The 50,787-nt window shown below is 72.0% G+C and carries 64 protein-coding genes (1 of these 64 cut by a window edge); 31 read left to right on the top strand and 33 right to left on the bottom strand.

All coding sequences use genetic code 11. The features are described 5' to 3' along the window. The 3 genes in view from ACZDWJ_RS13465 to trhA are tightly spaced (at most 4 nt apart) and all read right to left on the bottom strand, a layout consistent with a single transcriptional unit that may run on beyond the window. A protein-coding gene (locus ACZDWJ_RS13465) for a hypothetical protein (RefSeq protein ID WP_463521478.1) crosses the window boundary here: on the bottom strand, positions 1–834 show its 5' portion. Its footprint begins 222 nt before the window's first position; the window shows 834 of its 1,056 coding nt (coding positions 1–834); it begins with the start codon at positions 832–834; its stop codon lies off the left edge, out of view. 4 nt (positions 835–838) lie between these two features. Next, on the bottom strand, positions 839–1,228 hold the full coding sequence (locus ACZDWJ_RS13460; protein ID WP_463521477.1) for a YybH family protein: 390 nt from the start codon (positions 1,226–1,228) through the stop codon (positions 839–841). Further along, the gene (gene trhA / locus ACZDWJ_RS13455; protein WP_463521476.1) at positions 1,225–1,956 is read right to left on the bottom strand and encodes a PAQR family membrane homeostasis protein TrhA; all 732 of its coding nucleotides are present in this window, start codon (positions 1,954–1,956) and stop codon (positions 1,225–1,227) included. Before trhA ends, ACZDWJ_RS13460 begins: the two co-directional genes overlap by 4 nt. 178 nt (positions 1,957–2,134) lie before the next feature. On the opposite strand from trhA, the gene ACZDWJ_RS13450 reads away from it, so the two are divergent. The 4 genes from ACZDWJ_RS13450 to ACZDWJ_RS13435 all read left to right on the top strand — a co-directional run bounded on the left by ACZDWJ_RS13450 (position 2,135) and on the right by ACZDWJ_RS13435 (position 6,427). Next, on the top strand, positions 2,135–2,908 hold the full coding sequence (locus ACZDWJ_RS13450) for an isoprenyl transferase (RefSeq protein WP_463521475.1): 774 nt from the start codon (positions 2,135–2,137) through the stop codon (positions 2,906–2,908). A gap of 301 nt (positions 2,909–3,209) precedes the next feature. Beyond that, a complete protein-coding gene (locus ACZDWJ_RS13445; protein ID WP_463521474.1) occupies positions 3,210–4,583 on the top strand; it encodes a PhoH family protein in 1,374 nt (457 codons plus the stop codon). A 252-nt stretch (positions 4,584–4,835) separates the two neighbouring features. Further along, a complete protein-coding gene (locus tag ACZDWJ_RS13440; protein ID WP_463521473.1) occupies positions 4,836–5,546 on the top strand; it encodes an aggregation-promoting factor C-terminal-like domain-containing protein in 711 nt (236 codons plus the stop codon). 146 nt (positions 5,547–5,692) lie between these two features. After that, on the top strand, positions 5,693–6,427 hold the full coding sequence (locus ACZDWJ_RS13435; protein WP_463521472.1) for a hypothetical protein: 735 nt from the start codon (positions 5,693–5,695) through the stop codon (positions 6,425–6,427). Here the strand turns inward: ACZDWJ_RS13435 and ACZDWJ_RS13430 are convergent. Beyond that, positions 6,405–7,757, bottom strand: coding sequence for a class II fumarate hydratase (locus ACZDWJ_RS13430; RefSeq protein WP_463521534.1), 1,353 nt, complete (start codon positions 7,755–7,757; stop codon positions 6,405–6,407). The two genes, ACZDWJ_RS13435 and ACZDWJ_RS13430, sit on opposite strands and share 23 nt — an antisense overlap. A gap of 59 nt (positions 7,758–7,816) precedes the next feature. Next, positions 7,817–8,488, bottom strand: a complete 672-nt coding sequence (locus ACZDWJ_RS13425; RefSeq protein WP_463521471.1) for a spermine/spermidine synthase domain-containing protein — start codon at positions 8,486–8,488, stop codon at positions 7,817–7,819. Positions 8,489–8,566: 78 nt separating this feature from the next. Here ACZDWJ_RS13425 and ACZDWJ_RS13420 point away from each other — a divergent pair, with 78 nt between their 5' ends. Further along, positions 8,567–9,004 (top strand): hypothetical protein, encoded by a 438-nt coding sequence (locus ACZDWJ_RS13420; RefSeq protein WP_463521470.1) that lies wholly within the window; start codon positions 8,567–8,569, stop codon positions 9,002–9,004. Between the two features lie 27 nt (positions 9,005–9,031). Here the strand turns inward: ACZDWJ_RS13420 and ACZDWJ_RS13415 are convergent, their stop codons facing one another. Beyond that, positions 9,032–10,729, bottom strand: coding sequence for a fumarate hydratase (locus ACZDWJ_RS13415; protein WP_463521469.1), 1,698 nt, complete (start codon positions 10,727–10,729; stop codon positions 9,032–9,034). 61 nt (positions 10,730–10,790) lie between these two features. After that, a complete protein-coding gene (locus tag ACZDWJ_RS13410) occupies positions 10,791–11,807 on the bottom strand; it encodes a LacI family DNA-binding transcriptional regulator (protein ID WP_463521468.1) in 1,017 nt (338 codons plus the stop codon). Positions 11,808–11,860: 53 nt separating this feature from the next. Between ACZDWJ_RS13410 and ACZDWJ_RS13405 the strand changes: the two genes are divergently transcribed. Beyond that, positions 11,861–13,234, top strand: coding sequence for a GH1 family beta-glucosidase (locus ACZDWJ_RS13405; protein WP_463521467.1), 1,374 nt, complete (start codon positions 11,861–11,863; stop codon positions 13,232–13,234). Positions 13,235–13,294: 60 nt separating this feature from the next. On the opposite strand, the gene ACZDWJ_RS13400 is transcribed toward ACZDWJ_RS13405, so the two are convergent. The 3 genes from ACZDWJ_RS13400 to ACZDWJ_RS13390 form a co-directional block, all read right to left on the bottom strand. Beyond that, positions 13,295–14,257, bottom strand: a complete 963-nt coding sequence (locus ACZDWJ_RS13400) for a carbohydrate ABC transporter permease (protein WP_463521466.1) — start codon at positions 14,255–14,257, stop codon at positions 13,295–13,297. Next, a complete protein-coding gene (locus ACZDWJ_RS13395) occupies positions 14,254–15,216 on the bottom strand; it encodes a carbohydrate ABC transporter permease (RefSeq protein ID WP_463521465.1) in 963 nt (320 codons plus the stop codon). The genes ACZDWJ_RS13400 and ACZDWJ_RS13395 overlap by 4 nt, the downstream gene beginning before the upstream one ends. Before the next feature lie 101 nt (positions 15,217–15,317). After that, entirely contained in the window at positions 15,318–16,694 is a 1,377-nt protein-coding gene (locus ACZDWJ_RS13390) for an ABC transporter substrate-binding protein (protein WP_463521464.1), read from the bottom strand. Between the two features lie 373 nt (positions 16,695–17,067). On the opposite strand from ACZDWJ_RS13390, the gene ACZDWJ_RS13385 reads away from it, so the two are divergent. Further along, positions 17,068–18,147 carry an ABC transporter ATP-binding protein gene (locus ACZDWJ_RS13385; protein WP_463521532.1) on the top strand — a complete coding sequence of 360 codons (1,080 nt, stop codon included), beginning with the start codon at positions 17,068–17,070 and terminating at the stop codon, positions 18,145–18,147. Positions 18,148–18,190: 43 nt separating this feature from the next. Here the strand turns inward: ACZDWJ_RS13385 and ACZDWJ_RS13380 are convergent, their stop codons facing one another. Beyond that, the gene (locus ACZDWJ_RS13380; RefSeq protein WP_463521463.1) at positions 18,191–19,120 is read right to left on the bottom strand and encodes an alpha/beta fold hydrolase; all 930 of its coding nucleotides are present in this window, start codon (positions 19,118–19,120) and stop codon (positions 18,191–18,193) included. 95 nt (positions 19,121–19,215) lie between these two features. Between ACZDWJ_RS13380 and ACZDWJ_RS13375 the strand changes: the two genes are divergently transcribed. Next, positions 19,216–20,088, top strand: coding sequence for an alpha/beta hydrolase (locus ACZDWJ_RS13375; protein WP_463521462.1), 873 nt, complete (start codon positions 19,216–19,218; stop codon positions 20,086–20,088). Here ACZDWJ_RS13375 and glpX read toward each other — a convergent pair. Next, the gene (glpX, locus tag ACZDWJ_RS13370) at positions 20,053–21,081 is read right to left on the bottom strand and encodes a class II fructose-bisphosphatase (protein WP_463521461.1); all 1,029 of its coding nucleotides are present in this window, start codon (positions 21,079–21,081) and stop codon (positions 20,053–20,055) included. The genes ACZDWJ_RS13375 and glpX overlap by 36 nt on opposite strands. A gap of 100 nt (positions 21,082–21,181) precedes the next feature. On the opposite strand from glpX, the gene ACZDWJ_RS13365 reads away from it, so the two are divergent. Next, positions 21,182–21,847, top strand: coding sequence for a DNA-3-methyladenine glycosylase I (locus tag ACZDWJ_RS13365; protein ID WP_463521460.1), 666 nt, complete (start codon positions 21,182–21,184; stop codon positions 21,845–21,847). On the opposite strand, the gene ACZDWJ_RS13360 is transcribed toward ACZDWJ_RS13365, so the two are convergent. Then, positions 21,816–23,138, bottom strand: a complete 1,323-nt coding sequence (locus ACZDWJ_RS13360; protein WP_463521459.1) for an SLC13 family permease — start codon at positions 23,136–23,138, stop codon at positions 21,816–21,818. The two genes, ACZDWJ_RS13365 and ACZDWJ_RS13360, sit on opposite strands and share 32 nt — an antisense overlap. A 61-nt stretch (positions 23,139–23,199) precedes the next feature. Here ACZDWJ_RS13360 and ACZDWJ_RS13355 point away from each other — a divergent pair, with 61 nt between their 5' ends. After that, positions 23,200–23,760 (top strand): DUF4245 family protein, encoded by a 561-nt coding sequence (locus ACZDWJ_RS13355; RefSeq protein ID WP_463521458.1) that lies wholly within the window; start codon positions 23,200–23,202, stop codon positions 23,758–23,760. A gap of 15 nt (positions 23,761–23,775) precedes the next feature. Here the strand turns inward: ACZDWJ_RS13355 and ACZDWJ_RS13350 are convergent, their stop codons facing one another. Then, positions 23,776–24,018 (bottom strand): exodeoxyribonuclease VII small subunit, encoded by a 243-nt coding sequence (locus ACZDWJ_RS13350; protein WP_463521457.1) that lies wholly within the window; start codon positions 24,016–24,018, stop codon positions 23,776–23,778. Beyond that, complete coding sequence (gene xseA / locus ACZDWJ_RS13345) at positions 24,011–25,246, bottom strand: exodeoxyribonuclease VII large subunit (protein ID WP_463521456.1); 1,236 nt, start codon at positions 25,244–25,246, stop codon at positions 24,011–24,013. The genes ACZDWJ_RS13350 and xseA overlap by 8 nt, the downstream gene beginning before the upstream one ends. A gap of 66 nt (positions 25,247–25,312) precedes the next feature. On the opposite strand from xseA, the gene ACZDWJ_RS13340 reads away from it, so the two are divergent. Beyond that, positions 25,313–26,323 carry a 4-hydroxy-3-methylbut-2-enyl diphosphate reductase gene (locus tag ACZDWJ_RS13340; protein ID WP_463521455.1) on the top strand — a complete coding sequence of 337 codons (1,011 nt, stop codon included), beginning with the start codon at positions 25,313–25,315 and terminating at the stop codon, positions 26,321–26,323. Here ACZDWJ_RS13340 and ACZDWJ_RS13335 read toward each other — a convergent pair. Together ACZDWJ_RS13335 and ACZDWJ_RS13330 are read right to left on the bottom strand one after the other, a co-directional pair. Further along, positions 26,292–26,708 (bottom strand): GtrA family protein, encoded by a 417-nt coding sequence (locus ACZDWJ_RS13335; RefSeq protein WP_463521530.1) that lies wholly within the window; start codon positions 26,706–26,708, stop codon positions 26,292–26,294. The genes ACZDWJ_RS13340 and ACZDWJ_RS13335 overlap by 32 nt on opposite strands. A gap of 8 nt (positions 26,709–26,716) precedes the next feature. After that, complete coding sequence (locus ACZDWJ_RS13330) at positions 26,717–27,874, bottom strand: glycosyltransferase family 2 protein (RefSeq protein WP_463521454.1); 1,158 nt, start codon at positions 27,872–27,874, stop codon at positions 26,717–26,719. A 167-nt stretch (positions 27,875–28,041) separates the two neighbouring features. Between ACZDWJ_RS13330 and ACZDWJ_RS13325 the strand changes: the two genes are divergently transcribed. Next, on the top strand, positions 28,042–28,662 hold the full coding sequence (locus ACZDWJ_RS13325; RefSeq protein ID WP_463521453.1) for an L-threonylcarbamoyladenylate synthase: 621 nt from the start codon (positions 28,042–28,044) through the stop codon (positions 28,660–28,662). 22 nt (positions 28,663–28,684) lie between these two features. On the opposite strand, the gene ACZDWJ_RS13320 is transcribed toward ACZDWJ_RS13325, so the two are convergent. The 7 genes from ACZDWJ_RS13320 to ACZDWJ_RS13290 are packed head-to-tail and all read right to left on the bottom strand — an operon-like array spanning position 28,685 to position 34,529. Next, entirely contained in the window at positions 28,685–29,083 is a 399-nt protein-coding gene (locus ACZDWJ_RS13320; RefSeq protein WP_463521452.1) for a DUF6542 domain-containing protein, read from the bottom strand. Then, a complete protein-coding gene (locus tag ACZDWJ_RS13315; RefSeq protein ID WP_463521451.1) occupies positions 29,080–30,195 on the bottom strand; it encodes a DNA recombination protein RmuC in 1,116 nt (371 codons plus the stop codon). The genes ACZDWJ_RS13320 and ACZDWJ_RS13315 overlap by 4 nt, the downstream gene beginning before the upstream one ends. Positions 30,196–30,252: 57 nt before the next feature. After that, a complete protein-coding gene (locus tag ACZDWJ_RS13310; protein WP_463521450.1) occupies positions 30,253–30,396 on the bottom strand; it encodes a hypothetical protein in 144 nt (47 codons plus the stop codon). Beyond that, positions 30,393–31,505, bottom strand: coding sequence for a hypothetical protein (locus ACZDWJ_RS13305; RefSeq protein WP_463521449.1), 1,113 nt, complete (start codon positions 31,503–31,505; stop codon positions 30,393–30,395). Before ACZDWJ_RS13305 ends, ACZDWJ_RS13310 begins: the two co-directional genes overlap by 4 nt. A gap of 53 nt (positions 31,506–31,558) precedes the next feature. After that, positions 31,559–32,350: an exodeoxyribonuclease III gene (locus ACZDWJ_RS13300; RefSeq protein ID WP_463521448.1), complete on the bottom strand. Its 792-nt coding sequence runs from the start codon at positions 32,348–32,350 to the stop codon at positions 31,559–31,561. A 23-nt stretch (positions 32,351–32,373) separates the two neighbouring features. Continuing rightward, complete coding sequence (locus tag ACZDWJ_RS13295) at positions 32,374–34,035, bottom strand: PH domain-containing protein (protein WP_463521447.1); 1,662 nt, start codon at positions 34,033–34,035, stop codon at positions 32,374–32,376. After that, positions 34,032–34,529 carry a PH domain-containing protein gene (locus ACZDWJ_RS13290; RefSeq protein ID WP_463521446.1) on the bottom strand — a complete coding sequence of 166 codons (498 nt, stop codon included), beginning with the start codon at positions 34,527–34,529 and terminating at the stop codon, positions 34,032–34,034. The genes ACZDWJ_RS13295 and ACZDWJ_RS13290 overlap by 4 nt, the downstream gene beginning before the upstream one ends. A 77-nt stretch (positions 34,530–34,606) precedes the next feature. Here ACZDWJ_RS13290 and ychF point away from each other — a divergent pair, with 77 nt between their 5' ends. Continuing rightward, positions 34,607–35,680, top strand: coding sequence for a redox-regulated ATPase YchF (ychF, locus tag ACZDWJ_RS13285; protein ID WP_463521445.1), 1,074 nt, complete (start codon positions 34,607–34,609; stop codon positions 35,678–35,680). A 17-nt stretch (positions 35,681–35,697) separates the two neighbouring features. Here the strand turns inward: ychF and ACZDWJ_RS13280 are convergent, their stop codons facing one another. After that, positions 35,698–36,819, bottom strand: a complete 1,122-nt coding sequence (locus ACZDWJ_RS13280; protein WP_463521444.1) for a tyrosine-type recombinase/integrase — start codon at positions 36,817–36,819, stop codon at positions 35,698–35,700. After that, complete coding sequence (locus tag ACZDWJ_RS13275; RefSeq protein WP_463521443.1) at positions 36,812–37,339, bottom strand: helix-turn-helix transcriptional regulator; 528 nt, start codon at positions 37,337–37,339, stop codon at positions 36,812–36,814. Before ACZDWJ_RS13275 ends, ACZDWJ_RS13280 begins: the two co-directional genes overlap by 8 nt. Before the next feature lie 105 nt (positions 37,340–37,444). Between ACZDWJ_RS13275 and ACZDWJ_RS13270 the strand changes: the two genes are divergently transcribed. The 12 genes from ACZDWJ_RS13270 to ACZDWJ_RS13215 all read left to right on the top strand — a co-directional run bounded on the left by ACZDWJ_RS13270 (position 37,445) and on the right by ACZDWJ_RS13215 (position 44,441). Continuing rightward, the gene (locus tag ACZDWJ_RS13270) at positions 37,445–37,654 is read left to right on the top strand and encodes a helix-turn-helix transcriptional regulator (RefSeq protein ID WP_463521442.1); all 210 of its coding nucleotides are present in this window, start codon (positions 37,445–37,447) and stop codon (positions 37,652–37,654) included. Further along, positions 37,654–37,833, top strand: a complete 180-nt coding sequence (locus ACZDWJ_RS13265) for a DUF6011 domain-containing protein (protein WP_463521441.1) — start codon at positions 37,654–37,656, stop codon at positions 37,831–37,833. The genes ACZDWJ_RS13270 and ACZDWJ_RS13265 overlap by 1 nt, the downstream gene beginning before the upstream one ends. Then, a complete protein-coding gene (locus tag ACZDWJ_RS13260; RefSeq protein WP_463521440.1) occupies positions 37,833–38,912 on the top strand; it encodes a hypothetical protein in 1,080 nt (359 codons plus the stop codon). Before ACZDWJ_RS13265 ends, ACZDWJ_RS13260 begins: the two co-directional genes overlap by 1 nt. Further along, positions 38,909–39,133 (top strand): hypothetical protein, encoded by a 225-nt coding sequence (locus ACZDWJ_RS13255; RefSeq protein WP_463521439.1) that lies wholly within the window; start codon positions 38,909–38,911, stop codon positions 39,131–39,133. The genes ACZDWJ_RS13260 and ACZDWJ_RS13255 overlap by 4 nt, the downstream gene beginning before the upstream one ends. A 623-nt stretch (positions 39,134–39,756) precedes the next feature. Continuing rightward, positions 39,757–40,203, top strand: coding sequence for a helix-turn-helix domain-containing protein (locus tag ACZDWJ_RS13250; RefSeq protein ID WP_463521438.1), 447 nt, complete (start codon positions 39,757–39,759; stop codon positions 40,201–40,203). 11 nt (positions 40,204–40,214) lie between these two features. Further along, positions 40,215–40,937, top strand: a complete 723-nt coding sequence (locus ACZDWJ_RS13245; protein ID WP_463521437.1) for a hypothetical protein — start codon at positions 40,215–40,217, stop codon at positions 40,935–40,937. 4 nt (positions 40,938–40,941) lie between these two features. Further along, positions 40,942–41,394: a hypothetical protein gene (locus tag ACZDWJ_RS13240; RefSeq protein ID WP_463521436.1), complete on the top strand. Its 453-nt coding sequence runs from the start codon at positions 40,942–40,944 to the stop codon at positions 41,392–41,394. A gap of 14 nt (positions 41,395–41,408) precedes the next feature. Then, the gene (locus ACZDWJ_RS13235) at positions 41,409–41,660 is read left to right on the top strand and encodes a hypothetical protein (protein ID WP_463521435.1); all 252 of its coding nucleotides are present in this window, start codon (positions 41,409–41,411) and stop codon (positions 41,658–41,660) included. Next, positions 41,653–43,437 (top strand): hypothetical protein, encoded by a 1,785-nt coding sequence (locus ACZDWJ_RS13230; RefSeq protein WP_463521434.1) that lies wholly within the window; start codon positions 41,653–41,655, stop codon positions 43,435–43,437. The genes ACZDWJ_RS13235 and ACZDWJ_RS13230 overlap by 8 nt, the downstream gene beginning before the upstream one ends. Then, complete coding sequence (locus ACZDWJ_RS13225) at positions 43,434–43,808, top strand: hypothetical protein (RefSeq protein ID WP_463521433.1); 375 nt, start codon at positions 43,434–43,436, stop codon at positions 43,806–43,808. Before ACZDWJ_RS13230 ends, ACZDWJ_RS13225 begins: the two co-directional genes overlap by 4 nt. Before the next feature lie 7 nt (positions 43,809–43,815). After that, positions 43,816–44,133, top strand: coding sequence for a hypothetical protein (locus tag ACZDWJ_RS13220; protein ID WP_463521432.1), 318 nt, complete (start codon positions 43,816–43,818; stop codon positions 44,131–44,133). Beyond that, positions 44,130–44,441, top strand: coding sequence for a hypothetical protein (locus ACZDWJ_RS13215; RefSeq protein WP_463521431.1), 312 nt, complete (start codon positions 44,130–44,132; stop codon positions 44,439–44,441). The genes ACZDWJ_RS13220 and ACZDWJ_RS13215 overlap by 4 nt, the downstream gene beginning before the upstream one ends. Positions 44,442–44,450: 9 nt before the next feature. Here the strand turns inward: ACZDWJ_RS13215 and ACZDWJ_RS13210 are convergent, their stop codons facing one another. Beyond that, positions 44,451–45,620: a Fic family protein gene (locus ACZDWJ_RS13210; RefSeq protein ID WP_463521430.1), complete on the bottom strand. Its 1,170-nt coding sequence runs from the start codon at positions 45,618–45,620 to the stop codon at positions 44,451–44,453. A 215-nt stretch (positions 45,621–45,835) separates the two neighbouring features. Between ACZDWJ_RS13210 and ACZDWJ_RS13205 the strand changes: the two genes are divergently transcribed. Then, on the top strand, positions 45,836–46,027 hold the full coding sequence (locus tag ACZDWJ_RS13205; protein ID WP_463521429.1) for a hypothetical protein: 192 nt from the start codon (positions 45,836–45,838) through the stop codon (positions 46,025–46,027). 180 nt (positions 46,028–46,207) lie between these two features. Here the strand turns inward: ACZDWJ_RS13205 and ACZDWJ_RS13200 are convergent, their stop codons facing one another. Next, positions 46,208–46,591, bottom strand: coding sequence for a hypothetical protein (locus ACZDWJ_RS13200; protein WP_463521428.1), 384 nt, complete (start codon positions 46,589–46,591; stop codon positions 46,208–46,210). A gap of 34 nt (positions 46,592–46,625) precedes the next feature. Further along, positions 46,626–47,036 (bottom strand): hypothetical protein, encoded by a 411-nt coding sequence (locus tag ACZDWJ_RS13195; protein ID WP_463521427.1) that lies wholly within the window; start codon positions 47,034–47,036, stop codon positions 46,626–46,628. A gap of 134 nt (positions 47,037–47,170) precedes the next feature. Between ACZDWJ_RS13195 and ACZDWJ_RS13190 the strand changes: the two genes are divergently transcribed. The 3 genes from ACZDWJ_RS13190 (at position 47,171) to ACZDWJ_RS13180 (ending at position 48,282) form a co-directional block, all read left to right on the top strand. Further along, positions 47,171–47,509, top strand: coding sequence for a hypothetical protein (locus tag ACZDWJ_RS13190; RefSeq protein ID WP_463521426.1), 339 nt, complete (start codon positions 47,171–47,173; stop codon positions 47,507–47,509). Between the two features lie 219 nt (positions 47,510–47,728). Continuing rightward, positions 47,729–47,974: a hypothetical protein gene (locus ACZDWJ_RS13185; protein ID WP_463521425.1), complete on the top strand. Its 246-nt coding sequence runs from the start codon at positions 47,729–47,731 to the stop codon at positions 47,972–47,974. After that, a complete protein-coding gene (locus ACZDWJ_RS13180; protein ID WP_463521424.1) occupies positions 47,971–48,282 on the top strand; it encodes a hypothetical protein in 312 nt (103 codons plus the stop codon). Before ACZDWJ_RS13185 ends, ACZDWJ_RS13180 begins: the two co-directional genes overlap by 4 nt. A gap of 96 nt (positions 48,283–48,378) precedes the next feature. Here the strand turns inward: ACZDWJ_RS13180 and ACZDWJ_RS13175 are convergent, their stop codons facing one another. The 4 genes from ACZDWJ_RS13175 to ACZDWJ_RS13160 form a co-directional block, all read right to left on the bottom strand. Further along, positions 48,379–48,600, bottom strand: a complete 222-nt coding sequence (locus ACZDWJ_RS13175; RefSeq protein ID WP_463521423.1) for a helix-turn-helix domain-containing protein — start codon at positions 48,598–48,600, stop codon at positions 48,379–48,381. After that, entirely contained in the window at positions 48,593–48,811 is a 219-nt protein-coding gene (locus tag ACZDWJ_RS13170; RefSeq protein ID WP_463521422.1) for a helix-turn-helix domain-containing protein, read from the bottom strand. The genes ACZDWJ_RS13175 and ACZDWJ_RS13170 overlap by 8 nt, the downstream gene beginning before the upstream one ends. Before the next feature lie 155 nt (positions 48,812–48,966). Next, complete coding sequence (locus tag ACZDWJ_RS13165) at positions 48,967–49,200, bottom strand: hypothetical protein (RefSeq protein WP_463521421.1); 234 nt, start codon at positions 49,198–49,200, stop codon at positions 48,967–48,969. Continuing rightward, positions 49,197–49,763, bottom strand: coding sequence for a DUF6907 domain-containing protein (locus tag ACZDWJ_RS13160; RefSeq protein WP_463521420.1), 567 nt, complete (start codon positions 49,761–49,763; stop codon positions 49,197–49,199). The genes ACZDWJ_RS13165 and ACZDWJ_RS13160 overlap by 4 nt, the downstream gene beginning before the upstream one ends. Positions 49,764–49,899: 136 nt before the next feature. On the opposite strand from ACZDWJ_RS13160, the gene ACZDWJ_RS13155 reads away from it, so the two are divergent. Then, positions 49,900–50,082: a helix-turn-helix transcriptional regulator gene (locus tag ACZDWJ_RS13155; protein WP_463521419.1), complete on the top strand. Its 183-nt coding sequence runs from the start codon at positions 49,900–49,902 to the stop codon at positions 50,080–50,082. A 218-nt stretch (positions 50,083–50,300) separates the two neighbouring features. Continuing rightward, the gene (locus ACZDWJ_RS13150) at positions 50,301–50,645 is read left to right on the top strand and encodes a hypothetical protein (RefSeq protein WP_463521418.1); all 345 of its coding nucleotides are present in this window, start codon (positions 50,301–50,303) and stop codon (positions 50,643–50,645) included. The last annotated feature ends 142 nt before the right edge of the window (positions 50,646–50,787 follow it).

Below are 50,787 nucleotides of genomic sequence, written 5' to 3'. Positions count from 1 at the left end.
GGGATGGGGGTCCTCGCCGGGCGTCAGCATCGGGTTGGTGTTGATCTCCCAGATCTGCGGGCGACCGTCGACGTAGCCGTAGTCGATGCGGCCGTACTCGATCCCGGCCAGCTCGAAGGCCCCCGCGATCAGGGCGGTGTCGGGTGCGGAGTCGACGAAGGACGCCTCCTCCTGCGCCGTGGCCGCGGTGACGACGTCCGGGTGCTTGGTGACCCAGGCGTCACGGCTGAAGAGCACGTGACGCGGCACGAGGTGGTCGCCGATCCGCGCCATCGAGTACTTGCGGTAGAGGCCGTCGGACCCGCGGGGGTCGACCTGCTCGACGATCAGCAGGTGCGCGCGTCGCCGCCGCCAGCGACGACCCTCCTGGGCCGCCACGCGCGAGATCGCGGCGTCGAGCCCGGCCCGGTCGACGACCGGCTCGCCCAGGCTCCCGCCGTGGTCATCGGCCCAGCGCAGGAACGCGGGGTAGCGCACGGCCGCTCCGCTCGATCCCTCGAGATCGCTCAGCCGATGGGCGCGGAACTCGTTGACGCCGGCCCGGTGCAGCCGGTCGAGCAGGGCGGGGCGGTCCAGCCAGCGCGAGGGATCGCCGAGCACCCGCACCCCCGGACGGTCGGCGAGAGCGGCGTGGAGCCGTCCCACCACGGCGAGCTCGTCGGAGCGCAGCCGCTCGAAGTCGGTGAGGACGTGCACGCCCGGCGCCGCCGGTGCGCGCGTGCGCAGGCGGCTGTAGCCGTGGATCACCGTGTGCTCGGCCAGCAGATCCGGGCAGGCCTCCACGAGCCGCCCCATCGTGTAGCCGTGCCGGGTGCAGGCGTAGTAGGAGATCACGGGCTCAGGCCGCGGTGCCGGGGTCCATCGAGAAGTGCGAGTGGACCGCCCGCAGGCCGCCGTCCGCCGCCCGGCGGAGGAGGAAGGTGACCCGCCCGCGACGCGTCGCCGCCGTAGCGTCGTCCGCGACCGAGCTCCAGGTGGCGGCGACCCCCGTGAGCCCGGTGACCCCGTCAGCGCCCCAGAGCTCGACGCCGGGGTCGAAGGCGAATCCGCGGGTGCGGCCCCAGACCTGCGACCACTGCTCGGCGACCAGGGCGTCCAGGCCGCGGTAGCGCGGTGTGACGGTGCCGAAGCCGGCGACGTCGTCGGCGAAGAGGCGGCGACCGGCGTCGAGGTCGCGGGTGCGGACGGCCAGGGCGAAGGAGTCGAGCCACTCCTGCGCGGTGGTCACCTCAGCGCGTAGGTGGCCAGCGAGACGCCGACGTAGTGCGTGACGAACGCCAGGATCGTGAAGGTGTGGAACACCTCGTGGAAGCCGAACCAGCGCGGCCACGGGTTGGGCCGCTTGAAGCCGTAGACGACGCCGCCGAGGGTGTAGAGCGCGCCGCCGGTGACGATCAGGACGAAGGTCGCGATGCCGATGCCGGTGCCGAGGCGGGTGGCGCCGGAGAGGAACTGCGGGATGAAGAACACCGCGGCCCAGCCCAGGGCGATGTAGATCGGGGTGTAGAGCCAGCGGGGGGCGTCGGTCCAGAAGATCCGGAAGCCGACGCCGAGGATCGCGCCGGTCCACACGACGCTCAGCAGCGTCAGGCGCGCGGCGCCGTCGAGCAGGATCAGCGCGAACGGGGTGTAGCTGCCCGCGATGAGCAGGAAGATGTTCGAGTGGTCGAAGCGCCGCAGGAACGCCCACGTGCGCGGCGACCAGGTGCCGGTGTGGTAGACCGCCGACACGGTGAACAGCACGAGCGCGGAGCCGGTGAACAGCGCCGAGCCGATGCGGGTGGTGGCGTTGGGCGAGAGCACGATCAGGACGATGCCGGCGGCGAGGGTCAGCGGCGCGATGCCGAGGTGCAGCCAGCCGCGCAGACGCGGCTTGACGTCGGCGACGGCGCCGTGCACGGCCTCGGCGACGGCGTCGAAGCCGGAGCGGACGGCCTCGGGGATCGAGTTGCTCATGGGCACGACGGTACCTGCTCCGACCGCCCGGCGGGGTGAGACGAGACCAGTCTCTCGTTGTGCCGGGCCTGTGGATCCGAGGACAGCGCGGCGCGCTCCCCGCGTGGCCCGACCGCGAGCCCGCCGGCACGCGGCGGCGGGGTCGGCGCGCGGCCCCGGATCGTCGTAGCCTGCTCCCGTGGCCGACTGGAGACGCGGAGTGCGACGGGTGATCTACCCGGCCTACGAGGCGCGTCTGCTGAGGCGGATGCCCGACAGCCTGCCGCGCCACGTCGGCGTCATGCTCGACGGCAACCGGCGCTGGGCCAAGGCCGTCGGACGCGACACCGCGCACGGCCACCGCGCCGGCGCCGCGAACATCGAGCCGCTGCTGGGCTGGTGCGACGAGGTCGGCATCCAGGTCGTCACGCTGTGGCTGCTCTCCACCGACAACCTCAACCGGCCCGCCGAGGAGCTCGAGCCGCTCCTGGAGATCATCGAGGAGGCCGTGGCCTCCCTCGCCGACACCGGCCGGTGGCGGCTGCACCCGGTCGGCGCGCTCGACCTCCTGCCGGCCCGCACCACCGCGCGTCTCAAGGCGGCCGAGGAGGCCACCCGCGACGTCGACGGCATCCTGGTGAACATCGCCGTCGGCTACGGCGGACGCCGCGAGATCGCCGACGCCGTGCGCTCCCTGCTCACCGAGCACGCCGCCCGCGGCACCAGCCTCGAGGAGCTCGCGGCGACCCTCGACGTCGAGCACATCTCCGAGCACCTCTACACCCGCGGCCAGCCCGACCCCGACCTCGTCATCCGCACCTCCGGCGAGCAGCGGCTCGGCGGGTTCCTGCTCTGGCAGAGCGCGAAGTCGGAGTTCTACTTCTGCGAGGCCTACTGGCCCGACTTCCGCCGCGTCGACTTCCTGCGCGCCATCCGGGCCTACGCCCAGCGCGAGCGCCGCTACGGCGTCTGACCCGCTCCTCGCGACGCCGGCACCGCGGGGGAACTGTTAACCGCGACGTCACACCCGCGCCCGGCGTGTCACCGTTGTGCGGCCCGGGGCGGGCGTACCGTCGTCGACATCGACGGGTGGGGAAGCCCGACGTACCTGGAGGCTCGAAGCCGTTGTCATCCAACGACCGCACGCAGACCGGCCCGGTGCCGTGCTGCGTCGCCGACCGGCACTCCGGTCGTCGAGCGCCCTCCTGGTCCACGCGAGAGCAGTAGGCCGGGGCGGGGAGTGCGCGCGCCGGTCGGTGAGGGGTTGACCTGACATGGCGACGTCCCAGGCGAAGAGCACCCGGTCCGCCGGCCGCACCCCGAAGGCGGAGGACACCGCGTCCTCCCCGACGGTCGTGCGCACCTACGTCCTCGACACCAGCGTGCTGCTCGCCGATCCCGGCGCACTGCGTCGGTTCGCCGAGCACGAGGTGGTCCTGCCGGTGGTCGTGATCACCGAGCTCGAGGGCAAGCGACACCACCCGGAGCTGGGCTACTTCGCCCGCTCCGCCCTGCGCGCCCTCGACGACCTGCGGGTGCAGCACGGCCGCCTCGACGAGCCGATCCCCGTCACCGACGAGGGCGGCACGCTGCGCGTCGAGCTCAACCACACCGACTCCTCCACGCTGCCCTCCGGCTTCCGGCTCGGCGACAACGACACCCGCATCCTCGCCGTCGCCCACAACCTCTCCGAGGAGGGCGCCGACGTCACGCTGGTCTCCAAGGACCTGCCGCTGCGGATCAAGGCCTCCGCGGTGGGCCTGGACGCCCAGGAGTACCGCGGCGAGACCATCGCCGACTCCGACACCGGCTACTCCGGCATGGCCGAGCTCGAGGTGCCCGCCACCGAGCTCGACGCGCTCTACGACGAGGGCGTCCTCGACCTCGCCGAGGCCCGCGAGCTGCCGTGCCACCAGGGCCTGGTGCTGCTCTCCGACCGCGGCACGGCGCTGGGCCGCGTCGGCGCCGACAAGCAGGTGCACCTCGTGCGCGGCGACCGCGACGCCTTCGGGCTGCACGGCCGCTCCGCCGAGCAGCGCATCGCCCTGGAGATGCTGCTCGACCCCGAGGTCGGCATCGTCTCCCTCGGCGGCCGCGCCGGCACCGGCAAGTCGGCCCTCGCGCTGTGCGCCGGCCTCGAGGCCACCCTCGAGCGGGGCCAGCACAAGAAGGTCGTCGTGTTCCGTCCGCTCTACGCCGTCGGCGGCCAGGAGCTCGGCTACCTGCCCGGCTCGGAGTCGGAGAAGATGTCGCCCTGGGCCCAGGCGGTCTTCGACACCCTCGGCGCGATCACCAGCCCCGAGGTGATCGAGGAGGTGCTCGCGCGCGGCCTGCTCGAGGTGCTGCCGCTCACCCACATCCGCGGCCGCTCGCTGCACGACGCCTTCGTGATCGTCGACGAGGCGCAGTCGCTGGAGCGCAACGTGCTGCTCACCGTGCTCTCGCGCATCGGCGCCAACTCCAAGGTCGTGCTCACCCACGACGTCGCCCAGCGCGACAACCTGCGGGTCGGCCGCCACGACGGCGTCATCGCGGTCATCGAGCGGCTCAAGGGCCACCCCCTGTTCGCCCACGTCACGCTCACCCGCTCCGAGCGCAGCCAGATCGCGGCGCTGGTCACCGAGATGCTGGAGAACGTCGTCGTCTGACCCGTTCCTCGCAGGTCCTCGCAGCACCCCTCCGCCGCACGGTCGGGGAGGACGCCCGGCGCGTCCTCCCCGGCCGTGACGCATGTGACGCATGTGGTCAGGAGTCCGGGGGCTGCCCGTGACAGGTACCGGACACCTGGGGTGTTCGGTTTGCATGCCCTTGGATGGTCATGCAGGGTGGTCCGGACCCATCGCGGGTCTGGCCGCACCGAAGCGCCGCTGTCCATCTGCCGCCTCACGTGAGATACCGACTTGTCGAAGCACGCGAAGCACGTCGCGAAGCACCGCGCCCCCGCACCGCCGTCCCGCCTCAGCCAGGTTCCGCAGAAGGCCGTCCGCACCACGCTGGTGCTCTCGTCCGTCGCGGTCACCGGCGTCACCGTCACCGGGGGCATCCTCGGCTCCGACGGCTCGGACCCCGCCCCGGCCGCCGCCGACCTCCAGGCCGCGCGTCCCACGCTGTCGGCCGCCGCCAAGGAGGCGCTGGCTGACGACGTCGCCGACCGCAGCGCCTCGCTCTCGCGCAGCGGCGTCGACCGCGCGAGCTCCTCGGCCGCGACGTCCCGGTCCACGAGCTCCTCCAGCGCCGCGGTGCCGCAGAAGGCCGCCGCCCTCTCGCAGGCCTCGGGCCGCGCCGTCACCCGCACCGTCCGGATCACGCCCACCGACCCGCGCGAGATCGCGCAGTCGCTGCTGCCGGAGTTCGGCTTCGGCGCCGACCAGTTCACCTGCCTCGACTCGCTGTGGACCCGCGAGTCGGGCTGGCGCGTCAACGCCGACAACCCCTCATCCAGCGCCTACGGCATCCCGCAGGCGCTGCCGGGCGCGAAGATGGCCTCGGCCGGCGCCGACTGGGCCACCAACCCCGAGACCCAGATCCGCTGGGGCCTGGGCTACATCCAGGACCGCTACGGCAGCCCCTGCGGCGCCTGGGCGCACAGCGAGAGCAACGGCTGGTACTGATCCACCCGACGCTCGGGGCCCCGCGACGTGCGGGAGCCCCGGTCGGTTCCAGTGGCCCAGACCTGCTCGCCGACGCCCTGAGCCGGCGCTAGCGTGCGAGCGCGCCGCGGTGCTCGCCGCGGCGTCCCTCGTCGGAAGGTGCGGCCATGTCGCGTCCCCGTGTGCCCGTGCGGCTGACCCTGGCGGCGCTCCTCTCCGCCGTCGCCCTGATCGGCGCTCCCGCCGCCTCGGCGGAGGAGCCGACCACGCCGCCCCTGACCTGCGTCGTGCAGGGGAGCGAGGGTCCCGGCGACGTCTTGAGCGCCGAGCCTGCCGAGGGGCCTGCTGACGAGCCCACCGACGAGCCCACCGACGTGCCCACCGCCGGCGCCTGCGTCTGCCCGGACCCGTCCGGGGGCATGATCGACGAGCCCTCCGACGACCCGACGGGGACGGCGACCGACGAGCCGACGGACGACCCGACGGAGACGGCGACCGACGAGCCCACCGACGTCGCGACGGACGAGCCGACGGACGAGCCGACCGACGTCGCGACGGACGAGCCGACGGACGAGCCGACCGACGAGCCGACCGACGAGCCGACCGACGAGCCGACCGACGACCCGGCCTCGCCGGGCCCGCTGCCCTGCCCGATGGCCGACGGCGGCGTCGGGACGGCGGGAGGCGGCTCCGGGCCGGTCGCGAGCCCCGGCGTGGCCGCGGAGAGCGGTGAGGGCGACGTCGGCGACGTCGCCGACGCGTCGGCTGGGCGCCGCCTCCCTGAGGTCGGGGGTCCGAGCGGACCGCTGACGCTCCTGGCCGGCCTGTCGATCGCGGTGGGCGCGGTCGGCGTCGTCGGCGCGCGGGTCGGGGCCCGCGTCAGGGGTGGGTCATCGAGGTGACGTCGAGGGCGGCGTCGAGGTCGGCGAGGCTGATCTCGCCGCGGTCGACGTAGCCGAGCGCCAGCACGGTCTCGCGGATCGTGGCGCCGTCGGCCAGGGCCTTCTTCGCGATGCCGGCCGCGGCCTCGTAGCCGAGAAACCGGTTGAGCGGCGTGACGATCGAGGGCGAGGACTCCGCGTAGGCGCGCATCCGCTCGACGTTCGCGGTGATGCCGTCGATGCAGCGGTGCGCCAGCAGCGGCGCCACGGCGCCGAGGAGCCGCACCGACTCCAGCACGTTGCGGGCGATCACGGGCATCGCGACGTTGAGCTCGAAGCTGCCCGACGCGCCGGCCAGGGTGACCGCGGCGTCGTTGCCGACGACCTGGGCGCACACCATGAGCGTGGCCTCCGGGAGCACCGGGTTCACCTTGCCCGGCATGATGCTCGAGCCCGGCTGCAGATCGGGCAGGTGGATCTCGGCCAGGCCGGTCGTCGGGCCCGACGACATCCAGCGCAGGTCGTTGCAGATCTTGGTGAGCCCGACGGCGATCGTGCGCAGCACGCCGGAGAGCTCGACGAGGGAGTCGCGGGTGCCCTGGGCCTCGAAGTGGTCGCGGGCCTCGGTGAAGGGCTGGCCGGTGGCCTCGCCGATCGCGGCGATCACCGCCGCCGAGAACCCCGGCGGGGTGTTGATGCCGGTGCCGACGGCCGTGCCGCCCAGCGGCAGCTCGCGGACGCGGGGGAGCACGGCGTCGAGGCGCTCGACGGCGTAGCGCACGGTGGCGGCGTACCCGCCCATCTCCTGGCCGAGGGTGACCGGCGTGGCGTCCATGAGGTGGGTGCGCCCGGACTTCACGACGTCGGCGAACTCCGCGGCCTTCGCCTCCAGCGACGCCGCGAGCTCGCGCAGCGCCGGCTGCAGGTGCTCGACGACGGCGGTGGCCGCGGCCACGTGGATGGCGGTGGGGAAGGTGTCGTTGCTCGACTGGCTGGCGTTGACGTGGTCGTTGGGGTGCACCTCGACGCCGGCCCGGCCGGCGAGAGTGGCGATCACCTCGTTGGCGTTCATGTTCGAGCTGGTGCCCGAGCCGGTCTGGAAGACGTCGATCGGGAAGGCGTCGTCGTGCTCGCCGCGGGCGACCGCCCGGGCGGCGTCGGCGATGGCGGCGGCCTGCGCGGGGTCGAGCACGCCGAGGGAGGCGTTGACGTCGGCGGCCGCGGCCTTGACCTGGCCGATGGCGTGGATCAGCGCGGGCTCCAGCGGGGTGCCGCTGATCGGGAAGTTCTCGACCGCCCGCTGGGTCTGCGCCCGCCACAGCGCGTCGCGGGGGACCCGCACCTCCCCCATGCTGTCGTGCTCGATCCGGTGCTGCTGGTCGGAGGTGGCGGGGTCTGCGGGGTCGGTGCTCACGCTCCCGACGCTACTCGCGCGACGTAGAGCCAGTAGGTCTCCTTCCGGGTGCCCAGGAGCACGTCGTAGCCGAGCTCCTCGACGGCCCCGAAGGCCTCTTCGACGGTCGCCGCCAGCGCCGCCGTCCGGGCCGCCGACCAGATGGCGACGACGCCGCCGGCGCGCACCGCGGGCCGCAGCCGCTGCAGGAACGGGGCGCCGTAGAGCGCGGCGTTGGCGTCGTGCACGAGGTGGTCGGGGCCGTTGTCGACGTCGAGCAGGACGAGGTCGTAGGACGCCGGTGCGGCGGCGTCGAGGGCCCGGGTGACGTCGTCGACGACCACCCGCACCCGCGGCTGCGCCAGCAGCGCGCGTCCGTGCTCGACCACGCCGTCGCGCAGCCAGGCCACCAGGTCGGGCTCGATCTCGACGACGGTGCACCGCTCGACGCGTGCGTCCTCCAGCACCGCGGCCAGCGTGAAGCCCAGCCCCAGCCCGCCGGCGAGCACCTCCCGCGGCTCGACGCACAGGCCCAGCGCCAGCGAGGCCAGCGCCCGCTCGGTGGAGGTCTCGACGGTGTCCATCACGAACACCCCGTTGGCCCGCAGCTCCAGCGCGCCGTCCTCGCGGCGGCTCAGCACCAGCTCGCCGCGCTCGGTGTCGGCGCGGGCGATCTCGACGGGCGGCATGGCGCAGAACCTAGCCGAGCCGCGCCGTCGCGGCGTCTACGCTGGCGCTGCTCCCTCCACCCGACCGAAGGCAGACCCATGGCCCGCATCCGCACCGCCCGCCTCGCACCGCTCGCCGCCGCGGCGACCCTCGTCGCCCTCGTGCCGCTCGGCGCGGCCGACGCCGCCGTCGTCTACTCGCCCTACAGCACCAGCGCGTACGGCGTGAAGGCCCGCATCGCCCCGCCGACCACCAGCCAGCCGCGGGTCTACGTGCAGTTCCGCCGCTCGGCCGGCGACGAGGCCGCCAACACCGGCGACCGCCAGGTGCGCCTGCGCTACAAGGTCGGCGCCGGCGCCACCAAGACCACCGCGGTCGACACGCTCGCCAAGGGCGGCTCGGCCACCTACCGCACGACGTCGGTCGCCTGCGGCGGCACCGTGCGCATCACGCTGCAGGCGCGCGCCCGCGCCACGTCCAGCGACGCCTGGTCGGCGTGGACCGAGCGCTCGGCCACCCTCAAGCGCAGCTGCTGAGGGCTCGCCAGCCGCGCTCGGCGGGGCTCACTCCGCCGAGCGCACCCGCAGGCCCGAGATCGGCACCGTCACGGTGCCCGACGGGTCGGTGAAGAAGTCCTCGCCCTTGTCGTCGACGACGATGAAGGCGGGGAAGTCCTCGACCTCGATGCGCCACACGGCCTCCATGCCGAGCTCGGGGTACTCGATGACCTCCTGGCTCTTGATGCAGTCCTGGGCCAGGCGGGCGGCGGGGCCGCCGATCGAGCCGAGGTAGAAGCCGCCGTGCGCGGCGCACGCCTCGGTGACCTGCTTGGAGCGGTTGCCCTTGGCGAGCATCACCATGGAGCCGCCCGCGGCCTGGAACTGCGCGACGTAGGAGTCCATGCGGCCGGCCGTCGTCGGGCCGAAGGAGCCCGACGCCATGCCCTCGGGCGTCTTGGCCGGGCCGGCGTAGTAGACCGGGTGGTTCTTGAGGTAGTCGGGCATCGGCTCGCCGGCGTCGAGGCGCTCCTTGATCTTGGCGTGCGCGATGTCGCGGGCCACGACCAGCGGGCCGGTCAGCGAGAGGCGGGTCTTGACGGGGTACTGGCTCAGCTGGGCGAGGATCTCGCTCATCGGCCGGTTGAGGTCGACCTGCACGACCTCGCCGCCGGCGATGTCCTCGGCGACGCCGGCGTCGGGCATGTACTGCGCGGGGTCCATCTCGAGCTGCTCGAGGAAGACGCCCTCGGGCGTGATCTTGCCCAGCGCCTGGCGGTCGGCCGAGCACGACACCGCGATGGCCACGGGGCAGGAGGCGCCGTGACGCGGCAGACGCACGACGCGGACGTCGTGGCAGAAGTACTTGCCGCCGAACTGCGCGCCGATGCCGAAGGACTGGGTGAGCTCGAAGACCTGCTCCTCCAGCTCGAGGTCGCGGAAGCCGTGGGCGCTCATCGAGCCCTCGGTGGGCAGCGCGTCGAGGTAGTGCGCCGAGGCGTACTTGGCGGTCTTGAGCGCGAACTCCGCGCTGGTGCCGCCGATGACGATCGCCAGGTGGTACGGCGGGCAGGCCGCGGTGCCGAGCGAGCGGATCTTCTCGTCGAGGAACTGCAGGAGGCGCTCGGGGTTGAGCACCGCCTTGGTCTCCTGGAAGAGGAAGGACTTGTTGGCCGAGCCGCCGCCCTTGGCCATGAAGAGGAACTTGTACTCCGGCTTCCCGGAGGTCTGCGGGGTGGAGTAGAGCTCGATCTGCGCCGGCAGGTTGGTGCCGGTGTTCTTCTCCTCGTACGTGGTGAGCGGCGCGAGCTGGGAGTAGCGCAGGTTCAGCCTGGTGTAGGCGTCGTACACGCCGCGGCTGATCCACTCGCCGTCGTCGACGCCGGTGAGCACGCCCTCGGACTTCTTGCCCATGACGATCGCGGTGCCGGTGTCCTGGCACATCGGCAGCACGCCGCCGGCGGAGATGTTGACGTTCTTGAGGAGGTCGAGCGCGACGAAGCGGTCGTTGCCCGACGCCTCGGGGTCGTCGATGATCCGGCGCAGCTGCGCGAGGTGCGCGGGCCGCAGGAAGTGGCTGATGTCGTGCATCGCCTCGGCGGTGAGCCGCTGGATCGCCTCGGGCGCCACCTTGAGGAAGGTCTGGCCGTCGACCTCGACGGTGGAGACGCCCTCGGTGGTGATCAGCCGGTACGGCGTCTCGTCGGTGCCGGTGGGCAGGAGGTCGGAGTAGCGGAACTCGGGGCCGGACGTCGCACTGGTCACGAGCCCTCATGCTACGGCCGCCGACGGGGACGGCGCGCGCCAGTCCGGCGTCGGTCCGGCGTCAGCCCGGCGGCGGGCCGGTGGAGGCGCGGCGCACGAGGGTGAACTCGACCATGTGCCCGGTCTCCTCGAGGATCTCCCCGGCCAGCAGCCGCAGCGTCATCTCCCCGGCGATGCGCGCCTGGGTGCTGGCGTGCTGGTCGACGGTGGTGATGTCGAAGACCTCGGCGAGCGGGTTGCCGTCGACGGCGATGAGGGAGAGGTCCTCCGGCACCCGCAGCCCGCGGCGGATCGCCTCGCGGTAGGCGCTGACGGCGATGTCGTCGGAGTAGCAGAAGACGGCCGTCGGCGGGTCGGGCCGGTCGAGCAGGCGGGCGATGCCGCGGGCGCCGGCGTGCACGCCGTAGGCCTCGGTGACCAGCATCGGCTCGCCGAGGCCGTGCTCCTCGAGCTTGTCGGTGTAGCCCTGGCAGCGGTGCAGGTCGCTGGTCCAGCGGGCGCCGTCGGTGTCGCTGGTGCGGATCATGCCGATGCGCGTGTGGCCGAGGTCGATGAGGTGCTGCACCGCGGTGCGGGCGATGGCGACGTCGTCGACCTCGACGAAGGGGTAGTCGCGCAGCCGGGCGCCGGCGACGACGACCTCCACCCCGATGAGGTCGAGGCGGTCCTCCTCCTCGGCCTCCAGCGGCAGGGAGACCAGGACGACGGCGTCGACCTTGCGGCGCGTGGGCAGGTCGCGGAAGAACCGGCTGCGCTGCTCGCGGCCGTCGACCTGGTAGACCAGCACGTCGCGGTCGCCGCCGCGCACCGCGGTCTCGATGCTGGCCATCATCGTGGAGGAGAACCACGAGTCGAGCTTCGGCACGACCACCGCGACGCGGCCCGTCGCCCCGCCGGAGAGGCTCGAGGCCGCGGGGGAGACGACGTAGGCCAGCTCGTCGGCGGCGGCCAGCACCTTGTCGCGGGTGCGCGGGCTGACGCCCGGGACGCCGCGCAGGGCGCGCGAGACGGTGGCGATCGAGACGCCGGCGCGCCGCGCGACGTCCTCCATGTTCACCTCGGGGAGCACAGGTCTCATCGTCCTGCTCATGCGGCCGCCGTCCCCGTCGTCCCAGGCCCTAGGTTGGTGACATGGGTCACCCACTGCAGCCAGGCCGACTCTCGCTCGGCACCGCGTCCGCGTCCTTCCAGATCGAGGGCGCCACCGATCGCGACGGTCGGGGCGAGTCGATCTGGGACACCTTCTGCCGTCGTCCCGGAGCCGTGCGCGACGGCGGTGACGGCACCCGGGCGTGCGAGTCCTACGACCGTCTCGACGACGACGTCGCGCTCGTCGCGGGCCTCGGCGTCGAGTGGTACCGCTTCTCCATCGCCTGGCCGCGCATCGTGCCCGCGGGCACCGGACGCGTCGAGCCGCGCGGGCTCGACTACTACGACCGGCTCGTCGACGCGCTGCTCGCGCGCGGCATCACGCCCACGGCGACGCTCTACCACTGGGACCTGCCCCAGCCCCTCGAGGACGCCGGCGGCTGGCTGCGGCGCGAGACCGCGGAGGCCTTCGCCTCCTACGGCGCGATCGTGCACGAGCGGCTCGGCGACCGCGTCGGCCTGTGGGCCTCGCACAACGAGCCGTGGTGCGCGGCCTACCTCGGCTACGCCGCGGGCGTGCATGCGCCGGGTCGTCGCGAGGGCGGGGACGCCCACCGGGCCGCCCACCACCTGATGCTCGGCCACGGCCTGCTGCGCCAGGCGCTCGGCGACGTCGAGGGCCTGGGCATCGTGTGCAACCTCGCGCCGATCTGGCCCGAGGGGGAGGAGTCGCGCGAGATCGCCGACCGGGTCGACGCGATCCGCAACCGGGTGTGGCTCGACCCGCTCGTCGACGGCGCCTACGACGACGTCCTGCTCGACGTCGCGCCCGTGCTGGCCGACCCCGAGGTCGTCCGCGACGGCGACCTGGCGCTGATCCAGGGCTCGGCGGACTGGCTGGGCATCAACTACTACACGCCCGTGCGTCCGGCCGTGCCCGCCGGCGGACCGGCCCACACCGAGGGCGAGGCCTACCCCGGCGCGGGTGCCCTGGACCTCGTCGTCCGCGAGCCGCGCACCGACATCGGCTGGGAGATCGACGCCACCGGCCTGGAGGAGCTGCTCGTCGAGACCCATCGACGCACCGGCCTGCCGATCGTCGTCACCGAGAACGGCGCGGCCTGCGCCGACACCGCGATCGACGCGGACGGCGTCGTCGACGACCAGGACCGCATCGACTACCTGCGCGACCACCTCGCCGCCACGCACCGCGCGATCGAGGCCGGCGCCGACGTGCGCGGCTACTTCGTCTGGACGCTGATGGACAACTTCGAGTGGGCCGAGGGCTACACCAAGACCTTCGGCCTGGTGCGGGTGGATCGTGACCATGCGGATCTGCCGCGAGTGCCGAAGGCGTCCTACCACTGGGTGGCGGCGCTGACGGCGGAGGGCGGCTCCTCCTCTCCGGACGCGTGACGGGATGACCGGCACCGGCCCGTCCCTGGAGGGACGGGCCGGTGAAGAGGGGCGGGCTGCTCAGCCCTTGACGCTGCCCGCGAGCAGGCCGCGGACGAAGTACCGCTGGAGGCTGAGGAAGACGATCAGCGGGATGACCAGCGAGACGAACGCGCCCGCCGAGAGCACCTGCCAGTCCTCGCCGCGGGTTCCGGCCAGCGAGCCCAGCCAGTAGGTGAGCGGCGCGATCTCGGAGCGGCCGCCGGCGAAGACCAGCGCCACGAGCAGGTCGTTCCAGACCCAGAGGAACTGGAAGATGCCGAACGCCGCGATGGCCGGCGTCATGAGCGGCAGCATGATCTTGGTGAAGATCTGCACGTGGCCGGCGCCGTCGACGCGGGCCGACTCGACGAGCTCACCGGGGATCTCGCGCATGAAGTTGTGCATGAGGAAGATCGCCAGCGGCAGCGCGAAGATCGTGTGCGAGAGCCAGATCGTGTAGAAGCCACCGCCCGGGGCGGTCGGACCCGCCAGGGGCTGCAGGTTGAACGGCGGCTGCACGTACAGGCGCAGCAGCGGGATGAGCGTCACCTGGATCGGCACGATCTGCAGCGCGAAGACGGCGACGAAGAGCGTGTCGCGGCCCTTGAAGTCCATCCACGCGAACGCGTACGCCGCGAGCACGGCCAGGGTGATCGGGATGATCACCGACGGCAGCGTGATGACGATGGTGTTGACCAGGTAGCGCGGCAGGTCGGTGTCGGAGTCGGTGAAGATCGTGCGGTAGTTCTCCAGCGAGAAGCTGGGGTCCTTGAAGATGTTCCACCAGCCGTTGCCCTTGACGTCGGCCTCGGGCCGGAAGCTGGAGACCAGCAGGCCGAAGGTCGGGATCGTCCAGAGGATGGCGATGACGATGGCGCCCGCGGACGCGAGCCGCGAGCTCAGGCCGCTGCGGGCCGCGCTGGACGCCGACCGGGCCGGGGCGGTGGAGGGGTCCGGCAGCGGAGCGGCTCCCGGCGTGACGGCGGGGGTGCTGGTGCTCATCGGGCCTCCAGGCGGCGCATCTGGCGGATGTTGTAGATGACGATCGGGCTGACGAGCACGAAGATCAGCGTCGCCAGGGCCGCGCCGAGCGCGGGGTTCAGGGTGCGGAAGGACTGCACGTAGAACTCGTAGGCGAGCACCTTGGTGCCGAACTGGCCGCCGGTGGCGCTGCGGACGATGTCGAAGACCTTGAGCGTGCTGATGCTGATGGTGGTGAGCACGACGATCAGCGAGGGCCGGATGCTCGGCACCGTGATGTGCCGGAAGAGCTGCAGGCCCGTGACGCCGTCGAGGCGGGCGGCCTCGATGATGTCCTCGGGGATCGCCTTGATGGAGGCCGAGAGGATCGTCATCGCGAAGCCGGCCTGCACCCAGATGAGGATGACGATGAGGAACAGGGTGTTCCAGGGCGCGTTGAACAGGAAGTTGTAGGTGTCCAGGTGGACCGCCTTGAGGATCCCGTTGAGGACGCCGATCTGGTCGTTGTCGGTCTCGCGGTAGGCGTAGACGAACTTCCAGATGATCGAGGCGCCGACCAGCGAGATCGCCATCGGCAGGAAGATCAGGGCCTTGGCGAACCGCTCGAAGCGCATCCGGTCGACGAGCACGGCGTAGACGAGGCCGACGGCGGTGGACACGGTGGGCACGAGGATGACCCACAGCGCGGTGTTGCGCAGGATCTGCAGCTGGTCGGAGCTGGTGAAGATCGTCTGGTAGTTCGCGAAGCCGACCCAGGCCGTGCTCGCGCTGTTGCGGAAGGACAGGTAGACGGTCTTCGCGGCCGGGTAGAGCAGGCCGATGGCGATCAGGATCAGGCTGGGGGCGAGGAACGCCGCCGCCTGCACGCGCTCGCCGGCCCGCGAGCGCAGGCGCTGGGTGAGCAGCAGGATCACTGCCATCACGGCGAAGAACAGCACGATGGCGATCGCCATCTGGATGAGCTTCTCACTCGTGGTCATGGGCCACCTCTCGGGGGACGGGGAGCCGACGCGAGGTGCCGGCCGGGTCGGAGGACCCGACCGGCACCTCGGGATCGGAGCTGGGCGTCAGACGCGGTGCGTCAGGACGGCCAGGAGGCCTCGATCTTCTTCAGCGCGTCGCTGGTGGACTCACCGGAGATCCAGTTCGTCATCTCGCTCCAGAAGGTGCCGGCGCCGACGGCGGCGGGCATCTGGTCGGAGCCGTCGAAGCGGAAGACCGACTCCTTGTCCTGCAGGATCTGCGCGGAGAGCTGGTCGATCGGCGTCTTGAGGTTCGCGACGTCGAGGCCGGTGTTGGCGCTCACCCAGCCGCCGTCCGGGGTGGCCTTGGCCTTCTCGTTGGCCCACACGTCGGAGGACAGGTAGGTCTGGAAGGCCTGCACCTCGGGACGGTCGGCGAAGGCCGCGGTGAACTCGCCACCGCCGAGCACGGGCTTGCCGAACTGGTCGTTGGTGGTCGGCAGGTAGAAGGCGAAGACGTCGCCGTCCTCGGCGATCTTGGTGCCCTTGGGCCACTGGGCGGCGTAGAACGACGCCTGGCGGTGCATCGCGCACTTGCCCTTGAGGATCGGCGTGCCGCCCTCCTGGAAGGAGGTGGTGGCGATGGAGGCGACGTCGCCGAAGCCGCCGTTGACGTACTTCGAGTTCTTCAGGATGCCGCCGACGCGGTCGAGGGCCTCCTGGACCTTCGGGTCGTCGAAGGAGATCTTGTGCTCGACCCAGTCGTTGTAGACGTCGGGGCCGGCGTCGCGCAGCAGGGCGTCCTCGAGCCAGTCGGTGACGACCCAGCCGGTGGCCTCGCCGGACTCGATGCCCGCGCACCACGGCTTCATGCCGCTGGCGGCGATCTTGTCGCTGAGGGCGGTCATGTCGTCCCAGGTCTGCGGCACCTCCCAGCCGTTCTTCTTGAACATGGTGGGGGAGTACCAGACGAACGACTTCACGTTCGCGCCGAGCGGGGCGGCGTAGAGCTTGCCGTCGACGGTGCCGTAGGAGCGCCAGTCCTCGCCGAACCACTTGTCGACGTTGTCGGAGACCGGCTTGGGGGCCTCCTTGACGTAGCCCGCGTTCACCAGCGACTTGAGCAGGCCGGGCTGCGGGATGAAGGCGATGTCGGGCAGGTTGCCGGCCTGTGCGCGGACCTGGAGCTGGGCCTCGAACTCCTGCGAGCCCTCGTAGTCGACCTTCGCGCCGGTGCAGTCCTCGAAGACCTTGTAGGAGTTCTTCTGGGCCGTGGCCTCGGGCTCGACGATCGAGGTGTAGACGCTGACCTTCTTGCCGGTCAGGTCGCCGAACTGCTCCAGCTGCGAGCACTCGGCCTTGCCGGCGCCCGGCGCGGTGCCGCTGGCCTTGTTGGTGCCGCCGTCGCTGCTGTCGGCGCAGCCGGCCAGGCCGAGGCCGGCCACGGCGATCGCCGCGACGCCGGCCGCGAACCGGCGGGACGTGGAGGTGGTCATCCGCTTTCCTCTCTGATGTGCCGGGCCCGTGGGGTGCTCGGGGGAGGTCTCGGGTCTCCCGTCGAGGTGCATCGCAGTCGAGTCGATGCGGGCCGACGTGACGTGGGTCACGGCATATGAAAACGTTTACAACAAGGTCCGTCAAGGGGTTCCGCGAACTTCGTGATCCGGTCGAGACCGACGCGCCGCCGTCGTTGACGCAGGCGTCCGCGGCGACCTAGGGTCCGGGTCTCGTGTGACCTGCGTCATCTCCCGGGGCGGCCCGTCGGGCTCCTCGCGGCGGCGCCGATCGCGCGACGTCGGGCCGTCGGCCCGGCGCGTTCCTCACATTCGGATCGTCGGCACGTTCCTGCCGGTGAAGGAGAGTCAGAAGATGGTCAACGTACGCTTCGAGAAGGCGCAGCGCTGGTACCCCGGCGCCGACGCCCCCGCCGTCCCGGGCATCGACCTGGAGATCGAGGACGGGGAGTTCATGGTGCTGGTCGGGCCCTCGGGCTGCGGCAAGTCCACGACCCTGCGGATGCTCGCGGGCCTGGAGGAGGTGAACTCGGGCCGGATCATGATCGGCGACCGGGACATCACCAGCCTCCCGCCCAAGGACCGCGACATCGCGATGGTCTTCCAGAACTACGCGCTCTACCCGCACATGAGCGTCGCGGAGAACATGGGCTTCGCGCTGAAGATGGCCAAGGTGCCGGCCGCCGACCGCGAGAAGCGCGTCAGGGAGGCCGCCGAGATCCTCGGTCTCACCGAGTACCTCGAGCGCAAGCCGAAGGCCCTCTCCGGCGGTCAGCGCCAGCGCGTCGCCATGGGTCGCGCGATCGTGCGTCAGCCGCAGGTGTTCTGCATGGACGAGCCGCTGTCGAACCTCGACGCCAAGATGCGCGTGCAGACCCGCACCGACATCGCCAAGCTGCAGGCCGACCTCGGCATCACCACCGTCTACGTCACCCACGACCAGGTCGAGGCGATGACGATGGGCGACCGCGTCGCGGTCATGAAGCTCGGCGTGCTCCAGCAGGTCGACACCCCGCTGCGGCTCTACGACAAGCCCGCCAACCTGTTCGTCGCCGGCTTCATCGGCTCCCCGCAGATGAACCTGCTCGAGGCGGTCGCCGCCGACGGCAAGGCCCGCGTCGGCGGCTACGAGGTGCCGGTCGACCCCGCCGCCGCGCAGCGGATGACCGGACGGATCACCGTCGGCGTGCGTCCGGAGGCCTGGCGCCTGGTCAGCCCCGGCGAGGGCCTGCCGATCACCGTCACGGTCGTCGAGGAGCTCGGCGCCGACGGCTTCGTCTACGGCACCTGTGACGTCGAGGGCACCCCCTCGAACGTCATCGTGCGCATCAACGCCCGCGACTCGATCCACAAGGGCGACGTCATCCACGTCACCACCGACCCGAAGAACGTCCACGTCTTCGACACCGACACCGGCGAGCGGCTCTCGGACTGACGCCGAGCCGGTCGCGTCACCTGCGTCAGGGGGTGGGCTGCGGCTAGGACGCGGCGCGATCGCCCGCGCGATCGCCCGCGCGGTCGGCGGTGCGGCGGATCGCGTCGATGATCCGCGGCCACAGCTCCTCGGGGGTGTCGTGGCCCATGCCGCCGATCAGCATCAGCTCCGAGCCGGGGACGGCTGCGGCGGTGGCGCGGCCACCGGAGACGTGCACCATCTTGTCAGCCATGCCGTGGACGACGGTGGTGGGCACCGTGAGCGTGCGCAGCGCCTTGGTGCGGTCGGGCTGGGTGAGCACCGCCAGCATCTGACGCAGGACGCCGCTGGCGCTGACGCCGCGGCGGTAGGTCTCGCTCGCGCGGTCGCGCAGCGCCTCCTCGGGGGAGGGGTAGCCGGGCGAGCCGATCAGGCGCCAGACCTTGAGCGAGTTGGCGACGTAGCCCTCCTCGCCGGGGCCCGGGCTGCCCAGGAGCACCGGGATGAGCGAGGGGCTCTGCCAGCCGACGGTGCGGCGTCCGGTGGTGGACATGATCGAGGTGAGCGAGCGCACCCGCTCGGGGCGGGCCAGCGCCATCGTCTGCACGATCATGCCGCCCATGGAGATGCCGGCGACGTGCGCCGAGGCGAGGCCGAGGTGGTCGAGCAGGCCGAAGGCGTCCTCGGCGAGGTCGGCCATGGAGTACGGCGCGGCCACCGGGAGGCCCAGGAAGGCCCGGACGACGCTGGTGCGGCCCACCCGCTGCTTGATCCGCGAGGAGCGTCCGGTGTCGCGGTTGTCGTAGCGGATGACGAAGAAGCCACGCTCGGCGAGCTGCTCGCAGAACGCCTGCGGCCACCAGGTCATGGGGCCGCCGAGCCCCATGACGAGCAGCAGCGGCTCGTCGTCGGGGTCGCCGAAGGTCTGGTAGCAGAGCTCGAGGGTGGGGTCGAGCGGAGCGAGGAGCTCCTCGGAGGGGGTCGTGCGGGCCATGCCTCCAGTGAACCGCATGGACCAGCGGAGCGTTCGTTCGGTTCCTTTCGGGTGATCTGCGCCACGAACGGTTCACCTGGCCGTAACGTTGAACCGTGAACGACACCATGGGCGCCTTCCTGCTCCCCGAGGGCTACCGCCGACCCGCCGCCGTCGCGATGCTCCGCGAGGGCCACGTGGTGGGCGACGCCGGGCGGAGCGTGGTCCACTCGCTGGCCGAGCGCCGCGGCCGCCGTCAGCGCCCCTACGTCTCGGCGGGCGCGACCCGCGCCAACGAGCCGGTGCTCCTCGTCCCCGGCTTCTTCGCCGGCGACTACACCCTGCGCACCCTCGCGGCGACGCTGCGCGGCCAGGGCTTCCGCACCTACCGAGCCCAGATCCTCGCCAACGTCGGCTGCACCCTCACCCAGGCCGCCCTGCTGGAGTCGCGCCTCGAGCGCATCGTCGAGCGTCGCGAGCAGAAGGTGCAGATCGTCGGCCACAGCCTCGGCGGCATGCTCGCCCGCGGCATCGCGGTGCGACGTCCCGACCTCGTGTCCGGCATCGTCACGATGGGCAGCCCGATGATGGCGCCCGGCGCCCACCACCGCGCCCTCACCGCGGGCGCCGCAGCGCTGGTCGCGCTCAACCGCGTCGGCGTCCCCGGCCTGATGAGCTCGGAGTGCGTCGGCGGCGAGTGCGCCCGTCAGTCCTTCGAGGAGAGCCGTCAGCCCGTGCCCGCCGGCGTCGACTTCACCGCCCTGTGGTCGCGGCGCGACGGCATCGTCCTGCCCCAGGCGTGCATCGACCCGCAGGCCGAGGCCGTCGAGGTGCGGGCCTCGCACCTCGGGATGGCCGTCGACCCGCGGGTCGCGCGGGAGGTCTCCGGAGCCCTGCTCCGCCACCAGGCGCGCCGGACCGCGCTGGCGGCCGGCATCGCCTCCGGCGAGGTCTCAGCTCTCGAAGTCGACCGCGGAGTAGGCGCGTAGCTTGCCCAGGCTGTGCTCGGAGGTGATCGTGCGGATCGTCCCCGAGCGCGAGCGCATCACCAGCGACTGGGTGGTGGCGCCGCCGGCGGAGTAGCGCACGCCGCGCAGCAGCTCGCCGTCGGTGATGCCGGTGGCGACGAAGAAGCAGTCGTCACCGGTGACGAGGTCGTCGGTGGTGAGGATGGCCTCGGGGGAGAGGTCGTGGCCGGCGTCGAGCGCCTTCTGCCGCTCCGCGTCGTCCTGGGGCCACAGGCGACCCTGGATGACGCCGCCGAGCGACTTCATCGCGCAGGCGGTGATGATGCCCTCCGGCGTGCCGCCGATGCCGAGCAGCAGGTCGACGCCGGTGTCCTGGCGGGCGGCCATGATGGCGCCGGCGACGTCGCCGTCGCTGATGAACTTGATCATCGCGCCGGTGGCGCGGATCTCCTCGGCCAGCTGCTCGTGGCGCGGCCGGTCGAGGAGGACGACCTTCACGTCGGCCGGGCGCTTGCCCTTGGCCTTGGCCACCTGGGCGATGTTCTCGGCCACCGGGTAGCGGATGTCGACGACGTCGGCGGCCTCGGGGCCGGTGACCAGCTTCTCCATGTAGAACACCGCGCTGGGGTCGTACATCGTGCCGCGCGGCGCCACCGCGAGCACCGAGACCGCGTTGGTCATGCCCTTGGCGGTGAGCGTGGTGCCGTCGATCGGGTCGACCGCGACGTCGCACTCCGGGCCGGTGCCGTCGCCGACGACCTCGCCGTTGTAGAGCATCGGGGCGTTGTCCTTCTCGCCCTCGCCGATGACGACGACGCCCTGCATGCCGATGGTGGAGATCAGCACGCGCATGGCGTTGACGGCCACGCCGTCGGCGCCGTTCTTGTCGCCGCGCCCGACCCAGCGGCCGGCGGCCATGGCCGCCGCCTCGGTGACCCGCACCAGCTCGAGGGCCAGGTTGCGGTCCGGGGCCTGGGGGTCGACGGAGAGGTCAGCGGTCTGAGGCGGCGTCATGGCCGAAGGGTACCGGCCGGGGACGGCGTCGAGATGACGTCGCACGGACGCGGGACGGACGTCACGCCGAGGAGTCGGTGACGCCTGGTAGACGTCGGAGGTGACCTCCTCGCCCCCCGACTCGCCCGCCGACTCGCCCGCCGCCCTGCCCGGTCCCGACGGCCTGCCCCGCTGCCCGTGGGGCGTCGCGGTGCCCGGCTGGCCGGAGTACCAGCGCTATCACGACGAGGAGTGGGGCTTCCCGGTCACCGACGAGCGTCGGCTCTTCGAGAAGCTCTGCCTCGAGGGCTTCCAGTCCGGCCTGGCCTGGCGCACGATCCTCGCCAAGCGCGACGCCTTCCGCGCCGCGTTCGCCGGGTTCGACCCCGAGATCGTGGCCGGCTTCGGCGAGCCCGACGTCCAGCGCCTGCTGGCCGACGCCGGCATCGTGCGTCACCGCGGCAAGATCGAGGCCGCCATCCACAACGCCGCGCGGCTGCTCGAGCTGCGCGAGGAGACCTCGCTCGCGGCGTACGTGTGGTCCTTCGAGCCCGGGCCCGACGAGGTCGACCCGCCCCAGACGGTCACCACGTCGCCGGCCTCGGTGGCCCTCTCCCGCGACCTCAAGCGGCGCGGCTGGCGCTTCGTCGGGCCCACCACGGCCTTCGCGTTCCTGGAGTCGATGGGCGTGATCGACGACCACGTCGAGGGCTGCGTCGTCCGCGCCGAGGTGGAGGCCGCGCGGGCGGCGCTGGTCAGGCCAGGCCGCTCGTCGCCCACAGCGTGACGACCGCCAGCACCACCACCACGGGCGTCGCCGGCAGCGAGCGCCGATGGAACTCGCGCAGCGTCGTGTGGGCCGCGGTGCCGGTGAGCGTGCGGCGCCACAGCAGGTTGGCCAGCGAGCCGGTGTAGGTGAGACCGGCGCCGGCGTCGAGGCCGATCAGCGCGGCCAGCACCGCGAGCGGGCCCAGCGGCGCCACGAGGGGGACGACGAGCAGCGTCGCGCTCAGGTTGGTCACCAGGTTCGCGACGAGGGTGGCCACCGCGGCGATGCCCAGCAGCACCCCGAGCCCGGACGCCGAGCCGAGGTCGACGGTGGGGTGCGCGCCACCCACGACCGTCCGCACGAGGTCGCGCAGCAGGTCGCCGAGGGCGGAGTCGGCGACGCCGGCCACCACCACGCCGAGGCCGAGCACGTAGAGGGCGAAGGACGGCGCGGCCGCGCGTGCCGCCTCGGGCGCGGAGAGCAGGCCCTGCGGCAGCGCCCAGGCCAGCAGGACGATCGCGGCCACGGCGGCGATCCAGCCCGGCTCGACGCCGAGCGTGGAGCCGATCGCGAACCCGGCGAGCATCGCCACGACGACGACCACCGGCGTCCACGGCACCCGCGCCGGCGACGCGCCGGTCGGCTCGACCCGCCCGACCGGCTCGACGGGCGCCCGCAGCTCCGAGCGCAGCAGCACCCGCGTCAGCAGCCACTCGGCGAGCACGACCACCACCAGCGTCGGCGCCATCGCCCGGGCGAACGCCCCGAAGCCGAGGTCGAGGTCGGGCATGGCCAGCAGATTGGTCAGGTTCGCCACCGGCAGCAGCAGCGAGGCGGAGTTCGCCAGCCGCAGGCACACCCACGCACCGGGCGCCGGGGAGAGGCCGCGGGCGGCGGCGACGGCGATGACCACCGGGGTGAGGAGGACGACGGTGGCGTCGAGGCTCAGCACGGTGGTGACGACGGTGGCGATGACGACGACGGCCAGCAGCAGGCGTCCGGGGGAGGATCCGGCGAGGCGTCCGGCCAGGCCGGCGGCCGCGGTGAACAGCCCCGCCCGGCCGCACACGTCGGCGACCACCAGCACCGCGGCGAGGAAGACCACCACCGGCGCGAGCCGCTCCAGCGCGTCGCGGGCGTCGGCCCACGGCACGGCCCCGACGAGCAGCACCGCTCCGCCGGTCAGCACCGCCGCGGCCGCCTCCGTGAGCGGACGCGGGTGGCGCCAGGCGGTCATCAGGAGCACCAGCAGCGCCACGACCGCGACCCCCTGCGCCAGGGGACTCGGAGCGGCGGCGGCGGCGATCACCGGAGGATCATGCCGCGACCTGGGACGAACCTCCTCACCGCTCCTCTGTGAGGATGGGGGTGTGAGTGAGAAGCCGGGCCGCTACAACCGCTCCACGGGCGGTCTGATCGGATCGATGATCGTGCTGGTCGCCCTCGTGGGCGCGTTCGTGCTCTTCCGGGGCACCTTCCGCGACACCCCGACGTACGAGCCGGCCAACCTCGACTACCAGAAGGTCGTCGACGAGGCCGCCGCCGGCGGCGTCAGCCTCGTCGCCCCGCGGACGCTGCCGCAGGGCTGGCGCACGTCGTCGGTGACCTTCACCCCGGGCGACCGCTGGACGTGGGCGATGGCGATGCTCACCGACCAGGGCCGCTTCGTCGGGGTCTACGAGGAGGACGACGACGCCGTCGACCTGCTCGGAGAGCTCATCGACGAGAACCCGACCCAGGGCGACCCGCTCGACGTCCAGGGCTCGGTGGCGCCCACCTGGAACTCCTGGACGGGCTCGGGGGGCGACCACGCGTTCACCGCCGAGGTCGGCAGCGACGACACGCGTCGCACGGTCGTCGTCTACGGCTCGGCGCCGGTGGAGGACCTCCAGTCGATCGTGGAGTCGCTCCAGGCCGGCGAGACCAGCTGATCCTCGCGTGATCGGTCAGCCGTCGGACTCCAGCACGGCGTCGAGCCGCTGCCGGGCGCCGTCGAGCCACTCCTGACACCAGGTGGCCAGCTGCTCGCCGCGCTCCCACAGCGCCAGCGACTCCTCCAGCGTGGAGCCGCCGGTCTCGAGCCGGCGCACGACGTCGACGAGCTCCTCGCGCGCCGCCTCGTAGCTGGCGGGGCGGTCGGCGGGCTCGGCGGACGCGGCGGTCTTGGCGGCCGCCTTCTTCTCAGGCATCGGTCTCCTCGGCGGCGGTGACGGCGGTGACGGTGAGCGCCACGCGGCCGTCGGCCACCCGCGCGCTCAGGGACTGGTCGGGGGCGAGCCCGGCGACGGAGGCGACGACGTGGCCCTCGGCGTCCTGCAGCACGGCGTAGCCGCGGCGCAGGGTCTCCAGCGGCGAGAGGGCGCGGGCCCGGGCTCGCTGGTGGTCGACGTCGTCGGCGGCGCGGTCGAGGCGGTGCCCCAGGCTGCGCCGCGCCCGCTCGCGCAGCGCGGCGAGCTCGTCGACGCGACCCTCGACCAGCGAGCGGGGATCGGCGAGGGCCGGGCGGCTGCGCACCGACTCCAGCCGCGACTCCTCGCGCTCGATCAGCGCGGCCAGCATGCCGCGCAGCCGCTCGCGGGCGGCCGCGACCCCACGGACCTCGTCGGCGACGTCGGGCACGACGAGCCGGCCGGCGTCGGTGGGGGTGGAGGCGCGGACGTCGGCGACGAGGTCGAGCAGCGGGGAGTCCGGCTCGTGCCCGATCGCGGAGACCACCGGCGTCCGCAGCGCGTGGACGGCCCGCAGCAGGCCCTCGTCGGAGAAGGGCAGGAGGTCCTCGACGGCGCCGCCGCCGCGGGCCACGACGATGACGTCGACCTCCGGGTGGCGTTCGAGGCGCTCGAGCGCCTCGATGACCTCGCCCGCGCAGCGCGGACCCTGCATGGCGGCGTACGCGGTCTCGAACGCGACCGCCGGCCAGCGGCGTCGGGCGTTCTCGACGACGTCGCGCTCGGCAGCGCTGTTCGGCGCGGTGACCAGCCCGACGCGGCGCGGCAGGAACGGCGGGCGACGCTTGAGCTCGGCGGCGAAGAGGCCCTCGGCCGCCAGCAGCTGACGCCGCCGCTCGAGCTGGGCGAGCAGCTCGCCGAGCCCCACCATCCGGATCTCGCGGGCCTGCAGCGAGAGGGTGCCGCGGTTGGCGTAGTAGGACGGCTTCGCGTGGACCACGACGCTCGCGCCCTCGACCAGGGGCGGGTTGAGGGAGTCGATGTAGACCCGCTGCGCCGTCACCGGCACCGAGATGTCGGCGAGGGTGTCGCGCAGGGTGAGGAAGACCGTGGCCATGCCCGGGCGCCGGTTGAGCTGCGCCACCTGGCCCTCGACCCACACGGCGCCGAGACGGTCGACCCAGCCCGCGATCGCCGTCGCGATCTGGCGCACCGGCGCCGGCGCGGTCGGCGAGGTCTCCAGGGCCATGGGCGCGACCCTAGCGCTGAGTCCCGACACAGGAGCGCCCACAGGTCGCCGACTACGATGGCGACCATGAGCACCGGAATCGGCATGCCGCCCGTCCTGAGCCCCGAGGAGGCCGAGAAGGCCGTCCTGCTGGCGGCCCCGCGCGGCTACTGCGCCGGCGTCGACCGCGCGGTCGTCACCGTCGAGACCGCGCTCGAGCTCTACGGCGCACCGGTCTACGTGCGCAAGCAGATCGTCCACAACAAGCACGTCGTCTCCGACCTCGAGTCGCGCGGCGCGATCTTCGTCGAGGAGCTCGCCGAGGTGCCCGAGGGCGCCACCGTGGTCTTCTCCGCCCACGGCGTCTCGCCCGAGGTGCACCGCCAGGCCGAGGAGCGGGCGCTGAAGACCATCGACGCCACCTGCCCGCTGGTCACGAAGGTGCACCACGAGGCCAAGCGCTTCGCCGCCGACGACTACGACATCCTGCTCATCGGCCACGAGGGCCACGAGGAGGTCGAGGGCACCGCCGGCGAGGCCCCCGAGCACATCCAGCTCGTGCAGAGCCCCGCCGACGTGCCGAACATCGTCGTCCGCGACCCCGAGCGGGTGGCCTGGCTCTCCCAGACCACGCTGTCGGTCGACGAGACCCTCGAGACCGTCGCCGCGATCCGCGAGCGCTTCCCCGCGCTGCTCGACCCGCCCAGCGACGACATCTGCTACGCCACCCAGAACCGCCAGCTCGCGGTCAAGGAGATCTCCCCGGGCACCGACCTCGTCATCGTCGTCGGCTCGGGCAACTCCTCGAACTCCGTGCGGCTGGTCGAGGTGGCCCTCGAGGCCGGCGCCGCCGCCTCCTACCGCGTCGACGACGCCTCGGAGATCCAGGAGGAGTGGCTCGAGGGCGTGCGCACCGTCAGCGTCACCTCCGGCGCGAGCGTCCCCGAGGCGCTGGTGCAGGGCGTCCTGGAGTACCTCCGCGAGCGCGGCTACCCCGACGCCACGGCCGTGCACAGCGCCGAGGAGTCGCTGATCTTCGCGCTCCCCAAGGAGCTGCGCCGCGACCTCAAGCTCGCGCGTCAGTCGGCCGGGGAGTAGTCCCCGCGGGCTGCGCGCCGGCCTCGACCTGCGGAGTGCGCGGCCAGACGACGTGGCGGTAGGCCACGAAGTTCACCACCAGGCACACGCCGATCGCGGCGAGCTTGGCCACGAGCAGCACGTCCACGACCCGCAGCGCGGCCTCGATCACCAGCGGCTGCAGCAGCCACATGGTGGTGCCGGTCGTCGCGAGGAACAGGCCGGCCTGACGCAGGGTCAGCCGGCCGGCGCGGAAGGTCACCAGGCCGTTGGCCACGAAGCTGAGCGTCATGCCGGCGCTGGTCGAGACGAGGTTGGCCAGCACCAGACCGAGCAGGTCGTGCAGGGCCAGGAACAGGCCGACGTCGAGGGCGGTGTTCGCGACGCCGACGGCCGCGAACCGCAGCGGCGCGCTCAGGACGCGCCGTTCGTCAGCCGGGCCGCGAGCTCGACGCGGGGCAGCGCGACGCCGCGGCTCAGGGTCCGCACGCCGGGCTGGTCGCCGCGGGCGCTCAGCGCCAGGGAGTAGAGCGGCCGGTCCTGCACCTGGGTGTAGACCCGGCCCAGGTAGCTGCCGATGACGCCCATCATGGTCAGCTGCAGGCCGCCCATGAGGAACACGCCGACGCCGAGGAACGCCCAGCCGGGCACCGAGCTCTCGGGGGAGAGCACCCGCACCCCGACGACGTAGGCAGCCACCAGGCAGCTCAGCAGCGAGATCGCCAGGCCGATCCGCGAGATCCAGCGCAGCGGTGCGGCGGAGAAGCCGACGATGCCGTCGGCGGCGAAGCGCAGCATCGTGCGCAGGGGGTAGCCGGTGGTGCCGGCGTAGCGCTCGTCGCGGTCGAAGAGCAGCGCCTCCTGGCGGAAGCCGACGTGCGCGACGATGCCGCGCAGGAAGCGGTCGTGCTCGCGGTAGCGGGCCACCTCGGCGACCACGCGCTGGTCCATCAGCCGGAAGTCGCCGGTGTTGCGCGGGATCTCGGTCTCCGAGAGCGAGTCGAGCACCCGGTAGAACGCCCAGGCGGTGGCGCGCTTGAACACCCCGTCCTTGCGGGTGCGGCGCTGGGCGTAGACGACGTCCGCGCCGTTCTCCCACACCCCGATCAGCTCCAGCGACACCGCCGGCGGGTCCTGCAGGTCGGTGTCCATGACGATGACCGCGTCGGCGTCGCCCACGGCGTCCAGGCCGGCGGTGACGGCGATCTGGTGGCCGCAGTTGCGCGCCAGCTGCAGCACGCTGACGCGGCTGTCGTGCTGGCGCAGGCCGAGCATCCGGGTCAGGGAGTCGTCGGCGCTGCCGTCGTCGACGTAGACGAACTCGAAGTCGAGGTCGGGACGCGCGGCGGTGGCCTCGGCGAGCGCGGCGTGGAAGGCGAGGAGCGACTCGCCCTCGTTGTAGACCGGCAGCACGTAGGCCACCTTGCGGCGGCCGTGCACGCTGCGCTGCTCGGGGTGGCGCGCGGGCTCGCCGGCCGCGGTGACCTCGTCGACTCCGGTGCTCTGGTCGTCGGCGGCGCTCTGGTCGATGGGGGGCGCGGTGGTGCGGGCGTCGTGCTGGATCGTGCTCATGGTGCTCCTCCGGGATCCGGCTGGGAGAGGGGACGAACGGGGCCGAGCACCAGTGGGCCAGCGCAGCTCAGCCCCGGGCTGGGGCACGGCTGTGAGCGGGCTTCGAGCACCTGGGAGGAGCCTGTGAGTCCGTCTCCGGGGCCGCCCGCGCGTAGGCTGGCCGGACCATGGCCCGCTTCCTCGACGTGCACCCCGACAACCCCCAGCCGCGGCTGATCGCGCAGCTCGTCGCGTCGCTGCGTGACGACGCGCTGATCGCCTACCCCACCGACTCCGGCTACGCCCTGGGCTGCCGCGTCGGCAACCGTGACGGCCGCGACCGGATCCTGCGCATCCGCGGCCTCGACGAGCGCCACCACTTCACGCTCGTGTGCCGCGACTTCTCCCAGCTCGGCTCGCTGGTGCACGTCGACAACGCGGCGTTCCGCTCCATCAAGGCCACCACGCCCGGGCCCTACACCTTCATCCTCCCGGCGATGCCGGAGGTGCCGCGTCGGCTGCTGCACCCGAAGAAGAAGACCGTCGGCGTGCGCATCCCCGACCACGCCTTCGTCCAGGCGCTGCTCGAGGAGCTCGGCGAGCCGCTGCTCTCCAGCACCCTGATCCTCCCCGGCGAGACCGAGCCCCGCACGATGGGCTGGGAGGTCAAGGAGGAGCTCGACCACGTCGTCGACGTCGTCGTCGAGGCCGGCGAGACCCCCGCCGAGCCCACCACCGTCGTCGACCTCTCCGACGGCGCCCCCGAGGTGCTGCGCCGCGGCGCGGGGGACCCCGACCGCTTCGAGTGAGGCCCGGCGCTCGGGTGCCGGGTCAGGCCGGGCGGAGGCGGCGCTCGCGGATCGCGAGCACGCCCAGGCACGCGGCGTAGCCGAGCGCGAGCGGGAGGCTGTGGAGCGCGAGGCCGCTGACGACGGCCTGCACGGCGCCGTCGTCGGCGTGCGCGATGGCGCCGGGACGGGTGAGGGCGAGCAGCAGGAACGAGCCCAGCAGGAGCAGCGGCGGGGTGATGCCGATGGTGAAGAAGTCGCCGGGACGCACGGCCAGCGCGAGGCCCAGGCAGAGGGGGACGAACCCGAGGTCGAGCAGCCAGCCGGCCTGGCCGCCGATCAGCACGTCGAGCGTGATCAGGGAGAGCGTGACCGCGGCTCCGAGCGCGACGAGCTCACGGCCGGCGGTGCGGCCCTCGTCCCAGATCACGCGGGAGCTCACGAGACCACGCTAGAGCGCGGGGGCGGGTCGTCGGAGGCGCCGCGCCGCAGGTCGTCGGCGTGGTCGTCCTCGTCGGCCTGGTGCACCGCGCGCAGCGTGACCTGTCGGGGCGCCTCGAGCGGCGCGTCGGTGACGCCGAGCTCGCGGAAGCGCCGGGCGGTGACGAGCACCCGGGCGTCGAGGGAGCCGACGGCCTGGTTGTAGGTGCCGACGGCGGAGTTGAGCGAGCGGCCGAGCCGGTCGAGGTGGCCGCCGAAGGTGGCCAGCCGCTCGTGGAGCTCGCGGCCCAGGCGATGCACCTCGCGGGCCTGCTCGGCCAGCTGCTCGTGGCTCCAGCCCTGCGCGACCGTGCGCAGCAGTGCGATGAGGGTGGTGGGGGTGGCCAGCACGACGTGCCGCTCGGCGGCGTGCTCGATGAGCCCGGGCTCGGACTCCAGGGCCGCGGCGAGGAACGACTCGGCCGGCACGAACAGCACGACGAACTCGGGGCTGTGCTCGAGCGCGCGCCAGTACGCCTTCGCGGCGAGGGCGTCGACGTGGGTGCGCAGCTGGCGGGCGTGGCGGGCGAGGTGGTGGGCCTGGAGGTCGGCGTCGCCCTGCGCCTCGGCGGTGGTGGCGTCGAGGTAGGCGTCGAGCGGCACCTTGGCGTCGACGACGATGCTGCGCCCGCCCACCAGCGACACCACGAGATCGGGGCGCAGGGCGCCGTCCTCGAGGCGCACCTGCTCGGTGAAGTCGCAGCGGTCGACGAGGCCGGCGAGCTCGACGGCGCGACGCAGGTGGAGCTCGCCCCAGCGGCCCCGCACCTGCGGCTTGCGCAGGGCGGTGGACAGGGCGCGGGTCTCGGTGCCGAGGGAGTCGGTGGAGCGGCGCATCGCGTCGACCTGCTCGCGCAGGCGGGCGTCCCAGGTGTCGCGCTGGCGGTCGAGCTCGAGGAGCTGGTCGGAGATGCGGTCGAGGCCCTGCACGAGCTCGACGCGCTCCGCGGCCGCGGTGAGGGCGGCGACCTGCTCGGGACGGCCGCGCTGCCACAGCGCCCCGACGGCGAAGCCGAGCGCCGCGCCGACGAGCAGCACGACGAGGGCCAGGAGCAGGGCGAGCGCGGTGGTCATGGCGGCACTCTGCCGGGAGGCGCCGACAGTTTCCCGTGCACGCCTCGCCGGGGACCCTCAGACGGGGCGCACCCAGCGCCGCCACTGCGGCTGCGGCGCGTAGCCGTGGGCCCGCCAGACGCTCTGGCCGAGCTCGTTGCCCTCCAGCACCATCGCGTCGACGTCGTCGAGCGCCACCGGGCGGACCCGGGGCTCGCTCACAGGCCCGGCAGTCTGTCCTCGAGCAGCAGCGGCTGGGCCTCGTCGGCGTCGTAGTCGCCGAGCGGGATCACGTCGCTCACCGCAGTGCACCGCAGCGTCGCCTGCTCGCACTGCACCACGCGCGCCGCGCGGGGCCCCTCCTCCTCCGGGTCCGCCGGCGGGGCGGCAGGGTCGTCCGGAGAGCGGTAGGTGCTGGCGACGCCGTAGAACGTCCCGTCGTCGCCGAAGGCGGCGAGGTCGAAGGCGTCCATCGAGAACGTGCCGCGCATCCGCAGGGGCCGAGGCTCCCCGGTGCGCACGTCGTAGGCGACCGGCCGGGCCGGGCTCTGGCTGGCGTCGAAGCCGAGTCGGCGGTCGGGGGAGAGGCGCCCGGACCCGTAGGCCTCGGACTCCGTGACCTCGAGGCGTCCCCGCACCACCTGCGCGCCCACGTGGAACCCGTCGGCGTAGAGCACGCGGCCGGTGCGGTCGCCGTCGGGCCGCTCGAGGCCCTCGTCGTCGGTGGGCACCTGCGTGGTCTCGCCGGTCGCGAGGTCGACCACCTGGCCGTCGAAGACGGCGTGATCGGTGGTGAGGCTCGTGAGCAGCGGGCTGGTCTCCTCGTAGAGGTCTGCGAGGTCGGCGCCCTTCTCGGGCCTCTCGTCGGGCGTCCGGTAGACCTGACGCCCGGTGTCGGCGTCGTACACGACGAGCTGACGCACGTGCGTGTCGTAGGAGTCGGTGGGGCCGCTGGTGACGTCGACGGCGGCGACCCTGCTGCGATCGGCGGAGACCTTCAGGCTCTGCCAGTCCACCTCCGAGACCCGTGTCGTCGTGCCGCCCGGGTCGGTGTGGCGCAGCACCCCGCCGCGCGTCCAGTAGACGCCGTGCGCGGTGACGACGAACCCGTCGACGGCTCCGGTGAGCCGCACCGTCCTCGTGCCCACGTGCAGGGTCTCGTCGGCCAGCCAGGCGGGCGCGGTGGCGTCCCAGGTGCCGGTGCCGACGGGGAGACGCGCGGGCAGCCCGGCCGCGTCGTCGGAGGCCTGGTCGTCGCCGCAGGCGCTCAGCGACGCGGTGCAGACGAGAGCGGCGGCGAGGCTGGAGAGGACGGCCCGAGAGAAGCGCATCGGGTCATCATGCCCCGAGGCGCGCGAGGCGCGCGAGGCGCGCGAGGCCGTCGTCAGTCGGCGAGGTCCACGACCACCGGGGCGTGGTCGGAGGGGGCGCCGGTGCCCTGGGCGGGGTCGCGCTCGTCGGTGTCGATGAAGGCGCCGGTGACCCGCTCGGAGAACGACGGCGAGCCGAGCACGAAGTCGATGCGCAGGCCGCGGTTCCGCTCGAAGCGCTGCCGGTAGTAGTCCCAGTAGGTGTAGACGTCCGGGCCGGGGGCGTGGGGGCGGACGACGTCGCTCCAGCCGTCGTCGAGGAAGGCCTGGAAGGCCGCGCGCTCGGGCGGGGTGACGTGGGTGGAGGTGCGGAACTGCGCCATGTCGAAGACGTCCTCGTCGCGCGGGGCGATGTTCCAGTCGCCGACGAGGGCGGTGGGGGTCTCGCGCCAGCCGGCGGACGCCTCGCGCAGGCGGGCCAGCCAGTCGAGCTTGTAGACGTAGTGGGGGTCGTCGACCTTGCGGCCGTTGGGCACGTAGAGGCTCCACACGCGCACGCCGCCGCAGGTGGCGCCGATCGCGCGGGCCTCGACGGCGGCGGGCTCGCCGAACTCCGGCTGCGCGGGGAAGCCGACCTCGACGTCGTCGAGCCCGACGCGGCTCACGATCGCGACGCCGTTCCACTGGCTGTAGCCGGCGGCGGCGACCTCGTAGCCGAGCGACTGCAGGCCCATCAGCGGCAGCTGCTCCTCGCGGGCCTTGGTCTCCTGGATCGCCAGGACGTCGATCTCGTGGCGTTGCAGGAAGGCCTCGACGCGGTCGATGCGGGTACGAAGCGAGTTGACGTTCCAGGTGGCGATCCGCACGGGGCCGACCCTAGTCGGCGGGCTCAGCGGGCCGCGTCGGAGGGCAGCGTCGGCCCAGGGGTGGAGCCGACGGCGAAGGGCTCGAGCAGGTGCGGCGTGCAGGCGTCGAGGAGGTCGCGCGCCAGCGGCAGCGGGACGTCGAGCAGCGTGACCTTCTCCCCGCCGGCGGCGGTGGTGGCCAGCAGCGTCACCAGCCCGACGCGGCGCTGGAACCAGCTGGCGCGCTGCACCCAGCCGATGATCCCGTCGACCTCCAGCACGGTGCGCCGCCGTGTCGCGTCGCCGCTGCCGGCCACGAGGAACCGCGCGCGTCCGTGCTCGTCGCCCGCGATCGCGTGGCCCAGGTGCCGCCAGGCCATCTCGGCGGTCCATGCGCCGAGCACCGCGAGGACGACGGTCAGCGCGAGCAGCGCCAGGGGGACGATGCTGGAGAGCTCGGTCGGCGCGTCGGGGAGCTGGGCGAGCCCGAGGCACAGGAGGCCGCCGAGCAGCAGGAGCAGCGTCGCCCGCTGGTGGCGCACGTGGGAGCGACGACGAGCCCGCGGGCCGTGGCCGATGAGCGGGGCGTCGAGCGCGGCGTCGGCCCCGGGCGCGCCGGCGTCGTCGAGCACCCGGACGCCGACGGTGCGGGCCACCGCGCGCGGCGCCGCCGGGACGACCGCGGTGACGCCGCTCTCGACGCCGGTGGCCAGCGTCGAGAGCTCCGCGCCGCCGGCCCAGCGCAGCAGGAGCGGCTCGACGAGCATGACGCCGCGGATGCGTCGCTCCTCGACCGTGACCGAGCGGGTGCTGAGCAGGCCGGCGGTCAGGTGCAGCGCGGGGACGGCGTCGCTGGTGCGCCGCGAGAGCCGGTAGCCGCCCCACTGCAGCGCGAAGGCCAGCGTCGAGCCGGCCAGCCACAGCACCAGCGCCAGCACGACGCCCACGATCGCGATCACGGCGAGGGCCTGGCGGGAGACGAAGTCCCAGGTGTCGCGCGCCAGGCCGGACTCGTCGACGCCGAGGTTCGGCAGGAACTGGGTGGCGGCGAAGAACGCGCCGATCGCCACCGCGAGCCGGCCCAGGTTGAGCGGCGCGTACCGCACCCACGACCAGTCCAGCCGCGCCAGCTCGACGTCGTCCGGCGGCGGGGCCGGCAGCGGGTAGGCGCGCGGCGTCTCGCCCTCGACGGGCTCGGGCGCCGCGGCCGGGGCCGCGTGTCCGCCCTCGAACAGCACCGCCCGCAGGCGCGCGGCCTCGCGGTGGGTGACGGCGCCGAGCTCGAGGCGCTTCTCGTCGACGCCGGTGCCGACGCTGATCTTCGTGACGCCCAGCAGCCGGTGCAGGAACGGGGCGGTGAGGTCGAGGCTGCGGATGCGGTCGCGCGGGGCCGTCTGGACGCTGCGGCCCAGCAGGCCGCGTCGCAGCTCGAGGCCGCCGGGGGAGTCGCGGTAGCCGGTGGTGAGCCACTCCGCGACGCCCAGCGCGATCAGCAGGATCGCCACCAGGGCCGCGACGACGAACGCCCACCGCCCGATGGCGCCGAGCAGGCCGATCGCCGCGGGCAGCGCGGGCAGCGCCGCCGCCGCGATGTTGCGGACGCCGGCCAGCAGCGTCATGCGGGGGTCGAGACGACGCCAGCCCTCGGCGTCGGGCGCGGTCCAGCCCAGGTCGGGCAGGTCCGGGACGGGGACGGGGCCGCTCACGTGGCGTCGTCGCTCTCGCGGGCGGTGATGGCGGTGAGGTCGGCGACGAGGCGCTGGGCGAGGTCGGCGTCGAGGCCCTCGATGGTGATCGGGCCGGCCGCCGACGCCGTCGTCACGCGCAGCGAGCGCAGGCGGAAGAGGCGCTCCATCGGACCCTGCATCGAGTCGACGGTCTGCACCCGCGAGAGCGGCGCGATGCGGTCCTCCACCGAGAGCAGGCCGCGACGCGTGTGCACGGCGTCCGCGCTCACCTCCCAGCGGTGGATGCGGAAGCGCACCGTCGGCAGCACCGCCACCGCCGCGACCGCGGCGACGACCACCAGCACCGCGCCGGCCAGCGCCCACCAGGGCCGGTCGGGCCACAGCGCGACGCCGACGATCACCCCCGCCACCGGCACGAGCGCCGTGAGGGCCAGGGAGGTGCGCCACAGCGTCACCGCCCGCGGGGAGACCAGGTGCGCGGGCTCGCGCAGGGACGGCGCCGACGTGCTCATGCCGCCAGCCTCCCACCCGTCGTCGCGGTTCACACCGATGAGCCTCCGAGGCCCTGCGCGCCGTACACTCGCGCCCCGTGGCGCTCACCATCGGCATCGTCGGTCTCCCCAACGCGGGCAAGTCGACCCTCTTCAACGCCCTCACCAAGAACGACGTGCTCGCGGCGAACTACCCGTTCGCGACGATCGAGCCCAACGTCGGCGTCGTCGGCGTCCCCGACGAGCGCCTCGGCGTGCTCGCCGGCATCTTCTCCTCCGAGCGCGTGCTGCCCGCCACCGTCGAGTTCGTCGACATCGCCGGCATCGTCCGCGGCGCCTCCCAGGGCGAGGGCCTGGGCAACAAGTTCCTCGCCCACATCCGCGAGTCCGCCGCGATCTGCCAGGTCACCCGGGTCTTCCGCGACGAGGACGTCACCCACGTCGACGGCGAGGTCAACCCCGCCAACGACATCTCCACCATCCAGACCGAGCTGATCCTCGCCGACCTCGAGACCGTCGAGAAGGCCGTCGTCCGCCTCGAGAAGGAGGCGCGCAAGGTCAAGGAGCTCGCCGCCAACCTCGAGGCCGCGAAGGCGGCCAAGGAGGCCCTCGAGGCCGGCACGCCCGTCATCGCCACCTCGATCGACCGCGCCCTGCTCCGCGAGCTCTCCCTGCTCACCGCCAAGCCGTTCATCTACGTCTTCAACTGCGACGCCGACGAGCTCGCCGACGAGGACCTCAAGGCCAAGATGCGCGACCTCGTCGCCCCCGCCGAGGCGATCTTCCTCGACGCCAAGTTCGAGTCCGAGCTCATCGACCTCGACGACGAGGAGGCCGCCGAGTTCCTCGCCGAGTCCGGCGTCACCGAGCCCGGCCTCAACGTCCTGGCCCGCGTCGGCTTCGACACCCTCGGCCTGCAGACCTACCTCACCGCCGGGCCCAAGGAGGCCCGCGCCTGGACGATCCGCAAGGGCTCCACCGCCCCCGAGGCCGCCGGCGTCATCCACACCGACTTCCAGAAGGGCTTCATCAAGGCCGAGATCGTCTCCTTCGACGACCTCGTCGCCGCGGGCTCGATGGCGAAGGCCAAGGAGGCCGGCAAGGTGCGCATGGAGGGCAAGGAGTACGTGATGGCTGATGGTGACGTGGTGGAGTTCAGGTTCAACGTCTGAGGCCGCAGGTCAGACGCCTAGTTGGCGTCTTCTGCCCTCACAGTGCCCTCACCAGGCGCGAGGACTGCCTCGACGATCGATGCTGCAGCTGCACGCGTGAGGTCCTCCGAGCTGCGCCACAGGTGTGAGTACGTGTCCAGCGTGGTGGTCGGCTTCGAGTGGCCCAGGGCGTGCTGGACCGCCACGACGTCACGTCCGGCAGCGATCAGCCCAGAGGCGTAGAAGTGCCGCAGGTCGTGCAGTCGAACGCCGCTGACGCCGGCGCTCGCAGCGGTCGTCCGCCAGCGGTGCCCGATCGTGTTCTGGTGCGGCGGCAGGTCCTCGCTGCCGGAGAACAGCCACTCGTTGACCAGGCCGAGCTCAACGTGCCGCGCCAGGATCTCCACGACCTCCTGCGGGATCGGCACGGTTCGCTCTGAGCCGTACTTCGGGGTTCGGATCTCCACCCGGCCGCCACCGGCACGCTGGACCTGGCGACGGACATGCACCTCGCGTCGCAGGAAGTCGACGTCGCCGACCTGCAGGGCCGCGGCCTCGCCCAAGCGAAGCCCGGCGAAGGCACACAGCGCGACGAAGGCGACGAAGCGCTCGTCGGCCGCCGCGAGGAGGCTGCGGACCTGCGCGGGGGAGGGGACCTCCATCGAGGCCTCGCGCTTCCGCTCTCGAGGAAGCCGGACCTTCTCCGTCGGGTCGCGCCAGATGATTTCGTCGCGGATCGCCGCACGGAAGACGCTGCGCACGTTCGACAGCCTGGTCTTGATGGTCCCAGGGGCCAGCGGCCGGCCGCCGCGCTCGGCGCCGGTCGCCATCTGCTTCACCCAGGCCTCGACATGTGTCGGCCGGATCGCACCGATGGGCATGCTGCCGAAGGGCGCCGACCGCACTGCCAGGCTCATGGCCTTCTCGGTCCCGCTCGCCCAGACCTGCCGTGCGGCCCACTCCTCGAAGAACCCCGCGAAGGTCACTCGTCCCCGCTGGGGATCGACCCAGCGACCTGTCTCCGCCGCTTCGAGCTGCTGCCTGCGCCAACGTTGAGCGTCGATCTGGCGCGCGAAGGACTTCTCGAACTGCCGTCCGGTGTCAGGGTGTCGGTAGCGCGCCCGCCAGGAGTCGCCCCGCCGGCTGACTCCCTCAGCCATCGCTTGCGCTCGGGCGGAGAGTCGCGACAGCAAGCGCGATGACGTCCCGTTCAGCAAGGGACACGGCTCGGTCCAGCAGGTCGTCGCTGATGAGTGGGTACGCCTCCGGATCGCCAGGGTCGTCGAAGGGACCACTCCGACGTGCGGTGAGGATCGGTCCGAGAACCTCGTTCAGCTGCTCCTGCGCATGGTCGAAGGCGACGACTGCATTGATCACCTGCTCGCGCGCTCGATCGAGGTTCTCCGTGGTGAGCTCGAGGGCCATCAGGAGCCCGACGCCGTCCTCGTCACAGGTCAGAGCCTCGATGGGAGCCCCCAACAAGGAAGCGATCGCCTGAGCCTCCCTTAGTCGAACTGGTCGTTGTCCGCGCTCAACGCGCACGACGGTCGTCTGACGCCAGGGGAGGCCGCCATCGCTCAGCGCCTTCGCGAGCGCTTCCTGGCTCATGCCGCGCCCCGTCCGAAGCCTCTGGATGTTTTCGCCTATCTGACGGTCGTAGGCATCACCTTCGTTCGGCATGCGGAGATCTTATGCCCTCTTGTGTCCCCTCGATAGTGCCGTTTTGAGTTATGCTGTTTTGACCTTGAGTGCCAAACACATAAGCGAGATGACGAGGTGACGACTTTGAGAGAGCTCGAGACTCTGCTGCGAGTCGAGGAGGTGGCCGACCTGCTCGGCGTCACTCCGGCCACGCTGCACCAGTGGCGTCACCGAGGCTTCGGGCCGAGATCGGCCCGCCTCGGACGTCGAGTCGTCTACCGACGCACCGACATCGCCGACTGGGTGGATGCCCAGTTCGCAGCCACCTCCAGCGGCGGAACCCCCGCGGCCTGATGGCGAGCCCGAGCACGTCCTCGCCGGGGGAGCGCTCCAGCGGCGGGCAGGCCTCCGCGGCTGAATCGGCGCGGGTGCATCGGTGCAAGCGCTGTGGCCATCCACTCCGAGTGTCCCGCTCGATCCAGCGCCGGCTCGGTCCGGAGTGCGCTGCTCTGCTGCGACTCGGGGGTCGCTGATGGCCTGGCAACTCGTGCAGGAGGTCCTGGAGCACTGCCCAGCCGGTGTCGGGACGACCAGCCGCCTCCTCCTGATCGCGCTCGCTGAGAAGGCCGACGCAGACACGCGCCGCCCCATCTGGGGCAAGGGCGAGAACCCTCGGGCGGTGCTGTGCAGACGCACCGGTCTCTCGCCGGAGGGACTCGCGACAGCGTTCCGGCGCCTCGCCAAGGAGAGCGCTGACCTCACGGCGCAGCTCCCCGCCGAGGCCCGCGCTGCCGGCGCACGGGTGGATCTCGACCCTCGAGTCGCCCGCGGCTTCGACCGTCGCGGGCGTCCGATCTTCGCCTTCGAGGGATCCGCCGTCGACTACCGGCTACCCAAGATCGCCGAGCAGGCCGCACTCCTTGCCCGTGACCCTGAGAGGGCCGTCAATCAGCGGGCCTCTCAGGCCACCGAGCAGGGTGGCGACTTATCCACAGCCCCGCTAATCAGCGGGCCTCCGAAGGATGAGAGCCCCGCTGATCAGCGGGGCTCTGCCCGAGAGGGCCGTCAATCAGCGGACAGTGGACCGCTAGACGACGGCCCTCTTGAGCCTGAGAGCCCCGCTAATCAGCGGGCCCATATCCGACCGAAGGATTACGTCGACGCGGGCGCGGGCGCGCGCGAGGCCGTCGGCGCTCAGCAAGTCGAAGCAGATGGCGTCGCTACTGCCGACACCCCTGGCGTCAGCGGGGCCCTCGATGGCGGGCGCGCTCCCGCTGATCTGACTGAGGACGAGCTCGACGCGGTCGTCGGCCTCCTCGGACGGTTGGGCCAGGCCATCACCAAGGACCAGGCGATCCGCTGCGTCAGAGCCGTCGTCGAGAGGCACCAACCCCGCAGCGTCGCCAGCTACGTGCACGGCTTCGACGCCAAGCGGGTCGTCAGCCTGGCCAGCGGTGGCTCGAAGAAGGGGGGACACGGCAGGGGCAAGCGGCCGACGGGACCTCGTTGCGCAGGCAACTACCCCTTCGACCGCGATGGCGAATGCGGCTGCGGGAACGGTCACCGTCTGCCCGAGCCGGCAGCCCACGCCACCGAGCAGGTCGCCTCGTGAGCGCCGAGGTGATCCCGCTGCGCGCGACCGCGCGCTCGGCGACGTGGTCGACGTTCACCGAAGCGCTCGAGGAGTTCCAGGACCGAGCAGAGGCCCTGGTGAGCGACCTCGAGGACACGCAGGCCCTGCTCGTCCCGGCCGCCGACCGCGAGCTCGAGCTGCGGCGGCTTGCCTGCATCGCGCGTCTCGCGCGAGCCGCGATCCCGGAGGGCTACCGCTGATGCCGACCTGGCCGCCGACTGACTCCACCGAAGCGCGCGAGCTCCGCGACGCAGAGCGCGAGCACGACGCCCGCGCCGCAGCGGCAGCCGCGGCCGCGACCCGGCTTCACCTCGAGCGCTGCCACGGGGGCTGGGTCGGTGAGGACGATCAGGGCCGGCCCGTGCCCTGCCGCGTCTGCCGCCCCCACCTCGCGCACGTCGCCTGCCGCACCTGCTCCGCACCGTGGCAGTCGTGTCGCTCGCTGCTGCAGATCCGCCGTGGCCCGTGCTGCACCGACTGCGACCACCGGCCCAGCCCGGGCGGCGACGACCGGAGGGACGTAGCGTGAGCGCGGGTCGTCGCGTGCCTGCACGCGGCCTGCGCGCCGCCGGCCGGACGGCCTCTGCCGGGAGCGGGCGGGCGCTATCGCAGGCCACCCCCCTTCGAAAATTCCAGACGCCGCGCGGAGCGGAGACAGATGTGGCGCCCTGTCTCTCCCCAGAGGCCCGGTGTCACACTTCCGCGCCGCGGGTCCGGCCCGTTGCGGAGTCGCTACGGCTACTAGGGCACGGCTGCCGCACACCATCCGGGCACCAACGGAGGCTTCTGTCACCCATCGCTCGCCGGGCCCGGGCTGCAGGGCATGCCTAGCTCGCCGGCCGCCCACCGCGGCCCCGATCGGTGGGAGGGCGACGTCCTGATCCTGCCCGGCGACATGCGAGTCATCAGCGGCCGCGTGGCGCGCCTGTTGGTTGCGGTCCTGGACGCCTACGCGCGCTCCGAAGGAGTTCCGCTTAGCGCGTCGATGCGGAACCTCCGCCACGACCTTGCAGGCGGGGATCGCCGGCTGAGCGGAACCGCGGAACCGGCCGCGGCGGCGACGAGCGCAGGATCGATGCACGACGAGTTGATGACTGTCGGCGAGGTCGCGCAGCGGCTTCGCTGCAGCACCAGCTACGTCCGCCGCATGGCCCGTGATGGCGTCCTCGGAGATGAGGTCACCCGGGGCCCGCGCGGCTGGCTGATCCCGGCCACCGGCCTCGAGCTCTACCTGAGCAACCGGGCCATCGAAACCAGACACCCAGCGTAGGAGCCGTCCAGATGCCCGAACCTCTCAAGCCCGGTCAGCGGCGAGTCAGTGACAGCGTGTTCAACCTCGCTGAGCGGCTCGGGGTTCACCTCCCGAACCTGCTCGCGATGTACCCGGGCCAGGCGATCACGGAAGCCGATGTGAGGGCTGAGGCGCTCAAGATGGAGCGGATGATGGCCGCCGCCGTGCGCGCCAACGAGCCGCCGGCGAGCGGCATCGTCGACGGCCGCCCCTCCCTCTTCATCACCCAGGATTCGCTCTTCGCCCAGAGTCTGGGCCGCCGGGTGGACGTCAGGATTGACGTCTTCGGACCCAACCCGATGCTGGAGGATCTGCGCCAGGCAGATCCCAAGTCTGTCGAACTAGCCACGCGCGCCGCCGGGCCCGCCCCCACGCTCTTCAACGCCGGCGACCTGCCCCTCTTCATCTCCGCCGACATCGACGCCAAGCAGCTGATGCACCTGCCATACCAGATCCGGCCCTACGCATCCGCCCTGCCCTTTGAGGAGTTCGCCCCCTTCCTCGACAAGTGGGGCGGCACCGGTCGCCCTGACGACTTCGACCGGTATCAGCGGCTGCTCGCGTTCATGGACATCGAGCTGAGGGGCGCCGCTCAGCGCCCTATCAACTCGTACCTCCGACGCATGGAGGACTGGCGATGCAGAGAGCTTGACCTTGTCTTCGGCTCCTACGGCTACGCGAAGCGCACCATGACCGCCGACGAGGGGTGGTGATCTGATGAGCACGGTCACCATCGTCACCACCTCCGGGCCCCGGACCTTCATCCCGGCCTCCGGCCAGATCATCCGGGGCGGTCAGCTCGTCGCTGCGACCGCCAGCGGTCGCGTCACCGTCGCGGGCGCCGGATCCACGCGGGTGCTCGGTGCCGCTGTCATCGATGGGATCGCCCCTGACGCCCTCATCTCGGCTCCGACGACGCCCGGCGCCGGGATCACGCTCCTCGACGCAGCCCAGGCCCGCCCTTACGTCGTCGTGGCCTACGGCGGCTTCGAGCTCCCCGTCACCTACGCGGCAGACGCTGGGTTCGGTGACCGACTCAAGGCCGCCGCCGACGGCGCTGTCACGCCGATGGCCAGCACCGATGACCCGCGCTGCGAGGTCGGCATCTGCACCGAGCCCAACGGCGTGGTCACAGCGTTCAACCCTGTCGGCCTGGCCCGGATCAAGTGAGAGCCGGCCTGCTGATGAGTGGACTGCTCGAGCAGTGCCTCGAGGTGACGCGCACCGCGCGCGACGCGACGCAGCAGACGGCGGTGCTCCTTCTCGCCGCCGGCTGCAGCCCGCGGCGCAACGGCCGCGCGACCGAGCCGGCGGACGACGGCTCCTTCGCCCTCGAGGCCCTGCTCCAGCCGCCCACCTACCACCGGGCCCGTCGCAACACCCACCGCAGTACCCAGAGCGCCCCCGCGGCGAGGAAGCAGGCCACCCATGGCTGAGGAGAAGGTCGGACTGCGGTTCGTCGTCGATGGCCGCCAGCAGGCCTCATCGGTGTTCCGGTCGGTCCGCTCGGACCTGCTGAGCGTCAGGAACGCCGCCATCGGCACCGGCGCCGCGGTCGCCGGCGTCGGGTTCGCCCTCAAGGGCGCCTTCGAGGAGGCCCGCGAGTCCGAGCGCGTCGGGAAGCTCACCGAGCAGCGACTCCGCTCGACCGGATGGGCCGCCCGGACCACCTCCAAGCAGATCGGCGACCTCGCCAACGCGATCTCGCTGAAGACCGGCATCGACGACGAGGCCATCCAGTCCAGCTCCAACATGCTGCTGATGTTCAGCAAGATCCGCAACGAGCAGGGCAAGGGCAACGACATCTTCAACCAGGCCACCCTCGCGGTGACCAACTACGCCGCCGCCATGGGCAACGGCAAGGCCAACAGCGACCTCGACCTCACCAGCGCAGCCCGCACCGTCGGCAAGGCCCTCAACGACCCCATCAAGGGCGTCGGCCTGCTGAGCAAGGCCACCGAGGGCTTCACCAAGAAGGAGAAGGACAAGGTCAAGAGCCTCGTCGAGTCCGGCCACCAGTTCGAGGCGCAGCGGTTCCTCCTCGAGCGCCTCGCCAAGGCCCAGGGCGGCAGCGCCGAAGCCAACGCCACCCTCACCGACAAGATCGGCACCGCCTGGGCCAACATCAACGAGCAGCTCGGCGTCGCGCTCCTGCCCACCCTCGACACCCTCGAGCGGAAGTTCCTCGACGACGGCGTCCCCGCCATCACCCACTTCGTCTCGGTCTTCGAGGAGCGCGGCATCCCCGCCATCCAGACCTTCGCGAAGAAGGCCAAGCCCGTCGCCGAGGAGATCCTCCCCGCCATCGGATCCGCGATGAAGACCACCGCCAACGCCCTCGACAAGGCCGCGCCCCTCGCCAAGGACCTCATCGGCGCCTTCAACGACGCACCCGACTGGCTCAAGGAAGGCGCCGCCCTCGGCGCTCTCGGCGTCTACGGAGCCAGCAAGCTTCCCAAGGGCAAGAACCCCATCGCCAACGCGCTCTCGCAGTACGGCGGCGCCACCCCCGTCTTCGTCACCAACCCCGGCTTCGGCACCCCAGGCTCACCCGGCGCCGGCGGCCCCGGCGGAGCCAACGAGAAGGGTGGCCTCCTGTCCGCCTTCTTCGGCAACGGAGGCGTCGGCAACGCGCTCAAGGCCGTCGGCGGCGGCGCAGCGTGGGCCGGCTCCCGCTTCATCCCCGTGCTGCCCGCCTTCGGCTCCCAGGTCATCAAGCCCGAAGACCGCAAGCAGCTCACCACGGCCCCCGGCACCTTCGGCCCCTTCGACCAACTCCTCCGCGACCCGGTCAACTTCGGCAAGAGCTTCTGGGATCCCCTGACCGAAGGGGCGGCCCGATTCGAACGCGGCGCCGGCCGCGCCAGCAAGAAGATCGGCGACATCGACGGCCAGCTCGGACACCGTCGCTCCCTGCAGCTCGACACCGCCGACGCCGAGGCCGAGCTCCGCCGCCTGCAGAACCTCGCCGGCAGCATCCTCGACGACATCACCGGTCTGCTGTCCTTCGGCGGCTCGCCCAGCGGCCGCACGCCGAAGAAGCCGCGGGTGCCTTCGGTCCCGCGGGGCGGCCGCGGCGGCACCAGCAGCACCCCGCCGCGGGGCGCAGCGGCGATCGCCGAGCGGCCGATCATCGTGCAGACACACATCGACGGGAAGCTCGTCGCCGAGAACACCGTCGGCCACCTCGCTGACCAAGAGGCCCGTCGATGAGCCGGCCCAGCGAGCAGGACACCAGCGGCGCCCTGAGCGCCGAGGAGCAGGACCCTGCGACAGCCACCCGCCGCCAGGTCGAGCACCGCCTCATCGACCTCATGGCAGCCGTCACCGTCAACCACCCCGAGAGCCTCCGCAACGAGCTCCTCGCCCTCACCGGTGACCTCAACCGGCTCGGCGCGTTCGACATCGTCGAGCTCGACGACGACACCACCCGCGCCATGGGGATCACAGCCCCCTTCATCGCCGCCATGCCGCTCCTCGTCGCGCTCCAGGGCCTGCTCCTGCGGATGCAAGCCGCGATCGAGCACCACACCCCGATCACACCCGACGAGCTCCGCGCGTGGCTCCGCGACAGCATGTGGTGAACCGGCCATGACACCCGCAGAGGCCGCCGCACAGCGCCGCCGCATCGAGCACCACCTCATCGACCTCCTCGCCGAGATCGAGGTCCACCGCGGCCACCCACCCCACGAGGCCCTCGTCCACCTCAACGCGACCCTCAACCAGCTCGGCGGCTACCAGCTGGTGACCAACCAGGACAACCGCGCCGGCTCCGTGACCGCACTCCCGCTCCTGGCCGCCATCGGGTCAGTCCTGTGCACCCTCCACGACATGCTCCTCGAGCACGACGACAGCCCCGAGGAGATCCGCGCCCGCCTGCGAGGCATCAACCCCGAGGACAACCCATGACGAAGCCGACCACCAGCACCGGCCGCGAGCTCACCGACCCTCGCCACAGCCGCGCCTGGCGCAAGCTCCGCGACCGCGTCGTCGCCGAAGAGCCCATCTGCCGGCTCGGCTTCGCCGGCATCTGCACCGGCATGAGCGAGACCGCCGACCACATCTACTCCTTCGCCGACGCACCCCACCTCGGCCTCGAGCGGACCAACCTGCGCGGCGTCTGCCACCCCTGCAACCGGGCCCGCTCCACCACCCCCGAGCAGCACCTCAACCTCACGCCGGCCAAGCGGCCCGCCGCGCTCGCCATCTTCGACTGAAGCTGATCCCTAGATGAGGCGTCCGGGAGTGAGTCCGAGGATCTTGGCGTGAGCAGCCCTGTAGTGCCGGCTGCCCTCCCGCACGATCAGGCCACTCGCTTCGAGCTCGTGAACGTCCCGGGTCAGAGTCTTCGTTGAGCAGTCTCGGTACATCATCCAGATGTCAGCCGACAACTCTGTGAGCGCGGACTTGAGGACCGGGGCGTCCGCCTTGAAGAGCTCGATGGCAACCTGCCGCCGGCGATGCGCGGGAACGCCTTGCTGCGGAATCGCTTGGTGCACAAGACGCTGCCACACGAGTTCCTCTGTCTGCGCGCGGATGCGGTCCAGCTGAACCTGGAGGCCATCGAGGAAACCCTGAAGCGCATAGATGAGGAAAGGGACGACCTCGCCTCCGGACTGACTGGCGTGGGCGAGGTTCCGGTAGTACGCCGAGCGAGTGTCGTTGAAGTGGTTGCTCAGCAGGTGCGCGGCGGGGGCTGGCACGCCACCTCGAAGAAGGATCGCGAACTCGACGAGTCGCGCAGTACGGCCGTTGCCGTCTCCGAAGGCATGGATCCAAGCCAGGTACAGATGGGCGAGGAGAGCCTTGAGGATGGACTCCTCCATGACATCGTCACCGAAGGGCTCGTCCAGCCAGCTGCACAGCCGGTCGAGCAAGTACTCACAATCGCGCCGGGGCGCGCCGCGGTAGCTGCCGACGACCACGCCACTGGTCGAGATCTCCCCGGGGACGACGCCGACCTCAAGCTCGAGCCCCTTGAGGACCTGGCGATTGATGTCGCAGATCCACTCTTGCGACAGGCGAAAGTCTGCACCGCGAGCAGCGATGGATCCGCTGGTGGCGTTGAACGCGTCGATCATGTTCATGATCTCGGTCTGCAGGTACTCCTTCGACGGAGGCAAGCGCAGCTCGCGCTCGACGGCAAGCCGAACTTCCTCCTCGGTGAGCGTGTTTCCCTCGATCGCTGTCGTTGCCAACGCTCCCTTGACGAGGTAGACGGTGTGCATCTCTTGGGCAACCTCGGGGAGCAGGGGGGTGTCAGCGAGCACCTCAGCCAGTGCTGCGACACCGCCGAGGAGGCGCCAGAGGCGGCGCGGGGCGCAGTCGAGCTGCCGGCGGACATCGAACGTGAGCCACGGATGAGTGGACAGGTACTCGCGATCCTGAGTGGTCATCTGTCTCCCCTGATAGTCCCGCACGCGGACTCTCTCAGCCCGCCCGCAGATAGATTTCGACCCCAAAGTTGTCCACCTGAGGTGTCCCAAATGTAGGCCATGGGTCAAGGTGCGAGCGCCAAGCGTCGAATGCGTGGACTTGTAGGTCTCGACAGCTTGCCCGACGCACCGGCGTGTCACCGGCTCGACGCCCGAGGGTCTGCCATCGTCGATGGATGCCTCAGCCACTGCGCCCCGACCACCAGCCGCCTTGCAAGACCTGCGGAGGGCGCGTCGTCCTCGAGCAGGTCAACATCCTGCGCGCCGGCCTCGACGGCGGCACGGACCCGTCGGCCGTCCGCCGGTGCTCAGACCCTGCCTGCCCGACCAACGAGGAGCAGCAGCGCCTCGGCGGCGCCGACGTGTGACCGTGGCCGGCCATCGCTGAGAGCCTGCGCGCCGTCGCCGGCCCCCATCGAAAACCTGGGACACCGCGCGGGAGCGGAGACAGATGTGGCGCCCTGTCTCTCCCCAGAAGTCTGGTGTCCGACATCCGCCGCCGACGCGCGGAAGACGCGGCTCCCTGGGACCGCGATCATCTGTTGCGTTCAGCTCTTGGTGAGCTGTGAGACGCGCTGGGGGCTGATGCCGAGGACGCGGGCGGTATCAGCGCCGCTGAGACCGGCATCTATGAGCTGTCGGGCTGCTCTGCGAGACAGTGCGGCGACCTCCTGCTGCTGGCGCTCGAGGTCCTTGACTGCTCGGCGTGCCCGGGCGACCTCCTCGCCTAGCCCGCCCGGGAGCACGGGCTGCAGCTGGATCTCTACGGTCTCCGGAGCGACGTCGGCGACCCAAGCAATCGCCTCGCGCATGACACCGTCGGCGTCGGCCAGTCGCCTCGTCTGCGAGATCGCACCTGGTAGCTCCACGCACTGGAGGACCCAGATGCCCTCACTGCTGCCGCGCTCGGCGGTGACCGTGTAGGTCGTCATCGTCACTGTCTCCTTCCCGACATCGCGCCCCGGCCTACTGAGTGTCAAGGCAGGCGCTGACCGTGCTGTAGTCGGTCAGGAAGGCGGGGCCGCCGGCCGGGCTTGCGACCACGACCTGGTAGCGACGGGGGCAGATGGCTGCCTGTGCCTGCTCAGCCTGCTGGGAGCGCACCTGGCCGGCGACCTCGCTGACCTGCAGGTTGGTCTGCTTCAGCCCCATCTGGAGCAGCACGATGTCCTGGCGCAGGGACGCAACGTCAGTGCTCGCCGCATCCTTGCCGGGCGCTCCAGCCGCGCCAGGGGCTCCGGGGGCACCAGCTGGGCCCACAGGCCCGGCCGGGCCAGCGAGCGAGTCGCCGAGGAGGGCAACGGCCGCGGCGCATCCACCGAAGCCGAAGACGGCGCTGACAGCGGCCGTGACCGCGATGGACTTCAACGGGGGCATGGCGCCGACAGTAGGCCGCTGCAGCGGCTCCCGCGGGCTCTCTCCCCAGATCGACGACGTCACCGGTCGGGAAGCCCGTCGGAACGATTCCGAGGGCACCCGCGACCAGGGCCGCGCGCTGTAGGTTCCGGCCCGTGGACCTCGACTCCTGGCTGCTCTCCCTCGTGTCTGCGCTGCTGCGTGCCACGGCAGGTGGGGCCGCCAGAAGCACTGGTGACAAGACGCCGCCGCTCTGGAGCTCGGCCTGGTTCACGGGCGTGGCCCTTGACGGCGTCGGCGGTGCCTTGCTCGGCGGACTGCTCGGCGGCGTGGTCGTGCTTCTGGCGATGAAGGCGGAGCAGTCACGATGGAAGAAGGACAACACTGCGCGCGCCGCGGACGACTTCACCCTGCGTGTCGAGACCTTCCGCCTCGAGCTCGCGGAGGTCTATCGTGCGGTCCTACGTCGCAGGCCTGCAGTCGCACCTGACTAGCGAGATCGAGGCGCTGCTCGCGGACAGCCTGCAGTGGAAGACTCCTGCGGACGCCCAGCAAGTGCGAGTCACCCTCCCTGGCGCGGGCTCAAACTTCTGCTCGACCAGGACGAGACTCCGAGCGCCTAGGATCCGCTCTGCGCTCAGCTGGAGACCTTGTTGCTGCGCACACCTGACGAGCTGCTGTCGTCCGTCGGTGTCGCCTGCGACTCTGCACCCATGACGGACGACCTCATCACCTGGTTTGCGCGGTACGAGCCGATCCCCTCCCGCGGCCTCCCCGCCGGCGGGATGGCGCAGACGGTGCACCACTCGCCCGAGCCCCCTGTGCACGCCGGGCGCGCCGGCGCGACGCAGACCCAGTGCGGGCTCGCCACCACGGGCCTCAGGAGCGAACCCAAGCCGTGGGTCAGCTGGAACCCCGACTACCGCTGCCCGGCCTGCAGTGACGCCGTCCAGCCGTGAGCCAAGACGCCGACCGCATCATCGTCGCCCGCCTCGACGGGACCGCGCTCCGCCAGATCCACGACCAGATCCCCGGCGACCAGGCCATCGCCGCCGTCCGCGCGATCACCACCGACCCCGCGCTGCTCGCGCAGGCCTCCGGAACCGCACTCGGCGCGCACCAGGCCAACCCCGTCAGCAGCCACTACGGCGCCCGGGTCTCCCGTCTCCTCGACGCGGCCGGCGCCGACCCCGCGCTGCGCGACGAGTGGGCCGCCTACGTGAAGGCCCGCCTCAACGGCCAGCAGGGCACCCGCCGCCACCCGTGAGCGCGACCCTCAGCGCTCGTAGGGGGTACGCGCGATCGCGTACCCCCTACGGCTCTGCGATGTCCGCAGGGGTACTCACAATGTGCGTACCCCTGGCTAGGTGATCGACCGGCGTCGGCGGTACCGCCGGCGGCGGGTGTCGTTGGAGGCGAGCTCGATCATCTCGTCGACAGCGTCGGCGCAGATCAGCCAACGTCCGCCGATCTTGCTGCCCCGAAGGTGCCCGAAGCGGAGACGCTCCCTGACCCAGTCGGCGCTGAACGGCAGCAGCTCGGCGACCTCGTCGGGTGTGAGGAAGGCGGGTCGCTGCTCAGGCATCGGGCAGGGCCTCGAACCACGCGCGCAGGTCGGCGATGGCGTACAGCTCCTTGCCGCCGGCGCGGGCCGGATCCGAGGTGAGTCGCTTCGCCCGCAGCTCGCCGCGGTTCTTCGCTCGGCGCAAGGTGTCCTCGGAGACGCCCAGCATCGCCGCGGCCTCCTTCCGGGTCACTGAGATTCGCTCGAGCGTCTCGGTCAGTCGGTGCTCCATCACGCGTCCCTTCCTCTCACATGCGGCCGGCTCCGGCGCCAGGCCCCGCCCGCCAGACTTCGGTAGGCGGGGCCAGGTCGCGCTCGAGAGGGAGGTCCATGCTGTGGACGCCCCTCAGGCACGGAGCCCAGGTCGATCGATTGGTCGGCCTCCGCCTACTCCAGCCACCAGGACGCGCCCCAGACCTCCCCGGGGGACAGCGACAGCATGCGGATCGACAGCCTGTCGGCCGCCTTCATCGTGAGCGAGCGCTCGCGCCTGGCGCGCTCCCACGCCTTGAAGTCCCGGGAGTGCTGCGCGAGGCCACAGGCCGCAGGCCCGCCCCGTCGTTCGACGAGGTGTTCCAGCGGCTCGACGGGCAGGCGCTGGAGCAGCGACGCCGCGCTCATCGGACGGTGCCCTCGGCGACCCGGATCAGCACCTCGAGGGCGTCGATCAGCTCGCGGGCCTCGTCGGGGAACAGGCCCGCGAACGACTTGACGCCGCCGGGGCCGGGAGCGTTGACGGACAGCACGATGTGCGGCTGCGAGCGCATCGACTCCACCAGGCGCACGCCGAGGAAGCCACGGATGAGGTGCTCGTCGTCGTTGCGGTAGTCCGTGTGCGTCCAGGCCTTGAAGCGGTCCAGCCGGACTCGCACCATCTCGGTGCTGTGCCGCTGAGAGGGCTCGTCCTCGAAGGCGGCGTGGTCCGAGCTGCACCAGACCGGGCAGACACCGGCAGAGGGGTCACGCTGCCCGACGGGCACCTCGACGGGACGCAGGCGGTCCTGCAGCGCCTCGAGCTCAGCGCCCAGGCCGTGCTCGAGCCACTGCGCGCGGTCGGCGCGCTCCTCCGGCCCGTCCTGCTCGTCCTGGTCGCGCTGGTCCTGCAGCTCGGCGATCTTCTCTGTGAGCTCGCCCAGCGCAGTCACGATGCGCCGGCTGTAGCGAGGGGTGTTGGATGAGGTCATGGTTCTGGTGCCTCCCGTGCACTGGTTCCGAGGCCTCGTCCGCTGTTCCAGCAGCGGGCGAGGCCGACTTGATGGTCATCAACTGAGGGCCGACCATACGCCTGCGCTATTGATGATTGTCAAGTAGTCTTCGGGCATGCCTGATCACCTCATGGGACTGACCGAGATCGCCGACCTCCTCGGTGTCAGCCGCCAGCGCGCCCATCAGCTCTCGAAGGCCGGCGACTTCCCTGAGCCCACCGCTCGCCTGTCCGCCGGCCTCATCTGGAATCGCTCGGAAATCGAGGCGTGGGCACGAGCGGCTGGCCGCATCGATTGAGGCTCCTTGCCCTCGCTCTGCCCTCACGATGCCCTCAAGACGATGTAAGGCTGACGGGGCGGCGTCATATCCGTTTCTCTGTCGGTGCAGGTCAGAGGCCCTTTTGTCAGGTCGTGACATCCCTGGAAAGGCGGGGCTCACGTTCAGGTTCAACGTCTGACGTCTGGCGACCGCGCTGGCTCGGTCGAGTCGGTCCGAAGATGAGCCACGATGTCCGCGTGGAGCATCTTGTCGACTTGGACGAACTGGCGGCGCGGCTGTCCGGGCTCGTATCGGGCTGGGAACGCGTCGCTCGTTTCGAAGGCTTCACCTGGCGCGACGAGCTGGCGGACAGACCGCAGTCCATCGTCACTGACCGTGCCCAGGTCGAGGTTCCGGAGTCGCTCGGCGTCCGGCTGCTTGTCGATCCCGGCGACAAGGCAGAGATCGTGGTGTGGACCGGTGGTTGGGCGGATATCGGCCTCTTGATGGACGGAGAGATGGTCGACCTGCGTCCAGAGTTCCATGATGTCGACGGTGCCTATGCAGCGGTTGCTAGAACCGTCGAGGACTTCTTGGCCTGACGGAGCCAGACGCTCTTCAGCAACGCCATTCGGTGGAGTCTCACTCTGACGTTTGAGGTCGTCGGCGCCGACGCCTAGCGTCCCCCCATGACCTTCGCCAACGCCGGCACCCTCGGTGCCCTGCCCGGCCGGGGGGGGGGGG

The organism is Nocardioides sp. B129/18, assembly GCF_055282735.1.
The sequence above is the reverse complement of the archived record's forward strand: the minus strand, read 5'-3'. Positions and strand labels throughout refer to the sequence as shown.

What these genes read in the sequence shown, in the direction of transcription:
- trhA (WP_463521476.1), bottom strand. Translation starts at nt 1,956, where the DNA reads ATGAGCAACTCGATCCCCGAGGCCGTCCGCTCCGGCTTCGACGCCGTC.
- ACZDWJ_RS13445 (WP_463521474.1), top strand. Translation starts at nt 3,210, where the DNA reads ATGGCGACGTCCCAGGCGAAGAGCACCCGGTCCGCCGGCCGCACCCCG.
- ACZDWJ_RS13435 (WP_463521472.1), top strand. Translation starts at nt 5,693, where the DNA reads ATGTCGCGTCCCCGTGTGCCCGTGCGGCTGACCCTGGCGGCGCTCCTC.
- ACZDWJ_RS13430 (WP_463521534.1), bottom strand. Translation starts at nt 7,757, where the DNA reads ATGGGGGAGGTGCGGGTCCCCCGCGACGCGCTGTGGCGGGCGCAGACC.
- ACZDWJ_RS13425 (WP_463521471.1), bottom strand. Translation starts at nt 8,488, where the DNA reads ATGCCGCCCGTCGAGATCGCCCGCGCCGACACCGAGCGCGGCGAGCTG.
- ACZDWJ_RS13420 (WP_463521470.1), top strand. Translation starts at nt 8,567, where the DNA reads ATGGCCCGCATCCGCACCGCCCGCCTCGCACCGCTCGCCGCCGCGGCG.
- ACZDWJ_RS13410 (WP_463521468.1), bottom strand. Translation starts at nt 11,807, where the DNA reads ATGAGACCTGTGCTCCCCGAGGTGAACATGGAGGACGTCGCGCGGCGC.
- ACZDWJ_RS13405 (WP_463521467.1), top strand. Translation starts at nt 11,861, where the DNA reads ATGGGTCACCCACTGCAGCCAGGCCGACTCTCGCTCGGCACCGCGTCC.
- ACZDWJ_RS13400 (WP_463521466.1), bottom strand. Translation starts at nt 14,257, where the DNA reads ATGAGCACCAGCACCCCCGCCGTCACGCCGGGAGCCGCTCCGCTGCCG.
- ACZDWJ_RS13395 (WP_463521465.1), bottom strand. Translation starts at nt 15,216, where the DNA reads ATGACCACGAGTGAGAAGCTCATCCAGATGGCGATCGCCATCGTGCTG.
- ACZDWJ_RS13390 (WP_463521464.1), bottom strand. Translation starts at nt 16,694, where the DNA reads ATGACCACCTCCACGTCCCGCCGGTTCGCGGCCGGCGTCGCGGCGATC.
- ACZDWJ_RS13385 (WP_463521532.1), top strand. Translation starts at nt 17,068, where the DNA reads ATGGTCAACGTACGCTTCGAGAAGGCGCAGCGCTGGTACCCCGGCGCC.
- ACZDWJ_RS13380 (WP_463521463.1), bottom strand. Translation starts at nt 19,120, where the DNA reads ATGGCCCGCACGACCCCCTCCGAGGAGCTCCTCGCTCCGCTCGACCCC.
- glpX (WP_463521461.1), bottom strand. Translation starts at nt 21,081, where the DNA reads ATGACGCCGCCTCAGACCGCTGACCTCTCCGTCGACCCCCAGGCCCCG.
- ACZDWJ_RS13350 (WP_463521457.1), bottom strand. Translation starts at nt 24,018, where the DNA reads ATGCCTGAGAAGAAGGCGGCCGCCAAGACCGCCGCGTCCGCCGAGCCC.
- xseA (WP_463521456.1), bottom strand. Translation starts at nt 25,246, where the DNA reads ATGGCCCTGGAGACCTCGCCGACCGCGCCGGCGCCGGTGCGCCAGATC.
- ACZDWJ_RS13340 (WP_463521455.1), top strand. Translation starts at nt 25,313, where the DNA reads ATGAGCACCGGAATCGGCATGCCGCCCGTCCTGAGCCCCGAGGAGGCC.
- ACZDWJ_RS13330 (WP_463521454.1), bottom strand. Translation starts at nt 27,874, where the DNA reads ATGAGCACGATCCAGCACGACGCCCGCACCACCGCGCCCCCCATCGAC.
- ACZDWJ_RS13325 (WP_463521453.1), top strand. Translation starts at nt 28,042, where the DNA reads ATGGCCCGCTTCCTCGACGTGCACCCCGACAACCCCCAGCCGCGGCTG.
- ACZDWJ_RS13315 (WP_463521451.1), bottom strand. Translation starts at nt 30,195, where the DNA reads ATGACCACCGCGCTCGCCCTGCTCCTGGCCCTCGTCGTGCTGCTCGTC.
- ACZDWJ_RS13305 (WP_463521449.1), bottom strand. Translation starts at nt 31,505, where the DNA reads ATGCGCTTCTCTCGGGCCGTCCTCTCCAGCCTCGCCGCCGCTCTCGTC.
- ACZDWJ_RS13290 (WP_463521446.1), bottom strand. Translation starts at nt 34,529, where the DNA reads ATGAGCACGTCGGCGCCGTCCCTGCGCGAGCCCGCGCACCTGGTCTCC.
- ACZDWJ_RS13280 (WP_463521444.1), bottom strand. Translation starts at nt 36,819, where the DNA reads ATGGCTGAGGGAGTCAGCCGGCGGGGCGACTCCTGGCGGGCGCGCTAC.
- ACZDWJ_RS13275 (WP_463521443.1), bottom strand. Translation starts at nt 37,339, where the DNA reads ATGCCGAACGAAGGTGATGCCTACGACCGTCAGATAGGCGAAAACATC.
- ACZDWJ_RS13265 (WP_463521441.1), top strand. Translation starts at nt 37,654, where the DNA reads ATGGCGAGCCCGAGCACGTCCTCGCCGGGGGAGCGCTCCAGCGGCGGG.
- ACZDWJ_RS13260 (WP_463521440.1), top strand. Translation starts at nt 37,833, where the DNA reads ATGGCCTGGCAACTCGTGCAGGAGGTCCTGGAGCACTGCCCAGCCGGT.
- ACZDWJ_RS13250 (WP_463521438.1), top strand. Translation starts at nt 39,757, where the DNA reads ATGCCTAGCTCGCCGGCCGCCCACCGCGGCCCCGATCGGTGGGAGGGC.
- ACZDWJ_RS13245 (WP_463521437.1), top strand. Translation starts at nt 40,215, where the DNA reads ATGCCCGAACCTCTCAAGCCCGGTCAGCGGCGAGTCAGTGACAGCGTG.
- ACZDWJ_RS13240 (WP_463521436.1), top strand. Translation starts at nt 40,942, where the DNA reads ATGAGCACGGTCACCATCGTCACCACCTCCGGGCCCCGGACCTTCATC.
- ACZDWJ_RS13235 (WP_463521435.1), top strand. Translation starts at nt 41,409, where the DNA reads ATGAGTGGACTGCTCGAGCAGTGCCTCGAGGTGACGCGCACCGCGCGC.
- ACZDWJ_RS13230 (WP_463521434.1), top strand. Translation starts at nt 41,653, where the DNA reads ATGGCTGAGGAGAAGGTCGGACTGCGGTTCGTCGTCGATGGCCGCCAG.
- ACZDWJ_RS13225 (WP_463521433.1), top strand. Translation starts at nt 43,434, where the DNA reads ATGAGCCGGCCCAGCGAGCAGGACACCAGCGGCGCCCTGAGCGCCGAG.
- ACZDWJ_RS13220 (WP_463521432.1), top strand. Translation starts at nt 43,816, where the DNA reads ATGACACCCGCAGAGGCCGCCGCACAGCGCCGCCGCATCGAGCACCAC.
- ACZDWJ_RS13215 (WP_463521431.1), top strand. Translation starts at nt 44,130, where the DNA reads ATGACGAAGCCGACCACCAGCACCGGCCGCGAGCTCACCGACCCTCGC.
- ACZDWJ_RS13210 (WP_463521430.1), bottom strand. Translation starts at nt 45,620, where the DNA reads ATGACCACTCAGGATCGCGAGTACCTGTCCACTCATCCGTGGCTCACG.
- ACZDWJ_RS13205 (WP_463521429.1), top strand. Translation starts at nt 45,836, where the DNA reads ATGCCTCAGCCACTGCGCCCCGACCACCAGCCGCCTTGCAAGACCTGC.
- ACZDWJ_RS13200 (WP_463521428.1), bottom strand. Translation starts at nt 46,591, where the DNA reads ATGACGACCTACACGGTCACCGCCGAGCGCGGCAGCAGTGAGGGCATC.
- ACZDWJ_RS13195 (WP_463521427.1), bottom strand. Translation starts at nt 47,036, where the DNA reads ATGCCCCCGTTGAAGTCCATCGCGGTCACGGCCGCTGTCAGCGCCGTC.
- ACZDWJ_RS13185 (WP_463521425.1), top strand. Translation starts at nt 47,729, where the DNA reads ATGACGGACGACCTCATCACCTGGTTTGCGCGGTACGAGCCGATCCCC.
- ACZDWJ_RS13175 (WP_463521423.1), bottom strand. Translation starts at nt 48,600, where the DNA reads ATGCCTGAGCAGCGACCCGCCTTCCTCACACCCGACGAGGTCGCCGAG.
- ACZDWJ_RS13170 (WP_463521422.1), bottom strand. Translation starts at nt 48,811, where the DNA reads ATGGAGCACCGACTGACCGAGACGCTCGAGCGAATCTCAGTGACCCGG.
- ACZDWJ_RS13165 (WP_463521421.1), bottom strand. Translation starts at nt 49,200, where the DNA reads ATGAGCGCGGCGTCGCTGCTCCAGCGCCTGCCCGTCGAGCCGCTGGAA.
- ACZDWJ_RS13160 (WP_463521420.1), bottom strand. Translation starts at nt 49,763, where the DNA reads ATGACCTCATCCAACACCCCTCGCTACAGCCGGCGCATCGTGACTGCG.
- ACZDWJ_RS13155 (WP_463521419.1), top strand. Translation starts at nt 49,900, where the DNA reads ATGCCTGATCACCTCATGGGACTGACCGAGATCGCCGACCTCCTCGGT.